This is a genomic window from Streptomyces sp. NPDC048383 (genome assembly GCF_040651775.1).
In the GTDB taxonomy this organism is placed as follows: domain Bacteria; phylum Actinomycetota; class Actinomycetes; order Streptomycetales; family Streptomycetaceae; genus Streptomyces.
The window spans coordinates 1-57,671 of the sequence record NZ_JBEZKS010000020.1 but is presented as its reverse complement, the minus strand read 5'-3'; the positions used below and the strand labels follow the sequence as shown (position 1 = coordinate 57,671).

The 57,671-nt window shown below is 71.7% G+C and carries 45 protein-coding genes, 1 pseudogene and 1 riboswitch; of the genes and pseudogenes, 13 read left to right on the top strand and 33 right to left on the bottom strand.

The features are described from left to right. Position 1 precedes the first annotated feature (1 nt). Together AB0D46_RS16470 and AB0D46_RS16465 are read right to left on the bottom strand one after the other, a co-directional pair. Positions 2–1,249, bottom strand: a complete 1,248-nt coding sequence (locus AB0D46_RS16470; protein WP_362878007.1) for a HAMP domain-containing sensor histidine kinase — start codon at positions 1,247–1,249, stop codon at positions 2–4. Positions 1,250–1,254: 5 nt separating this feature from the next. After that, positions 1,255–1,908 (bottom strand): response regulator transcription factor, encoded by a 654-nt coding sequence (locus AB0D46_RS16465; RefSeq protein ID WP_281206972.1) that lies wholly within the window; start codon positions 1,906–1,908, stop codon positions 1,255–1,257. Positions 1,909–2,172: 264 nt separating this feature from the next. Here AB0D46_RS16465 and AB0D46_RS16460 point away from each other — a divergent pair, with 264 nt between their 5' ends. Continuing rightward, positions 2,173–2,340, top strand: a complete 168-nt coding sequence (locus AB0D46_RS16460; protein WP_362878006.1) for a hypothetical protein — start codon at positions 2,173–2,175, stop codon at positions 2,338–2,340. A gap of 149 nt (positions 2,341–2,489) precedes the next feature. On the opposite strand, the gene AB0D46_RS16455 is transcribed toward AB0D46_RS16460, so the two are convergent. Next, the gene (locus AB0D46_RS16455; protein WP_362878062.1) at positions 2,490–3,290 is read right to left on the bottom strand and encodes an inositol monophosphatase family protein; all 801 of its coding nucleotides are present in this window, start codon (positions 3,288–3,290) and stop codon (positions 2,490–2,492) included. Between the two features lie 21 nt (positions 3,291–3,311). Then, positions 3,312–4,472, bottom strand: coding sequence for a ferrochelatase (locus AB0D46_RS16450; RefSeq protein WP_362878005.1), 1,161 nt, complete (start codon positions 4,470–4,472; stop codon positions 3,312–3,314). Positions 4,473–4,667: 195 nt separating this feature from the next. Between AB0D46_RS16450 and AB0D46_RS16445 the strand changes: the two genes are divergently transcribed. Both AB0D46_RS16445 and AB0D46_RS16440 read left to right on the top strand, forming a co-directional pair. After that, the gene (locus tag AB0D46_RS16445) at positions 4,668–5,933 is read left to right on the top strand and encodes an MFS transporter (protein WP_362878004.1); all 1,266 of its coding nucleotides are present in this window, start codon (positions 4,668–4,670) and stop codon (positions 5,931–5,933) included. Beyond that, positions 5,875–7,212: a D-arabinono-1,4-lactone oxidase gene (locus AB0D46_RS16440; protein ID WP_362878003.1), complete on the top strand. Its 1,338-nt coding sequence runs from the start codon at positions 5,875–5,877 to the stop codon at positions 7,210–7,212. Before AB0D46_RS16445 ends, AB0D46_RS16440 begins: the two co-directional genes overlap by 59 nt. A 16-nt stretch (positions 7,213–7,228) precedes the next feature. On the opposite strand, the gene AB0D46_RS16435 is transcribed toward AB0D46_RS16440, so the two are convergent. After that, on the bottom strand, positions 7,229–8,071 hold the full coding sequence (locus AB0D46_RS16435; RefSeq protein WP_362878002.1) for a hypothetical protein: 843 nt from the start codon (positions 8,069–8,071) through the stop codon (positions 7,229–7,231). A gap of 538 nt (positions 8,072–8,609) precedes the next feature. Between AB0D46_RS16435 and sepH the strand changes: the two genes are divergently transcribed. Next, entirely contained in the window at positions 8,610–9,635 is a 1,026-nt protein-coding gene (sepH, locus tag AB0D46_RS16430; protein WP_362878001.1) for a septation protein SepH, read from the top strand. Between the two features lie 78 nt (positions 9,636–9,713). On the opposite strand, the gene AB0D46_RS16425 is transcribed toward sepH, so the two are convergent. Further along, positions 9,714–10,550, bottom strand: coding sequence for a sulfurtransferase (locus AB0D46_RS16425; protein WP_362878000.1), 837 nt, complete (start codon positions 10,548–10,550; stop codon positions 9,714–9,716). A gap of 175 nt (positions 10,551–10,725) precedes the next feature. On the opposite strand from AB0D46_RS16425, the gene AB0D46_RS16420 reads away from it, so the two are divergent. After that, positions 10,726–11,550 (top strand): VOC family protein, encoded by an 825-nt coding sequence (locus AB0D46_RS16420; protein ID WP_362877999.1) that lies wholly within the window; start codon positions 10,726–10,728, stop codon positions 11,548–11,550. Here AB0D46_RS16420 and AB0D46_RS16415 read toward each other — a convergent pair. The 5 genes and pseudogenes from AB0D46_RS16415 to AB0D46_RS16395 form a co-directional block, all read right to left on the bottom strand. After that, a complete protein-coding gene (locus AB0D46_RS16415; protein WP_362877998.1) occupies positions 11,526–11,975 on the bottom strand; it encodes a hypothetical protein in 450 nt (149 codons plus the stop codon). The two genes, AB0D46_RS16420 and AB0D46_RS16415, sit on opposite strands and share 25 nt — an antisense overlap. Positions 11,976–11,995: 20 nt before the next feature. Beyond that, a complete protein-coding gene (locus AB0D46_RS16410; RefSeq protein ID WP_362877997.1) occupies positions 11,996–12,139 on the bottom strand; it encodes a hypothetical protein in 144 nt (47 codons plus the stop codon). A gap of 82 nt (positions 12,140–12,221) precedes the next feature. Further along, positions 12,222–13,034, bottom strand: coding sequence for a hypothetical protein (locus tag AB0D46_RS16405; protein WP_362877996.1), 813 nt, complete (start codon positions 13,032–13,034; stop codon positions 12,222–12,224). A 135-nt stretch (positions 13,035–13,169) separates the two neighbouring features. Continuing rightward, positions 13,170–13,373 (bottom strand): annotated as a pseudogene (locus tag AB0D46_RS16400) (thymidine kinase); the annotation flags it as partial. Between the two features lie 55 nt (positions 13,374–13,428). Continuing rightward, positions 13,429–14,610 carry a hypothetical protein gene (locus AB0D46_RS16395; RefSeq protein ID WP_362877995.1) on the bottom strand — a complete coding sequence of 394 codons (1,182 nt, stop codon included), beginning with the start codon at positions 14,608–14,610 and terminating at the stop codon, positions 13,429–13,431. A 488-nt stretch (positions 14,611–15,098) separates the two neighbouring features. Here AB0D46_RS16395 and AB0D46_RS16390 point away from each other — a divergent pair, with 488 nt between their 5' ends. After that, positions 15,099–15,596 carry a DUF4265 domain-containing protein gene (locus AB0D46_RS16390; protein WP_362877994.1) on the top strand — a complete coding sequence of 166 codons (498 nt, stop codon included), beginning with the start codon at positions 15,099–15,101 and terminating at the stop codon, positions 15,594–15,596. Between the two features lie 10 nt (positions 15,597–15,606). Here the strand turns inward: AB0D46_RS16390 and AB0D46_RS16385 are convergent, their stop codons facing one another. The 5 genes from AB0D46_RS16385 to AB0D46_RS16365 form a co-directional block, all read right to left on the bottom strand. Beyond that, a complete protein-coding gene (locus AB0D46_RS16385) occupies positions 15,607–16,275 on the bottom strand; it encodes a hypothetical protein (protein WP_362877993.1) in 669 nt (222 codons plus the stop codon). A 261-nt stretch (positions 16,276–16,536) separates the two neighbouring features. Beyond that, positions 16,537–17,187, bottom strand: a complete 651-nt coding sequence (locus tag AB0D46_RS16380; RefSeq protein WP_362877992.1) for a thymidine kinase — start codon at positions 17,185–17,187, stop codon at positions 16,537–16,539. A gap of 55 nt (positions 17,188–17,242) precedes the next feature. Beyond that, a complete protein-coding gene (locus tag AB0D46_RS16375; protein ID WP_362877991.1) occupies positions 17,243–18,448 on the bottom strand; it encodes a nucleotide pyrophosphatase/phosphodiesterase family protein in 1,206 nt (401 codons plus the stop codon). Next, entirely contained in the window at positions 18,448–19,044 is a 597-nt protein-coding gene (locus tag AB0D46_RS16370; protein WP_362877990.1) for a DUF5998 family protein, read from the bottom strand. Before AB0D46_RS16370 ends, AB0D46_RS16375 begins: the two co-directional genes overlap by 1 nt. A gap of 47 nt (positions 19,045–19,091) precedes the next feature. Continuing rightward, positions 19,092–21,902, bottom strand: a complete 2,811-nt coding sequence (locus AB0D46_RS16365) for a GNAT family N-acetyltransferase (protein WP_362877989.1) — start codon at positions 21,900–21,902, stop codon at positions 19,092–19,094. A 197-nt stretch (positions 21,903–22,099) separates the two neighbouring features. Between AB0D46_RS16365 and AB0D46_RS16360 the strand changes: the two genes are divergently transcribed. Continuing rightward, positions 22,100–22,381 (top strand): HPr family phosphocarrier protein, encoded by a 282-nt coding sequence (locus AB0D46_RS16360; protein ID WP_362877988.1) that lies wholly within the window; start codon positions 22,100–22,102, stop codon positions 22,379–22,381. 227 nt (positions 22,382–22,608) lie between these two features. Here the strand turns inward: AB0D46_RS16360 and AB0D46_RS16355 are convergent, their stop codons facing one another. From AB0D46_RS16355 to AB0D46_RS16340, 4 genes are all read right to left on the bottom strand, one after another. Then, the gene (locus tag AB0D46_RS16355; RefSeq protein ID WP_362877987.1) at positions 22,609–23,274 is read right to left on the bottom strand and encodes a GntR family transcriptional regulator; all 666 of its coding nucleotides are present in this window, start codon (positions 23,272–23,274) and stop codon (positions 22,609–22,611) included. A gap of 263 nt (positions 23,275–23,537) precedes the next feature. Then, positions 23,538–24,347 (bottom strand): M23 family metallopeptidase, encoded by an 810-nt coding sequence (locus AB0D46_RS16350; RefSeq protein WP_362877986.1) that lies wholly within the window; start codon positions 24,345–24,347, stop codon positions 23,538–23,540. Positions 24,348–24,359: 12 nt separating this feature from the next. Then, a riboswitch (cyclic di-AMP (ydaO/yuaA leader) is annotated at positions 24,360–24,516 on the bottom strand. A 238-nt stretch (positions 24,517–24,754) separates the two neighbouring features. Then, the gene (locus AB0D46_RS16345; RefSeq protein ID WP_362878061.1) at positions 24,755–26,122 is read right to left on the bottom strand and encodes a pitrilysin family protein; all 1,368 of its coding nucleotides are present in this window, start codon (positions 26,120–26,122) and stop codon (positions 24,755–24,757) included. 20 nt (positions 26,123–26,142) lie between these two features. Then, on the bottom strand, positions 26,143–27,495 hold the full coding sequence (locus AB0D46_RS16340; protein WP_362877985.1) for a pitrilysin family protein: 1,353 nt from the start codon (positions 27,493–27,495) through the stop codon (positions 26,143–26,145). 272 nt (positions 27,496–27,767) lie between these two features. Here AB0D46_RS16340 and AB0D46_RS16335 point away from each other — a divergent pair, with 272 nt between their 5' ends. Together AB0D46_RS16335 and AB0D46_RS16330 are read left to right on the top strand one after the other, a co-directional pair. Then, positions 27,768–30,224 carry a DNA topoisomerase IV subunit A gene (locus tag AB0D46_RS16335; RefSeq protein ID WP_362877984.1) on the top strand — a complete coding sequence of 819 codons (2,457 nt, stop codon included), beginning with the start codon at positions 27,768–27,770 and terminating at the stop codon, positions 30,222–30,224. 107 nt (positions 30,225–30,331) lie between these two features. After that, the gene (locus AB0D46_RS16330) at positions 30,332–32,452 is read left to right on the top strand and encodes a restriction endonuclease (protein ID WP_362877983.1); all 2,121 of its coding nucleotides are present in this window, start codon (positions 30,332–30,334) and stop codon (positions 32,450–32,452) included. Here the strand turns inward: AB0D46_RS16330 and AB0D46_RS16325 are convergent. Then, on the bottom strand, positions 32,449–33,573 hold the full coding sequence (locus AB0D46_RS16325; protein ID WP_362877982.1) for a GTP-binding protein: 1,125 nt from the start codon (positions 33,571–33,573) through the stop codon (positions 32,449–32,451). The two genes, AB0D46_RS16330 and AB0D46_RS16325, sit on opposite strands and share 4 nt — an antisense overlap. 41 nt (positions 33,574–33,614) lie before the next feature. Next, positions 33,615–34,766 carry a citrate synthase/methylcitrate synthase gene (locus AB0D46_RS16320; RefSeq protein WP_362877981.1) on the bottom strand — a complete coding sequence of 384 codons (1,152 nt, stop codon included), beginning with the start codon at positions 34,764–34,766 and terminating at the stop codon, positions 33,615–33,617. Between the two features lie 70 nt (positions 34,767–34,836). Between AB0D46_RS16320 and AB0D46_RS16315 the strand changes: the two genes are divergently transcribed. Beyond that, positions 34,837–36,072, top strand: coding sequence for a citrate synthase (locus tag AB0D46_RS16315; protein WP_362877980.1), 1,236 nt, complete (start codon positions 34,837–34,839; stop codon positions 36,070–36,072). 39 nt (positions 36,073–36,111) lie between these two features. On the opposite strand, the gene AB0D46_RS16310 is transcribed toward AB0D46_RS16315, so the two are convergent. The 6 genes from AB0D46_RS16310 to AB0D46_RS16285 all read right to left on the bottom strand — a co-directional run bounded on the left by AB0D46_RS16310 (position 36,112) and on the right by AB0D46_RS16285 (position 46,919). Beyond that, positions 36,112–37,719: a glycoside hydrolase family 13 protein gene (locus AB0D46_RS16310; protein ID WP_362877979.1), complete on the bottom strand. Its 1,608-nt coding sequence runs from the start codon at positions 37,717–37,719 to the stop codon at positions 36,112–36,114. Between the two features lie 65 nt (positions 37,720–37,784). After that, the gene (locus tag AB0D46_RS16305; RefSeq protein ID WP_362877978.1) at positions 37,785–38,660 is read right to left on the bottom strand and encodes a carbohydrate ABC transporter permease; all 876 of its coding nucleotides are present in this window, start codon (positions 38,658–38,660) and stop codon (positions 37,785–37,787) included. Positions 38,661–38,825: 165 nt separating this feature from the next. Beyond that, on the bottom strand, positions 38,826–39,734 hold the full coding sequence (locus AB0D46_RS16300) for a sugar ABC transporter permease (RefSeq protein WP_362877977.1): 909 nt from the start codon (positions 39,732–39,734) through the stop codon (positions 38,826–38,828). Positions 39,735–39,829: 95 nt separating this feature from the next. Beyond that, on the bottom strand, positions 39,830–41,230 hold the full coding sequence (locus tag AB0D46_RS16295; protein WP_362877976.1) for an extracellular solute-binding protein: 1,401 nt from the start codon (positions 41,228–41,230) through the stop codon (positions 39,830–39,832). 218 nt (positions 41,231–41,448) lie between these two features. After that, positions 41,449–42,459 (bottom strand): LacI family DNA-binding transcriptional regulator, encoded by a 1,011-nt coding sequence (locus AB0D46_RS16290; protein ID WP_362877975.1) that lies wholly within the window; start codon positions 42,457–42,459, stop codon positions 41,449–41,451. 173 nt (positions 42,460–42,632) lie between these two features. After that, a complete protein-coding gene (locus AB0D46_RS16285; protein ID WP_362877974.1) occupies positions 42,633–46,919 on the bottom strand; it encodes a discoidin domain-containing protein in 4,287 nt (1,428 codons plus the stop codon). A gap of 213 nt (positions 46,920–47,132) precedes the next feature. Between AB0D46_RS16285 and AB0D46_RS16280 the strand changes: the two genes are divergently transcribed. Continuing rightward, complete coding sequence (locus tag AB0D46_RS16280; RefSeq protein ID WP_362877973.1) at positions 47,133–48,749, top strand: ATP-binding protein; 1,617 nt, start codon at positions 47,133–47,135, stop codon at positions 48,747–48,749. A gap of 11 nt (positions 48,750–48,760) precedes the next feature. Further along, positions 48,761–49,444, top strand: a complete 684-nt coding sequence (locus AB0D46_RS16275; protein ID WP_362878060.1) for a response regulator — start codon at positions 48,761–48,763, stop codon at positions 49,442–49,444. Positions 49,445–49,474: 30 nt separating this feature from the next. Here AB0D46_RS16275 and AB0D46_RS16270 read toward each other — a convergent pair whose 3' ends face one another. The 3 genes from AB0D46_RS16270 to AB0D46_RS16260 form a co-directional block, all read right to left on the bottom strand. Further along, positions 49,475–51,067: a cation acetate symporter gene (locus tag AB0D46_RS16270; protein ID WP_362877972.1), complete on the bottom strand. Its 1,593-nt coding sequence runs from the start codon at positions 51,065–51,067 to the stop codon at positions 49,475–49,477. Beyond that, entirely contained in the window at positions 51,064–51,549 is a 486-nt protein-coding gene (locus tag AB0D46_RS16265; protein WP_362877971.1) for a DUF485 domain-containing protein, read from the bottom strand. The genes AB0D46_RS16270 and AB0D46_RS16265 overlap by 4 nt, the downstream gene beginning before the upstream one ends. Before the next feature lie 153 nt (positions 51,550–51,702). After that, a complete protein-coding gene (locus AB0D46_RS16260; protein WP_362877970.1) occupies positions 51,703–53,823 on the bottom strand; it encodes a DNA topoisomerase IV subunit B in 2,121 nt (706 codons plus the stop codon). Between the two features lie 447 nt (positions 53,824–54,270). Here AB0D46_RS16260 and AB0D46_RS16255 point away from each other — a divergent pair, with 447 nt between their 5' ends. Beyond that, positions 54,271–54,507 carry a hypothetical protein gene (locus AB0D46_RS16255; RefSeq protein ID WP_362877969.1) on the top strand — a complete coding sequence of 79 codons (237 nt, stop codon included), beginning with the start codon at positions 54,271–54,273 and terminating at the stop codon, positions 54,505–54,507. 200 nt (positions 54,508–54,707) lie between these two features. Here the strand turns inward: AB0D46_RS16255 and AB0D46_RS16250 are convergent, their stop codons facing one another. After that, on the bottom strand, positions 54,708–55,562 hold the full coding sequence (locus AB0D46_RS16250) for a serine protease (protein WP_362877968.1): 855 nt from the start codon (positions 55,560–55,562) through the stop codon (positions 54,708–54,710). Positions 55,563–55,699: 137 nt separating this feature from the next. After that, positions 55,700–57,274 (bottom strand): RNA polymerase sigma factor, encoded by a 1,575-nt coding sequence (locus AB0D46_RS16245; RefSeq protein WP_362877967.1) that lies wholly within the window; start codon positions 57,272–57,274, stop codon positions 55,700–55,702. Positions 57,275–57,671: the final 397 nt, after the last annotated feature.

Below are 57,671 nucleotides of genomic sequence, written 5' to 3'. Positions count from 1 at the left end.
ATCAAAGGGGCAACGTGACACGCATCACCAGGCCACCACCCTCGCGGGGCGTCGCCTGGATGCGACCGCCGTGAGCGCGGGCCACGGAGCGCGCGATCGACAGACCGAGGCCCACACCCTTGTCGCTGCCCGTTCGCTCCGTACGCAGCCGCCTGAAGGGCTCGAACAGGTTGTCCACCTCGTACGCGGGAACAACGGGACCCGTGTTCGATACCAGGAGCACCGCTTGGCCGTGCTGGGCCTCGGTCGTGACCTCCACCCAGCCGCCCTCCGGGACGTTGTACCGGACGGCGTTCTGCACCAGGTTGAGGGCGATCCGCTCCAACAGGACGCCGTTGCCCTGCACCACGACCAACGCGCGCTCGCCGCGCACCTCCACGCCCTTGGCCTGGGCCTCCCCGCGCGCCTGGTCGATGGCGCGCGAAGCGACCTCCGCCAGGTCGACGGGCTTGCGCTCGACGATCTGGTTCTCGCTGCGGGCCAACAGCAGCAGGCCCTCGACGAGCTGCTCGCTGCGCTCGTTGGTGGCCAGCAGCGTCTTGCCGAGCTGTTGGAGTTCCACCGGCGCCCCGGGATCCGAGAGGTGCACCTCCAGCAACGTCCGGTTGATGGCCAGCGGGGTCCGCAACTCGTGCGAGGCGTTGGCCACGAAGCGCTGCTGCGCCGTGAAGGCCCGCTCCAGGCGGTCGAGCATCTCGTCGAAGGTGTCGGCGAGCTCCTTGAGCTCGTCGTCCGGCCCGTCCAGCTCGATCCGCCGGGTCAGGTCGGAGCCGACGACCCGGCGGGCGGTACGGGTGATCTTGCCCAGCGGCGAGAGCACCCGGCCGGCCATCGCGTAGCCGAAGGCGAAGGCGATGATGCTCAAGCCCAGCAGGGCCATCAGCGACCGGCTCAGCAGATCGTCCAGCGCGTGCCGGCGCTGTTCGATGATGCACTTGCCGATGGCGGCGTTGAACTGGTCGAAGGACTGGTCGATGCCGACCACACCGGGACAGGTGCTGCTGGACACCTCGACCTTCTGGCCGCCGACGATCTTGAACGGGAGGGCGTTGCCCTCCCGCAGGGCCTGCGCGGCCAGCAGGTAGATGATCGACAGCAGCAGGATGCCCGCGATGAGGAACATGCCGCCGTACAACAGGGTGAGCCGTATCCGGATGGTCGGGCGCAGCCACGGGAAGGGACCCTCGGCCTGGCCGGGGTCCCAGGTGGGTTTCGGTGGCGCCGCCGGTGGCGCCGGGGTCGCTGCCACCCGCGTCAGATCCGGTATCCCGAACCGGGGACGGTCACGATGACCGGCGGCTCGCCGAGCTTGCGGCGCAGGGTCATGACGGTCACCCGGACCACGTTGGTGAAGGGGTCGGTGTTCTCGTCCCAGGCCTTCTCCAGGAGCTGCTCGGCGGACACCACGGTCCCCTCGCTGCGCATGAGGACCTCCAGCACCGCGAACTCCTTCGGCGCCAGTTGCACTTCCCGGCCGTCGCGGAACACCTCGCGCCGGTTCGGGTCGAGCTTGATCCCGGCCCGCTCCAGGACGGGCGGCAGCGCCACCGTCGTACGCCGCCCCAGGGCGCGCACGCGGGCGGTCAGCTCGGTGAAGGCGAAGGGCTTGGGCAGGTAGTCGTCGGCGCCGAGCTCCAGGCCCTCGACCCGGTCGCTGACGTCGCCGGAGGCGGTCAGCATGAGCACCCGGGTGGGCATGCCCAGCTCGACGATCTTCCGGCAGACGTCATCGCCGTGCACCAGCGGAAGGTCACGGTCGAGCACGACGACGTCGTAGTCGTTCACCCCGACGCGCTCCAGGGCGGCGGCGCCGTCGTACACGACGTCCACGGCCATGGCCTCCCGGCGCAGGCCGGTGGCCACCGCATCGGCGAGCAGCTGCTCGTCCTCGACGACGAGTACGCGCACGTCGTTTCCTTCCTTCGAGCCCAGAAGGGCACACGTGTATGGCCCGCCCATCCTGCCGGTTTCAGCCGTAAACCGGCTGTAAGGCGCCGCTGGGCGCCCCCGCGGGGGCCCGGGAGGGGGCGGCGGACGTGAGGATTCCCTCGTCCTACGAGGTTTCTGGGACCAGGGCGCCGGGGAGGACCTCACCACACCCCAACCATTCCTTGACGGCGGATCGACACGCGCTCGTCCGCCGCCGGCCCACGAAGAGGGGGCGCACCCACCATGGACGCATTCAGCTCGGGTCTCCTGCAGCGCATCAGGAACACCCAGTCGGACCTCAGCAAGGCCCGGGAAACGGGCGACGACTTCCTCGCGGACGTGGAACAGGCCGAACTGGAGGATCTCCAGCGCCTCGCCGCGGAGCACGGCGTCCCCGTCACGGCGGCCTGACCACGCGACCCCAAGCACCCCAGCGGTACGCACCACCGGGACGGCCCGCACCATCGAGAGCCGCACCACCGCAGCACCTCGTGACCCGCAGCTTCCGGCCCCGGCCGCCGCATTCGGCAGCCGGGGCCGACTCGTTCCCGGTCCCGGCGTCAGTCGTGCCAGGCGCCGGCTTCCTCCAGCAGCGGCTGGAGCGAGGCGAAGACGGCCGGCGAGGCCACCAGCGCCAGCTCCGTGGAGGCCCGCTCGCCCGGCCTGCCGCCGCTGAGGGCGCCGGCCTCGCGGGCGATCAGGTCGCCGGCCGCCAGGTCCCAGGGGTTCAGCCCGCGCTCGTAGTGCCCGTCCATGCGGCCGGCGGCCACGTCGCACAGGTCCAGGGCCGCCGATCCGCCCCGGCGGATGTCGCGCACCCGCGGAATGATCCGCGCCGCGACCGCGGCCTGGTGGGCCCGTCGGGTCTGGACGTAGCCGAAGCCGGTCCCGATCAGCGCCTGGTCCAGCGGCGCGGCCGGCCGGCAGGCCAGTCGGGCGGCGCCCAGCCAGGCCCCGCCGCCGAGGACGGCCCGGAACGTTTCCCCGCGCATCGGCGCCTCCACGACGCCGACCACGGTCTCGCCCCGGTACTCGGCCGCGATGGACACGCCCCAGCTGGGCAGCCCGTAGAGGTAGTTCACGGTGCCGTCGAGCGGGTCGATGACCCAGCGCACCCCGCTGGTGCCGGCGCTGTCGGCGCCCTCCTCGCCCAGCAGGCCGTCCGCGGGCCGGCGTTCGGCGAGGATGCCGGTGATCAGCTTCTCGGCCGCGATGTCCATCTCGGTCACCACGTCGATCGGGCTGCTCTTGGTGGCGGCCACCGCCAGGTCGGCGGGTCGGCCGTCCCGCAGGAGTTCACCGGCGCGCCGGGCGGCCTCCAGGCCCACGTCGAGCAGTTCGGCCTTGAGCTCTTCGGAAATCAACGTTTCTCCCCTGGTCGGCTACGCGTAGGGACTGTCGGCGCCCGCGGCCGCCGGCCGCGGTGCCCGCGCCGGGCAGCAGCCCACGGCGCACAGGTCGTGAGAGGGCCCCAGCAGACCGAGCGCGCACCGCTCGACGCGCTCGCCGCGCTCGCCGGCCGCCCGCTCCAGGACGAGGTCTCGGACCGCCGCGGCGAACCGCGGGTCGGCGCCGACCGTGGCCGAACGGGCGATCGGCAGGCCCAGTTCGGCCGCCTTCGCCGTCGCCTCGGTGTCCAGGTCGTACAGGACCTCCATGTGGTCCGACACGAAGCCGATCGGCACCATCACCGCCGCCGGGGCGCCCGCGGCGTGCAGCGCTTCCAGGTGGTCGCAGATGTCCGGCTCCAGCCAGGGGACGTGCGGGGCGCCGCTGCGGGATTGGTAGACCAGCTCCCAGGGCCGTTCGACGCCCGTCCGCTCCCGCACGGCGTCCACGATCACCTTCGCGACGTCCAGGTGCTGCTTGACGTACGCGCCGCCCCCGCCGTGCTCCTCGGTCGGGCCGGAGGCGTCGGCGGCGGCGGTGGGGATGGAGTGCGTGGTGAACACCAGGCGGGCCCCGTCGCGCACCTGATCGGACAGGGCGGCCAGCGCGGTGAGCACCCCGTCGATCATGGGCTCCACGAAGCCGGGGTGGTTGAAGTAGTGCCGCAGCTTGTCCACCCGGGGCAGTTCGGTCACGCCCTCGTCGGCGAGCGCGGCGAGGGCGTCGGCCAGGTTCTCCCGGTACTGCCGGCAGCCCGAGTACGAGGCGTACGCGCTGGTCGCCAGGACCGCGATGCGGCGACGGCCGTCGGCGGCCATCTCCCGCAGCACGTCGGTCAGGTACGGCGCCCAGTTGCGGTTGCCCCAGTACACCGGCAGGTCCAGCCCGTGTTCGGCGAGGTCCTTGCGCAGCGCGTCCAGCAGTTCACGGTTCTGCCCGTTGATGGGGCTGACCCCGCCGAAGCCGAAGTAGTGCTGCCCGACCTCCTTCAGCCGCTCGCGCGGGATGCCGCGCCCGCGCGTGACGTTCTCCAGGAACGGCACGACGTCGTCGGGTCCCTCGGGGCCGCCGAAGGACAGCAGCAGGAGGGCGTCGTAGGGGGCGGCGGGGCCTTCGGCCACGGGCGCTTCGGGGGCACGGAGCTGGTCTGACATGCCTCGAATCCTGCCACCACGGCTCCGCCGACGAGAAGCGGCCGGGGCCGCGTCCCGGACGCGTCGCAGGTAAGGTGAACCTAAGAAACATCAGGTCGAGTCGCCCGGGACGTCGGCCGCCGGGCGGTCCCCGTGCGGGCTCCGCGTCGCCGCCCGTAATCTGTGGGGGCGAACGACGTCCCTTACGGAGATCCCTTGCCCAGTCCCTACCGCGCGATCTTCGCTGCTCCCGGCACCAAGGGGTTCAGCGCCGCGGGCCTCATAGGCCGCCTGCCGCTCTCCATGGTGGGCGTCGGCATCCTCACCATGATCTCCGAGATCACCGGCCGCTACGCGATGGCCAGCGCCCTGACCGGCGCGCTCGCCCTCTCCGCCGCCGTCCTCGGCCCGCAGATCTCCCGCCTGGTCGACCAGTACGGGCAGCGCCGGGTGCTGCGGCCCGCCACGCTGGTCTCCGTCCTGGCCGTCGCCGTCATGCTGCTGGCCGCGGCCAACGGCTGGCCGGACTGGACCCTGTTCGTGTGCGCCGTCGTCGCCGGCTGCGTGCCCAGCGTCGGCTCGATGATCCGGGCCCGGTGGACCGCGATCTACCGCGACTCCCCGCGCGAGCTGCACACCGCGTACTCCTTCGAGTCCGTGATCGACGAGGTCTGCTTCATCTTCGGCCCGATCCTCGCCATCGGGCTGTCCACCATCTGGTTCCCCGAGGCCGGCCCGCTGATCGCCGCCGTCTGCCTGCTCGTCGGCGTCTGGCTGCTCACCGCGCAGCGGGACACCGAGCCCGAGCCGCACCCGCGCGGCGCGGACACCGACCGCACCTCGGCCCTGCGCTCCCCCGGACTCCAGGTGCTGACGGCCACGTTCGTGGCCACCGGAGCGATCTTCGGCTCCATCGACGTCTCCACCCTGGCCTTCGCCGAGGAGCAGGGCAGCAAGTCCTCGGCCAGCTTCGTGCTGGCCATCTGGGCCCTCGGCTCCTGCCTCGCCGGAATCGTGTTCGGCCTGCTCCATCTCAAGGGGCGGACCGAACCCCGCTGGGTACTGGGCGTATGTGCGATGGCCGTGAGTATGATCCCCCTCCTACTGGCCGGGAACCTTCCGTTTCTGGCCGCGGCGCTCTTCGTCTCGGGCCTCGCCATCGCTCCCACGATGATCACCACGATGGCCCTGATCGAGGCGCACGTACCTCGCGCGAAGCTCACCGAGGGCATGACCTGGATCAGCACCGGGCTCGCGGTCGGCGTCGCCGTCGGCTCCTCGGTGACCGGTCTGGTCATCGACGCGGCCGGCGCGCAGCGGGGGTACGTCGTCTCCATCACGGCGGGAGCGGCCGCGGCGGCGGTGGCGTTCGCGGGTTACCGCCGGCTGACGAGGCCGGCGCAAGGGGAGGAGCCCTCTAGCGATGGCGCAGACACCGACAGTGCGGACGGCGGGGAAGAGCGGGCCGGGCGAGTGGCGTAACTGGGCGGGCAACGTCCGGTCCAAGCCCACCCGCGTGGTGACACCGACCTCGGTCGGCGAGCTTCAGGAGGCGGTCCGCCGGGCCGCCGAACAGGGGCTTCGGGTGAAGGCGGTCGGCACCGGCCACTCCTTCACCGCGGCGGCCGCGACCGACGGCGTGCTCCTGCGGCCGCAGTCGCTGGCCGGCATCCAGGAGGTCGACCGGGCGGCCGGCACCGTCACGGTGGCGGCCGGCACGGTCCTGAAGGACCTCAACCTGGCCCTCGCGGCGCAGGGCCTGTCGCTCACGAACATGGGCGACATCATGGAGCAGACCGTCTCCGGCGCCACCAGCACCGGCACGCACGGTACGGGCCGCGACTCCGCCTCCATCGCCGCGCAGATCCGTGCCCTGGACCTGGTCACCGCGGACGGGCGGCTGCTGCACTGCTCCGAGAAGGAGAACCCGGACGTCTTCGCCGCCGCCCGGCTCGGCATCGGCGCGCTCGGCGTCATCACCTCGCTGACCCTCGCCGTGGAGCCGCTGTTCTTCCTGACCGCCCGTGAGGAGCCCATGGGCTTCGACCGGGTGACCGCCGAGTTCGACGAGCACGTCGCGGAGAACGAGCACTTCGAGTTCTACTGGTTCCCGCACACCGGCAACTGCAACACCAAGCGGAACAACCGCAGCCAGGGCCCCGCGGCCCCGCCCGGACCGGTCAGCGCCTGGATCGAGGACGAGCTGCTGTCCAACGGCGTCTTCCAGGCCGTCAACTCCCTGGGTCGCGCGGTGCCCGCGGCCATCCCCGGCATCGCCAAGGTGGCCAGCCGCGCCCTGTCGGCCCGCACCTACACGGACATCCCGTACAAGGTGTTCACCAGCCCGCGCCGGGTGCGGTTCGTGGAGATGGAGTACGCGCTGCCCCGCGAGCGCGCCGTCGAGGCGCTGCGGGAGCTGAAGTCCGTGGTCGACCGATCGGGGCTGCGGATCAGTTTCCCGGTGGAGGTGCGCACGGCTCCGGCGGACGACATCACCCTGTCGACGGCCTCGGGGCGCGAGAGCGCCTACATCGCGGTGCACATGTACCGGGGCACTCCGTACCAGGCCTACTTCACGGCGGCCGAGCGGATCTTCACCGAGTACGGCGGTCGGCCGCACTGGGGCAAGGTGCACACCCGGGACGCGGAGTACCTCGCCGGGGTCTACCCGCGCTTCGGCGAGTTCACCGCGCTGCGCGACCGGCTCGACCCGGACCGACTGTTCGGCAACGACTACCTGCGGCGCGTCCTGGGAGCCTGACCGCGCCGACGGTCGGTCAGGAGCCGCTCGGCTCCGGCGCCCCCGGCGCGGAACCGGCGCCGCCGGTGGCGCCGCCCGAACCGCCGGGCGTCGGCCCCGGGGCCGACGGGGACGACGGCTTGCCGCTCGGCGTGCGCGACGGGCTCGGGGACACCGGCGGCGACGGGTCGCCCGACGGGGAGGTGCCGGGTTCGGGGCTGCGGCTCCCGTCGCCGTGCGAGGGCGAGGGGCTCGGCGAACTCCCGGACCCGGGGCTCCGCCCGTCCCCGCTCTCCTTCCCGCCGCCGCCCCGCTCGCCGTCCTCCTCCCCCGTGCCCGGCCCCGTCCCGGGCGGGGCCGGGCGGTGGTCGGCGGCCTTGCGGGTACCGGCGGACAGGAGGGTGTCGCCGCCCTTGCTCACGGAGGTGCCGGCGAGGGCCTCGTACGTCCCGAGTCCGCCGATGGCGACGACGAAGGCGGCCGCCGAGGCCACCGCCGTGCGCCTCCAGCCCCGTACGCGGGTGCCGTGCACGGTGGCCTCGCCGAACTCCCCCGCCGGCTCGGCGGCGGCCGGCAGCACCGCCGTCCGGGCGTCCGGCCCCGGCAGCGGCGGGACCTGACGGCCCCTGGGGCGGGCGCCCTCGCGCAACTGGTCGCCGGTGCGCCGGAAGACGTGTCCGATGACGGGCCCGCCGGCGGTGGCGACCACGCTGACCACGCCGGCGCCGACGATGGTCCCGTAGACGCCGAGCTGCGAGGCGAGCAACGCCGCGCCGACCGTGGCGAGTGAGGTCCCCGCGATCTGGGCGACGCTCAGATCGAGCTTCTTGACCTCGTCCGCCTGCTCCGGTCCGGTTTCCCCTGTCGTCTTCTGACCCATCGCCATCCCCTGTGTGTCACGCCTCTCGCGCTCGTGGTCCGTCAGCAGTTACTGACACCTGAGCGAAGGGGAAAGTTCCGTTTTTGGGGATTCTGTGAAGCACAACACCCGAGATCGGGCACGCCCGCAGGTCGGCACGGATTCGGATCCGATTTCGGGCAGCCCAACTCCCGCCGCCCGGGACAACTTCGGCGGCGCGGCGGTCCACCCCGGTGGCCCGAATGGAGTACTGTGGCGAGCCCTGGGGCCGTCCTTCCTTTCGGATGTCCGGGCTCGGGAGAGGGAGCCGACTGATGGAGAAACGGCACTCAAGACCGGTGATGCCGCGGTATTGCTCGGATTCCTGCTGCGCACAGTAATCAAGCGGTCACTGTGCGTGCCCAACAGGTAACCGTGCCATAACGTCGATCAAGGGCGCTTGCCCGACACGCCGGTTTAACACGGCAAGGTTGTGGCAGGCTGCACCCGGGCAGGCCACACTCGACTAGCGGAAGCAGCGACGCACGTGACGTCGGCAGGCACCACCCGGGAGGTCCCCATGCCCGAACTGCGTGTCGTGGCCGTCTCAAATGACGGCACACGACTGGTGCTCAAGGCTGCGGACAGCACGGAGTACACGCTTCCGATCGATGAGCGGCTGCGGGCTGCCGTGCGCAATGACCGCGCGCGCCTGAACCAGATCGAGATCGAGGTGGAGAGCCACCTCCGCCCCCGAGACATCCAGGCCCGCATACGAGCCGGTGCCTCCGCGGAGGAGGTTGCCCAGCTCGCCGGCATCCCCGTCGACCGGGTCCGCCGCTTCGAGGGCCCCGTACTGGCCGAGCGCGCCTTCATGGCCGAGCGCGCCCGCAAGACGCCGGTCCGCCGCCCCGGCGAGAACACCGGACCCCAACTCGGCGAGGCCGTACAGGAACGGCTCACCCTGCGCGGGGCCGACAAGGAATCCGTCCAATGGGACTCCTGGCGCCGCGACGACGGCACCTGGGAGGTCCTCCTCGTCTACCGGGTCGCCACCGAAATGCACTCGGCGAGCTGGACGTACGACCCGCCGCGCCGGCTGGTCGTGGCCGTGGACGACGAGGCCCGGTCCCTGATCGGCGAGTCCGACGACCTGCCGGCGACTCCGGAGCCGAGCTTCCCGTTCGTACCGCGGATCGCCCGGCTTCCCCGGGACCGGCCGCTGGACCGGGCCCTGGACCGCCAGTTGGAGCGGCCCGACACCCGGACGCCGCCCCCCCCCGAGCCCGAGGAGGAACGGGACACGCTGACCAGCCTGCTGGAAGCCGTCCCGAGTTTCCGCGGCGACATGGTCGTCCCGGAACGCGTCGAGGCCCCGGTCGAGGAGATCGAGGCGGAGGAGCCGCCGGCCCCGGCGGCGTCGGCGGGCGCCGGTGCGGCGTACGCGGACGTGCTGATGCCGCGCACGGTGGCGGGCCACCGCGACCGGCTCACCGGGACGACCGACCGTCAGGCCGAGGCCGACGGGGTCCGACCGGGCCGCCGCGCCGCGGTCCCCAGTTGGGACGAGATCGTCTTCGGCACCCGACGCAAGAAGCAGGAGTAGCGCGGTCCGTGCCGTGCCGTGCCGCCGCCCGTCGGCGGCGCCGCGGCACGACCTGCCTCCCACCGGCCGGCGCCCGCCCTACTGCGGGTCCGGCCCCGTCGCCACGGGGCGCTCCGGGTCCGAGGACCACTGGGACCAGCTGCCCGCGTACAGGGCCGCCGGGATTCCGGCCACCTCCAGGGCCAGTACCTCGTGGGCCCCGGAGACGCCCGAGCCGCAGTACGCGCCCACCGGGGTGTTCCCGTCGGCGCCCAGGGCCTCGAAGCGGGCGCGCAGCGTTCCGGTCGGCAGGAACCGGCCGTCCGGCGTCACGTTCTCCGTGGTCGGGGCCGAGACCGCGCCCGGGATGTGACCGCCGATCCGGTCGATCGGTTCGACCTCGCCTCGGTAGCGCTCCCCCGCCCGGGCGTCCAGGAGGAGTCCGGCGCGGGCCAGCGCGGCCGCCCCGTCCGCGTCCAGCAGGTCCAGGGCACCCGGGTTTGGCTTGAAATCGCCTTCCGTGGGGTGCGGAACGTCGGAGGTCACCGCCGCACCCGCCGCGGTCCAGGAGGCGAGACCGCCGTCGAGGACGCGCACGGCCGGGTGGCCCGTCCAGCGCAACAGCCACCAGGCGCGGGCGGCGGCCCAGCCCTGACCCCCGTCGTACACGACCACCGGGGTCTCGGAGCCCACGCCGGCGCGGCGCATGACCGCCGCGAACGCCTCCGGGTCCGGCAGCGGGTGGCGTCCGCCCGACCCGGGCGGACCTGCCAGTTCGCGGTCGAGGTCGACGTACACGGCGCCGGGGAGGTGGCCCGCCTCGTAGGCGGGGCGCTGGTCGGGGCCGCCCAGCTGCCAGCGGACGTCCAGGAGCACCGGGGGCCGGGGGCCTGCCAGCTCGTCCATCAGTTCGGAGGCCGAAACAATCGCAGTCATGGGCTCATCCTGCCCCCATCCCGGGGCCCGCGTACCGAGGCCGACACCAGTGGGCCGCAGGGATTCGGTCATCTCTCCGCCAGGTCCGGACGACCCGGCCCGGTCGGGGCGCGACGGGTGTCCCGGGGTGCAAGCATCGGGCGGGTACGGGGACGAGACGGAGGAGACTGCTGACATGACCGAGGCAGCGCGGGCTTCGCGGCGCCCGCCCGGCACACCCTGTTGGGTGAGCCTCATGGCGCACGGTCTCGGGAGCACCGAGGCCTTCTACGCCGACCTCTTCGGCTGGGAGTACGAGCCGGGGCCGCAGCACCTCGGCCCGTACGTCCGGGCGTTCCTCGACGGCGACGAGGTGGCGGGCATCGGCCAGCTGCCGCCGGACAGCAACCTTCCGGTCGCCTGGACCACGTACTTCGCCACCGACGACGCCGATGCGAGCGCCGAGGCGATCCGGTCCTGCGGCGGCACGGTCGCGGTGGGGCCCCTGGACGCCGGGCCGGTGGAGCGGATGGCGATCTGCTCCGACCCGCTGGGCGCGATCTTCGGGATCTGGCAGGCCGGGGGCCGGCCGGGAGCGCGGCCGTTCGGGCTGCCCGGCACGCCGGTGTGGAACGAGTTGCTCACCCGGGAGAGCGTGGCGGTCGGCACGTTCTACGCGTACGTCTTCGGGCACGAGGCCGAGGAGTACAAGGGCCCCGACGCCGAGCGGTACGCCGAGGGCCCCGGCGGCCTGGACTACCTGACGCTGCTGCTGGCCGGCCGGCCGGTCGCCGCCGTGCACGGGGTCGGCCGGGCGCTGCCCAGCGACCGGGGGCCGCACTGGATGACGTACTTCGAGGTGAGCGACCCGGACGCGGCCGCCGATCGGGTGGTGGACCTGGGCGGACGGATCGTCACCCCCGCCCGGGACCGGATCCGGGGTCGGCTGGCCACGGTGGCGGACCCGGAAGGGGCGGTGTTCTCCCTGATCCGGTCCTACGGCGAGGGCGGTCCGGCGTGAGGTGACGCGGGGCCGGTCCGGTGGTGCCGGGCGGTGCGCAGCAGGCGCGCACCGCCCGGCATCACCGAACCAGGGTGTCGCCGCGCTGGTGCGCACGTCGAAGGCGACGAGGTCGCCGGATCTGCATCACCCGCGTCCGTCGCGCCGGGCAGATCATCGAGCACGACACGGAGACCCGGCTGCGCCTCGGCGGCACCGTCGCCATCAGCACCGTCCGGGCCCGCCGCCAGGCCCGGGCCGTAGCCGAGCAGGGAGGCGAGCAGCCGGCAGCCGGCGAGGCCGCCGATGCGGACGACCAGGGTGAGCAGCAGTTGGGGGACGGCGTCCTTGCGCAGCGAACGGAAGAACTTGGGGCCGACGTCGTAGCCGAGGGCGAAGAGGAACATCAGGAAGAAGAGGGACTTGATCGGCCCGGTGATCTCCACGTGGGTCTGCGAGCCGATGATCAGTCCGGCGACGAGGCAGCCGTGACGGCGCCGACGGCGAAGGTCTTGTAGCGGATCCGCCCGATCTGGAACCCGACGGCGACGGTGAGGAAGACGAGGAGCTCGGGGTACGGCTCGAAGACGTGCTCCCGCAGCCGGTCCATGCGCGCTCCCCCTCGGTCGAGCCGGTGCCCGATCCCTGCCCGGGGTTGCGGGCCCCGGCAGCGCCCGCCGGGGCCGTTCCCCCTATCGGCCGAGCGCGGAGCGCAGGGTGAGCCCGTACTGGACGCGCAGCCGGCGCAGTTCCCACACCGACAGCGCGGTCACCGACAGCGGCGGGCCGATCAGGAAGAGGAGCCGGACGGCGAGCGGGGCGTGCACGGGCGGCGCGTCGAAGACCTGGACCGCGCACATCGCCCACACCAGGGCCGGCGATATCAGCGGCGGGAGCACCTCGTGGACGTCGGCGGTGCGGAAGGTGTGGTGGACCCCGTACATGACCGAGGCCAGGCCGAAGGGCAGCGCGAAGAGGTAGACGGCGCCGAACACGATGCTCAGGACGGACCCGGCGGCGCCCATGAAGTCCGCCGTCATCAGAGTGCCGGCGGGTCCGGCCAGCAGGAGGAGCAGGACCGTTCCGAAGAGCGCCCCGAGGGCGGACAGCGGTCCGCGCAGCCGCGCCCGGTAGAAGGCGGGGCCGGGTGGGCGGGCGCCGAGGACGAAGGCGGCCAGCGCGATCGGTACGAGGACCAGCAGCACGCCCGCGCTGAGGAAGAACTCGACGAACTTGTCCTGCACCACCGAGCCCGCCGACCGGCTCAGCGGGTACGAGTAGAGCAGCCATCCGGTGGCCACCAGGCCGATGACGGTACGGGCCACCTTGGCGGCCTCGATCTGTGGATCGATCAGCCGCCCGTGCCGCGCGGGGCGCTGCACCCGGGCGGCGAACACGAACGGCAGCATGAGGAAGCCGACGCACCCCGAACGGGCGTCGTCGTTCCGCGGTCTTCTGGTCCTGCGCGCGTAGGTGCGCACGGCATCGCCCCCCCTGACGATCATGAACACCGCATCCTAAGGGCCCGGGCGGGGCCGGTGGGACGGGGTCGGGACGGCCTGCGAGCCGGGCCTCCGCCCTGGCGGCCTTCCCCGCCCTCAATATCCTGATCGACATCGGCGGGCGGCACCGGCGGGCTGTCAGGCGTGGTTGACCGGGAGGACATCCGGGGAGAGGGCTCCGGCCCGGGCTGAACCGCTCGTCATGCGGCGGCGGTGGTGGCGACGGCAGAGGACCTCGTAGCCGATCTCCCCCGCCGGGCGGTTCACGTCGCCGACGACGACCTGCGCGCCCTCGACCACCATCTCCCCGTCCATCGTCCGCGCGTTGTGCGTGGCGCGGGCGTTGATGGCCTCACAGCCCGAGCCGAAAGCAGCAGCGCTCCTCACGAGTCCAGGATCAGAGCCCGTAAAGCTTCAACCCCACGTGGTCCACGATCCACCTGAGCCCGCCACTGTCGATGGCGAAGTAGATCCGCCCCACGCGGTCCGGGGTGACATGGTCGTCCAGCTTGATGTGCGGCTGCCGGTCCCACGTCTGACCCTCGAAGTCGAATTCGTGTCTCCCGCTCCTGCGCAGTCGTTCGTCTGAAGGCGCGTAGACCAGAGCAGTCTGATCTCCGATCCAGGAGACCAACGACGTGCCGACCTTCCCCCGCCGCCTCTTCCATTCGCCAGCCAGGTCAGCCAAGGAGTCCAGCGCTTCCCTCATGCGCTCCGGCATGGGGTACGTGCACTTGGCCCAGCCATCCACAGCTCTCTCAGTGAAGGCCATCGCCCCGCCAGACTCCCGCTGCCACCGACCCCAGTCATCGGTGAAGTCACGGGCTTGCGCGGCAGACGCCTGCACCGGCATGGTCTCGGGCTCTGTTGCCGCCGGCTCGATCGCCGCTCCAAGCCTGGCCTCGAGATTCGCAACGTCAATTTCGAGGTCGCCAACCCTCTTCTCAAGGGCCTCGTTCTTCTCGAGGAGGTGGAGCTGATCCTCACGCTCGTCCTCCAGGAGGGCACGAACCTTGTCAACTGCGCTGGCTGCATCCTTCGTAAGCTCTACGAGCAGCGCTTCGGTTTCCGTATCAGTCCGAGCCGCGCGCACAGCCCCCCAGATACGGTCCCGACCCCGGGCCGCCACGCTGAGTGGGGCCAACAGCCGTGTCAGGTCACGGAGCACCACCTCGTGGTCACCGGATAGGGCGGCAGAGTCCCACCACGGGGATCGAAGTGAACCCGTTCCCGGCCAATAGAGTCGCGCACCTTCCCGCGGGAGAAGCGGCCCAGCATTGCCCGAGTTGAAGACGTCGAAGGCGAGCCATCCAGAGACAACGACCACGTGCGCCAGGCCCACGAGGCGAACTGCCGCCTTACGTGCCAAAGCCGCAGACGGACCGGTAGGTCGCATGGAGGAAACAACCAGAACGGGGAGGCGCCGGAGGGGGTCGGCCAAATGGGCGTGGATGGAGGGGACCTGCGCCGTCAGGGCCGTCGCGACCGAGGCGGCGACGATGTCGTTGGCGTCCTTGCAGCGGAGTGAGGGGTCCAGTGTGACTGCTGTCAGAGCTCTCGGGGGCTTCAGGGTCTCCACCGTCGCAGGCGCGAGAGGCCCCCCGCTCTGTCGCCCCATCACGACTCGGAATCCTGTAGTTGCGTCGGCTTCGCTGACTGTCATCTGGCATGAGAACCGGCCACCCGCCGATAGGTCGTTTTCAATCTCCATCCGCAGTGCACGCGTGGACGTATTGACGATCGTCGGCACCCAGCGCACGTGCTGTTCGGGCCGGCCGGGCCCGTGACCTGCGCGCACAACCTGGCCCGGCCCGTCCATGAGAGACAGACCATGGCCCGGCCCGGCGTGCTGCGCCACGTGGGCTATAACTTGCTCGAAGGCCGCCCCTTGGCGACCCTGCGCATCAACCGTAGACGGCACACTGGTCACTTCAAATCCCACCACGTAGAGCTGCTGCAATGCTCCTCCAAGTTCAGAGCTGCTACCCCGCCCGAACGGTGCCCGGATGGCCCCAGCTCGTATCCTCTGGCACGCCATCAGGCCATTGCGGAAGTGGAGTAACCATCATGCATCCTGGCCCGAAGACGGAGCCCGTGGCCAAGCACGTGAAGGTGCACTTCCGCCTTGAAGTCAAGGGTGACTGGCCGCCTGCCTCAGTGGAGAGCCTGTGGGCAATAGACCGTCGCGACGGCACCGTGCAGCTGGACAACACGCCCTGGTTCGTACGCGGTGTGGCCACCGGTGACATCCTCTCCGCCCACGCCGACGAGGACGGCCTCCGGTGGGCCGGCAAGGTGCTCCAGCCATCGCAGAACTGCACGATCCGGCTGATCGTGCTGCGCGACAACGGCTCCGGCGCGGCTCGGCAGAGCGTTCTCCACACGTTCGCGGAGCTGGGTGTGGGCGGCGAGGGCATCGACCGGTTCGGCATGGTGGCTCTCGACGTACCGCCGGAGGCTGACCTGGCCAAGGTGCAGAGGCTTCTCAATCACGGTGTGGCGAGGGAGTGGTGGCACGTGGAGGAGGGCTGCGTCACCGATGCCTGGCGGGCAACACAAAGGTAGTGACCCATGGTCAGCGAGTGGACGCTCCCGGCATGGTGCCGCCTGGCGCCATGAGGCGGAAGCCGTGGAGCCGAAGCTCGTCCGCGTCGATGTCGTCGGGGGCCGGCCAGCCTTCCAGGATGAAGCCGAAGAATGCGCGGAGAGCTTCTTCTCCGAGTTCGAGTGGGTGGAAGGGCAGCGGATACGGTGCCTCGTCCTCCCAGTCCGGGTCCATCCCCACCGGGTGGTCACCGGCCCAGTACGGAGCCTCGAAGGGGAACGGCTCGCCGATGTCCTCGATGACGCCGCTCTCAGGCGACAGGCTCAGCGAGCGGACGAGCCGGCCGTCCTCCCAGACCGCGAAGGCGAGCCAGTCCACCACGCTGTGCATCGCGTGCAGGACCATCCTGCGTCCGGCACTCGCCGCGACCAGGTGCTCGGGCAGCTGCGACGGACGGTCGATCATCAGGCGCCGGTCGCAGACGATGTCCACGCCCGGGAAGCTCGCGGCGTAGGTGAGTCCGTCGGCGGGATAGGTGCTCTCACCCAAGATCTCGCCCTCCGCGGCCTCCATGCCCCAGCCCGGGTACAGCCGCCCGACGAGTTCGGTCGTCTCCGCGATTCCGGCTGCGGTCACCAGACGCAGAGCGGCCTGGATGTCCCCGTCCGCGTACGCCAGCAGGCCTGTCTTGGCTCCCACGAGCACCCTCCCACCCTCGAATCCATGCGGGATGGACGCTAGCCCTAGCCACTGACAATGCAGGTGGGGCCGCAGGACCGGACAAGGGTTTCGGTTTCCCGAGAACGGCGGAAGGATTCGGCGACTGGTCGTGCGCCGCAGCGTTCGTGCAGGTCAGAGGCGTATCGTCCCGGCACACACTCGGTGCCTTCTAGGCACTTGGCCACAGGCTGCCGTCCCCGGCGACGCACATCACCCCGGGAACGATCATGCGGCGGGCTGTCAGGCGTGGTTGACCGGGAGGACATCCGGGGAGAGGGCTCCGGCCCGGGCTGAACCGCTCGTCATGCGGCGGCGGTGGTGGCGGCGGCAGAGGACCTCGTAACCGATCTCCCCCGCCGGGCGGTTCACGTCGCCGACGACGACCTGCGCGCCCTCGACCACCATCTCCCCGTCTATCGTCCGCGCGTTGTGCGTGGCGCGGGCGCCGCACCAACACAGGGCCTCGACCTGGAGCTGTTCCAGGCGGTCCGCCAGCTCGATCAGGCGCTGCGAGCCGGGGAAGAGCTTCGTGCGGAAGTCGGTCGTGATGCCGAAGGCGAAGACGTCCAGGCCGAGGTCGTCCACGATCCGGGCCAGTTGGTCGATCTGGTCGGGGGCCAGGAACTGCGCCTCGTCCACGATCACGTAGTCGGCCTTGCCGCCCTGGGAGAGCTGGGCCACCAGGTAGGCGTAGAGGTCCATGCCCTCCGGCGCCTCGACCGCCTCCGTCACCAGCCCCAGGCGCGAGGACAACTTGCCCTCGCCCGCCCGGTCGTCACGGGTGAAGATCACGCCCTGCAGGCCCCGCGCGTCCCGGTTGTGGGCGATCTGGAGCGCCAGGGTGCTCTTTCCGCAGTCCATCGTTCCGGAGAAGAACACCAGCTCGGGCATGGCAGGACGGGGCCTTTCGGGTCGTGGGCGGCGAGGGGGGAGGGGGCGGGGTCGGTCAGGTGCGGACTTCGAGCAGCGGGACCAGCTGCTCGGCCGCGGTCATGGAGCCGTGCATGCCGACCAGCGCCGACTCGTTGGGCTCGTTGCGGGACGCGGTGATCGCGACGTCCGCCTGGGCGGCGGCGATCACGTCGCCGATCCGGCCGAGCACGCGTTCGTCGCACTCCCCCGGAGCGCCGAACCAGCCGAGTTCCAGGGCCTCTTCGCGGCTCGCGACCCAGAAGCGGTCGCCGAGCACCTCCCGCCACACGGTGAGGACGTCGGCCTCCGCGCCGGGTACGGCGTACACGTGCCGGGCCCGGCCCTCGCCGCCGAGGAGGGCGACGCCCGCGCCCAGCTCCCAGTCGTCGTCGAAGTCGATCCGGGAGTCCTCGTCGAAGGGGACGTCGACCATGCCGTGGTCGGCGGTCACGTACAGCGCCGTGCGCGGCGGCAGTTGCTCGGCGAGGCGCTGCACGAGGCGGTCGACGAACATCAGCTGGCCGCGCCAGGCGTCGGAGTCCACGCCGTGCCGGTGTCCGGCCCCGTCGAGTTCGCTGTAGTACGTGTACACGAGCGAGCGTTCGGCGGCCGCGAGCTGGATCGCGGCGAGGTCCATGCGTTCCTCGCCGGTCATCCGGCCGTGGAAGGTGCCCCCGCTGAGCGCGACCTTGGTGAGCGGGGTGGTGCGGAACGTGGGCGAGGACACCTGGGCGGTGTGCACCCCGGCGGCGTCCGCGAGCTGGAACACGGTCGGGTAGGGCTGCCAGGGCTTGGGCGCGGTCCACGGCTGCCAGCGGAGCTGGTTCATCAGCTCGCCGGAGGCCGGGTTGCGCACCGCGTAGCCCGGCAGGCCGTGGCGGGCCGGCGGCAGGCCGGTCCCGACGGAGGCCAGGGAGGTGGCGGTGGTCGCCGGGAAGCCCGAGGTGATCGGGCGGCCGGTGCCGCCGCGCGAGCCGGCGAGCAGGGAGGTGAGGTACGGGGCCTCGTCCGGGTGGGCCTTGATCTGCTCCCAGCCCATGCCGTCGACGAGGAAGACGCAGTTCCGGTCGGCCGGGGTGAGCTCGGCGATCCCAGCGGCGAGGCCGGGCACCCCCTGACCGGCCGCGAGGGTCGGCAGGAGGTCGGCGAGCGAGCCCGTCCCGTAGTGCGGGACCGGGGCGCCGGCGAGGTCGAGCAGTTCCGGTTCGTCCTGCCAGTTCGGCGGCGCGGAGTACGACATCAGCGGGCGGGACCGGAGGTCGCGGCCGTCGCCTCGGACAGCGCCTGGGCGAAGACCAGGGTCTGGCGCACGGTCTCGGGGCCGTCGCCGGCCTCGCTGACCCGCAGGCTGAGGTCGTCGGCGGTGGAGTTGCCGGTGTAGCCGTGGTCGGCGTCGCAGTTCGAGTCGCCGCAGGCGGCGGGCTCCAGGTCGATGCGCGAGACGGCGCCCCAGCCGATGGTCAGCACGACCTCGCGCGGCAGGGTGCCCGGGGTGTACGACTCCGGGTTGGCGACGACGCGGCTGAGTACCACGGAGGAGATGCTGCTGAGCTTGACCGACTCGGTGGAGGTGGTCGCGTACGGGGAGGGGGACCCGGCGTCGGCGGCCTGCTCGTCGGTGTGGCTGACGATGAAGCGGTTGCCGGTGAGGACCAGCACGGTCACGTGCCGGCGGACCTCGTTGGAGTCGAAGGTGGTCTCCTGGTGGACCAGGTACGACGAGATCGGCTCGCCGCCCACGGCGGCCTCCACCGCCTCGGCCACGAGGGCCGGGTAGTAGCCGCTGCGCTCGATCGCCGCGCGCAGCCCCTGGGTCGTCGTACCGGATTTCGCCATGAGGTCCATCCTAAGGCCCCTCCGGGGTCCCCCTACCTGCCCGGCGCTCAGTAGCTGGGCAGGGTGCGCGGGCCGAGGTCGCTGCGGGCGGGCGGGTGGGCGACGCGGACGGTGGCGCTCAGCACGGAGAGGCCATCGGTGGCGACGACGACCGGCTCCAGGGAAACCCCGACGACCTCGGGGTGGTCGTCGACGAGTCGGGACAGCCGGAGCAGGAGTTCCTCCAGGGCGCGGGTGTCGACGGGGTCGCTGCCGCGCCAGCCGAAGAGCAGCGGGGCGGTGCGGATGGAGCGGATCAGCGCGGCCGCGTCCCGGTCGGTGGCCGGAACCAGCCGGTGGGCGGTGTCGCCGAGCAGCTCGGAGGCGACGCCGGCGAGTCCGAAGGTGAGGACGGCGCCCCCGACGGGGTCGATGACCGAGCGGACGACGGTGTCCACGCCGCGCGGCACCATCGTCTGGACCACGGGGAGCAGCTCGGCGGGCTTGCCGAGGGTGTCGGTGAGTTCCTCGTACGAGCGCCGCAGCTCGGCTTCGGTGGTGAGGTCCAGGCGTACGCCGCCCAGGTCGGCCCGGTGGCGCAGGTGCGGGGCGGTGGTCTTGAGGGCGACGGGGTACCCGAGGACGCGGGCCGCTCGGGCGGCGGCGTCGGGGGTGGGGGCGGGCAGGACGGGCAGGACGCGGATGCCGTAGCGGCCGAGGAGCTCGCGCCCGTCGGCTTCGTCCAGGGTGGCGACGGAGGCCGGGGCGACGTCCGCGAGGAGGCGGGCGAGCAGGCCGGCGGCCCCGGCTTCGTCGATGTCCTCGTACTCGGGGACCTGGCCGCCCTCGGCGTTGGCGCGGCGCCACTGGCCGTAGCGGACGGCTTCGGCGAGGGCCTTCACGGCCCGTTCGGCGGCGGGGTAGGTCGGGATCGGGCCGGTGCGGGGGGTCGGGGTTTCGGCGTCGGGGGCCGGGCCCGGGTCGGGGGTGCCCGGCGCGGTCCACGCGGGGCCGCGCGGGGCGGCGGCGGTCGGGGAGGTGGCCCGCGCGGCGGACAGGGCCTCCACCAGGGCGCCGAGTTCCACGTGGACCACCGCGACGGGCTTGCCCGGCGTCTGGGCGGCGGCCTCGCGCAGGGCGGCGGCGAGGTCGTCGGCCAGGGCCTGCTCGCCCACCCCGGGGATGGCCGTGACGATGACGGCGTCGTGGTCGGGCGAGGCCAGGGCCGTGGCCAGGGCGGCGCGGAAGTCGGCGGGGTCGGCGGCGGTGGTCAGGTCGAGCGGGGGGCGCGGGCGCAGCCCCTCCGTCAGGCAGGCGTCGTAGGTGAGGACGCCGAGGGACTCGGAGTTCCCGAGGATCGCGACCCGGGGGCCGGCCGGGACCGGTTGCCCGGCGAGCAGCAGGCCGACGTCGACCAGCTCGGTGACGGTGTCGACCCGGATGACGCCGGCCTGCCGCAGCAGCTCGGAGACGGTGCTGTCGGTGAGCCGCGTACCGGGGACGACGTGGCCGGCCGGGGTGTGGCGGCCGCCACGGGCGACGACGACGGGTTTGACGGCGGAGGTGCGGCGCGCGAGGCGGGTGAACTTGCGCGGGTTGCCGAGGGTTTCCAGGTAGAGCAGGGCCACATCGGTGGCCTCGTCGTCGTACCAGTACTGGAGGATGTCGTTGCCGGAGACGTCGGCCCGGTTCCCGGCGGAGATGAAGGACGACAGGCCGCCGCCGCGCCGGAGCAGTCCGGCCAGCAGCGCGATCCCGATGGCTCCGGACTGGGTGAACAGGCCGATGCGGCCGCGGGCGGTGGGGCCGGGGGCCAGGGATGCGTTCAGCTCGACCTCGGGGGCGGTGTTGATCACCCCGAAGGCGTTGGGGCCGATCAGCCGCATCCCGTACGAGCGCACCTGCCGCACGAGTTCGCGCTGGCGGGCCAGGCCGAGCGGGCCGCTCTCCCCGTAGCCGGCGGAGAGCACGACCAGGCCCTGCACCCCGTGTTCGCCGCAGCGGGCGACGGCGTCCGGGACCCGTTCGGCGGGGACGGCGATCACGGCGAGGTCGACGGGCGCGCCGATGTCCGCGACGGTGCGGTAGGCCCGTACGCCGTCCAGCAGGTCCCCCTCGATGCCGGGGGCGCGGGCTTCGTTGACGGCGTAGAGGTGCCCGTGGAAGCCGCCGTCGCGCAGGTTGCGCAGGGCCGCCGCGCCGACGCCCGAGCCGGAGCGGCTGACCCCGATGACGGCGACCGAGCCGGGGGACAACAGTCGCTGGACGGAGCGGGCCTCGGCGCGCTGTTCGCGGGCGCGCTGCACGGCGAGGGATTCGGCGGTGGGTTCGAGGTCGAGGGTGAGGTGGACGGAGCCGTCCTCGAAGCTGCGCTTCTGCTGGTAGCCGACGTCCGTGAACACTTTGATCATCTTGTTGTTGGCGGGCAGCACCTCGGCGGCGAACCGCCGGATGCCCCGCTCCCGGGCCACGGCCCCGATGTGCTCCAGGAGCGCGGAGGCCACGCCGCGGCCCTGGTGGGCGTCCTGGACGAGGAAGGCGACCTCGGCCTCGTCGGCCGGGACGGAGGCCGGCCGGCCGTCGGGGCCGATCCGGTCGAAGCGGACGGTGCCGATGAACTCGCCCCCGATGGTCGCCGCGAGGCCGACGCGGTCCACGTAGTCGTGGTGCGTGAAGCGGTGCACGTCGCGGTCGGACAGGCGCGGGTACGGCGCGAAGAAGCGGTAGTACTTCGACTCGTCGGAGACCTGTTCGTAGAAGCTGGTCAGCCGTCCCGCGTCCTCGGTGGTGATGGGACGGATGCGGGCGGTGCCGCCGTCGCGCAGCACGACGTCCGCTTCCCAGTGGGCCGGGTACGAGGGGTCCGACGCGGTCGTCATGGGCTCACCCTAAGGGGCGGACGGGCCGTGCGGACCGGCCCGGACGCGAGCGCGCGGCGAACGCGGCAGTCCGGGGCGAAGCGGTGCAAGCTGGGGAAGGTCGAACGGCGGTGGACCGGGGCCGAAGGCCGGTCCGAGCATTCGGGGCGCCGTGAGAGACTGGTCTAGACAACCGTAAGAACCTGAAGGGCATCACCATGGCAGAGCGCCGCGTCAACGTCGGCTGGGCCGAGGGCCTGCACGCTCGTCCCGCCTCGATCTTCGTCCGGGCGACGACCGCTTCCGGCGTCCCGGTGACCATCGCCAAGGCGGGCGGCGACCCCGTCAACGCCGCTTCCATGCTGGCGGTCCTGGGCCTGGGCGCGCAGGGCGGCGAGGAGATCGTCCTCTCTTCCGAGGCCGAGGGTGCGGACGCCGCCCTGGACCGCCTCGCGAAGCTGGTCGCCGAGGGCCTCGACGAGCTTCCGGAGACCGTCTGACCCTTCGGGTCCGGTACCACCTCGAACGAGCGGCGGAGCCGCAGCCCCCGGTGATCCCGGGGGCTGCGGCTCTTCTGTTTTCGGCCGCGCGGGCGGGAATTCGACGCCGGACGCGAAAGCCGGAATCCCGCGGGAGAAGAATCCGGAATGGGAGCACGAGAAATGCGCGGGACCGTGAACCGGCCGGCGCCGCCAGAATATCCGCTCACCTTTGTATACGGCCCGTGTTAATGCCGGACGCTCGACGTGTTTACGGCAGGTTGCGGAGTCCTCACCCGCGGCCGGTGCGCCTCGGCGGCGCGCGCCGCGTGCTGCGCGGTCAGCGTCCGGGCCCGTTCGGCGTCCCCGCGGGCCACCGCGTCGACGATCCCTCCGTGTTCGGCCCAGGACTCCACGGGGCGCGCGGGGGCCTCCACGGTGTACATCCAGGCGATCTTGCGCCGGGTCTGGGTCAGCAGGGCGATCAGGCCCGGGCTGCCGGAGGCCTGGGAGAGGGTTTCGTGGAACCAGCCCCCCAGGTCCCGCAGATCCTCCCCCTGGCCCCTGCGGGCCCGTTCCTGCCCCAGCCGGACCAGCCCGCGCAGCACCTTCAGGTGGGCGTCCGTACGCCGGCGGGCGGCCCGGGAGGCCGCGAGGGGCTCCAGCAGCATCCGTAGCTCCAGGAGGTCGGCCGCCTCCTGTTCGGTGGGCTCCGCCACGCAGGCGCCCGCGTGGCGGCGCGTGGTGACGAAGCCCTCGGACTCCAGGGTGCGCAGGGCCTCGCGCACCGGGACGCGGGAGACCCCGTAGCGGCGGGCCAGGACCTCCTCGGTGAGGCGGCCGCCCGGCCCGAAGAAGCCGGAGACGATATCGTCGCGGATCGCTGTGCACACCGCGTGCGCGGGAATTCGCAAGACCGGACCTCCGCGTGAATTCGGCTGCCGGCGCCGTCGCCGGAATCGTGACCGTGTCGCGACTCTATTGCAACACGCGAATATTTCCGAGGACGGCTGGAAATCCGAAACATTTCACGCAGCGGGGAGCGGTGAGGGGTGAGCGGGGCAGCCGACGAGGGCAAGGGCCGGCTTCGCAGGCGAGCCGGCTCCCGGGAACGCGGAAGGCCCCGGCTCGGGGAGCCGGGGCCTTCCGTGGAAGTGGTGGTGCGGTGCCGCTCGGATCAGAGGTTCACGCCGTGCGAGCGCAGGTACGCCAGCGGGTTGATGTCCGAGCCGTACTGGGCACTGGTGCGGGCCTCGAAGTGCAGGTGCACGCCGCTGGAGTTGCCGGTGGTGCCGGCGAGGCCGATCTGCTGGCCCGGGGCGACCTGCTGGCCGGCGGACACGCTCAGCGAGTCCATGTGGCCGTACTGCGTGTAGGTGCCGTCGTTGTGCTTGATGATCACGTTGTTGCCGTACGCGCCGCCCCAGCCGGCCTCGACGACGGTGCCGGCGCCGACGGCGCGGACCGAGGTGCCGAGGGAGGCGTGGAAGTCGATGCCCGTGTGGCTACCGGAGGACCACATCGCGCCGCCCGCACCGTAGGAGGTGCTGACGTAGGAGCCCGCGATGGGCGAGACGTAGGTGTTGAGGCGCTTGCGCTCCTCCTCGCGGGCGACGCGCTCGGCGGTCTCCCGCTCGGACTTCGCCTTGGCCTCGGCGACCTCGGCGACGCGCTTGGCCTCGGAGGCGCGCTGCTTGGCGTCGGCCTCGGCCTGCGCCTGGGCGGCGACGGCGTCAGCGGCGCGCTGCTGCAGATCGGCCTGGGCCACGATGTCGCCCTGGAGGTCGTTCGCGACGACCACCGGGTTCTGGCCGGTGTCCTCCATGGAGGGTCCCGGGTTGTCCGCCGCGAAGGCCGGGGCGGCGAGGGTGCCGACCACGCCCGTGGTGGCGAGGGCGGCTATACCGGCGTAGCCGGCGGTCTTGCGGCTCAGACGGCTGGAGCCGCGGTGCTTGCCGGAGCCGGTGGGACGACTGCCAAACGCCATGAAGGGGGTGGTCCTTTCCTTCCCTCTCGCCTACCGGGTTAGCTGACGGGTTCGGAGCAGGAAGGTCTCCTACGGGCCTCCTCTTGCGAGGCGGTCCGATTCACCCCAGGGACTGTGGGTCCCCGGCTCCCCAGGCTCGCGCCTGACGGGGACTCGGCGATCACTGTTCGGTGCCGCGGGTGCGGCGGGCACAACTGACGAACAGCAGGGCCGACGCTAGGCGGATCATCAGTGGATCGCCAAACACACGAGCACTTTTGTTGCGTACGCCACACCGCATACGAGCAACCAAACCACTAATCGGACAAAAGGGGCCCTGACGGATAATCCATCAGAGCCCCTTCAGAAACGGCCGGTTACCGGTGGAGGGGCGGTCGCCCGCCGCTCGATTCCCGGTCGACCACGGGTCAGTTGGTGACGACGGTTACGGCGCCGATGCCCAGCGCCCGTACGGGCTCCTCGATCTGCGCCGCGTCGCCCACCAACACCGTCACCAGACGGTCCACGGGGAAGGCGCGCACGACCGCCGAAGTCGCCTCCGCCGTACCGGTTTCGGCCAGCCGCGCGTACAACCGCGCCTGGTAGTCGTCCGGCAGCTCCTGCTCGACCTGGTCCGCCAGCGTGCCCGCGACGGAGGACGCCGTCTCGAACTTCAGCGGGGCCACGCCCACCAGGTTCTGCACCGCCACGTCCCGCTCGGCGTCGGTCAGACCGCCCTCCGCGAGGGTGCGCAGCACCTTCCAGAGGTCCTCCAGCGCGGGGCCGGTGTTCGGGGTGTCCACCGAGCCGCTGATGGCGAGCATCGAGGCGCCCTTGCCGTCGGCCGTGGAACGCAGCACCTGACCGAAGGCGCGCACGCCGTACGTGTACCCCTTCTCCTCGCGCAGCACCTTGTCCAGGCGCGAGGTGAGCGTGCCGCCGAGGCAGTACGTGCCGAGCACCTGCGGGGCCCACACGAGGTCGTGGCGGTCCGCGCCGATGCGGCCGATCAGCAACTGCGTCTGGACGGCGCCGGGCCGGTCGACGATGACCACCCGGCCCGTGTCGTCGGCGGTCACCGGGGGCACCGGGCGGGGCTCGGCGGTGTTGCCCGTCCAACTGCCCAGCGTGTCGGCCAGGACGGCGTCCAGGTCGATGCCGGTCAGGTCGCCGACGACCACCGCGGTGGCGGTGGCGGGGCGTACGTGGGCCTCGTAGAAGGCGCGGACGGCCGCGGAGTCGATGCGGGCCACCGTCTCCTCGGTGCCCTGGCGCGGTCGGGACATGCGCAGGGAGGCCGGGAACAGTTCCTTGGAGAGCTGCTTGGCCGCGCGCCGCTGCGGGTTGGCCAGCTCGTGCGGGATCTCGTCGAGCCGGTTGCGCACCAGCCGGTCGATCTCGCCGTCGGCGAAGGCGGGCGCGCGCAGCGCCTCGGCGAGCAGGCTCATCGCCTTGTGCAGGCGGGAGGCCGGGACCTCCAGGGAGACCCGCAGGCCGGGGTGGTCGGCATGCGCGTCCAGCGTGGCGCCGCAGCGCTCCAGCTCGGCGGCGAACTCCTCGGCGGAGTGCTTGTCGGTGCCCTCCGACAGGGCGCGGGCCATGATCGTGGCCACCCCGTCGAGGCCCTCGGGCTCCGCGTCCAGCGGGGCCGCGAGGTTGACCTCGACCGCGACCACCTGCTGGCCCGGGCGGTGGCAGCGCAGCACGGTCAGGCCGTTGGGCAGCGCGCCGCGTTCGGGGGCCGGGAAGGCCCACGGCTTGGCCTCGCCGGGCTGGGGCTGCGGGTGGAAGGTCATCGTGACGGCTGCGGTGTCGCTCACTGCTCCGCCCCTTCGTTCTCGGCTTCGTTCGCGTCGGTCTCGTCGTCGGACCCGGCCGGCGGTTCGTAGACCAGGACCGCCCGGTTGTCGGGGCGCAGTCGGGCCGCGGCCACGGCCTGCACCTCCTCGGCGGTGATGTCCAGGACGCGCTGTACGGCGGTCAGGGCGAGCTGGGGGTCGCCGAACAGCACCGCGAAGCGGCACAGTTCGTCGGCCCGGCCGGCCACCGTGCTCAGCCGGTCCAGCCACTCCCGCTCCAGCTGCGCCTGGGCGCGCTCCATCTCCTCGGCCGTGGGGCCCTCGGCGGCGAACCGCGCGAGCTCCTCGTCGACGGCGGCCTCGATGGCGGGCACCTCGACGCCGCTGGAGGTCTTGACGTCCAGCCAGCCCAGCGAGGGCGCGCCGGCGAGCCGCAGCATGCCGAAGCCGGCCGCGACGGCGCTCTGGTCGCGGCGCACGAGGCGGTTGTGCAGCCGGGAGGACTCGCCGCCGCCCAGCACGGTCAGCGCCACGTCGGCGGCGTCGCACTCGCGGGTGCCGTCGTGCGGGAGGCGGTAGGCGGCCATCAGCGCGCGGGCCGGGACCTCCTCGACGATCTCCTCGCGCAGTTGCGCGCCCATGACCTCGGGCAGCGTGCCGTCGCGCGGGGGCTGCTTGCCGTCGTGCGACGGGATGCTCCCGAAGTACTTCTCGACCCAGGCCAGGGTGCGCTCGGGGTCGATGTCGCCGACGACCGACAGGACGGCGTTGTTGGGCGCGTAGTACGTACGGAAGAAGGTGCGCGCGTCCTCCAGGGACGCGGCGTCCAGGTCGGCCATCGAACCGATCGGGGTGTGGTGGTACGGGTGGCCCTCGGGGTAGGCGAGGGCGGTCAACTTCTCGAACGCGGTCCCGTAGGGCACGTTGTCGTAGCGCTGGCGACGCTCGTTCTTGACGACGTCGCGCTGGTTCTCCATGGACTCGTCGTCCAGCGAGGCCAGCAGCGAACCCATCCGGTCCGCCTCCAGCCACAGGGCGAGTTCCAGCTGGTGCGCCGGCATGGTCTCGAAGTAGTTGGTGCGCTCGAAGCTGGTGGTCCCGTTCAGGGAACCGCCGGCGCCCTGGACGAGCTCGAAGTGTCCGTTGCCCGGTACGCTCGCCGAACCCTGGAACATCAGGTGCTCGAAAAGGTGAGCCAAACCGGTCCGCCCCTTGACTTCGTGGCGCGAGCCGACGTCGTACCAGAGGCAGACGGCGGCGACCGGGGTGAGGTGGTCCTCGGACAGCACCACGCGCAGGCCGTTGGCCAGCCGGTGCTCGGTCGCTGTCAGGCCGCCGGAGCCGGCCTGAGCTGTGGCCGTGTGACCCATGGGCATGTGGTCCCTTCGATCGCGATGCAGAGATTTCTGTCAGACCTGCCACTGTATGCAAGCGCGTCGGCCACCGGAGAAGTTCCCGGATGCCGCCTGCGGACTCCGTCCGGGGGACCCCCGGGGTCGGAGTCGGCATTGTCGGCGGCCCGGGCCACAATGGTCCGCGTCGCCCCTGCCGGACCGCCCGGCCGGAACCCGTACGTCCCGTACACCCCGTACACCCCGTACACCCCGTACACCCGATTTCTTGGTTAAGGAGCCGCGCAGCGATGGCCCGCCGCAGCACGAAGACCCCGCCGCCGGAGGATTTCGAGGAGAAGATCCTCGACATCGACGTCGTCGACGAAATGCAGGGCTCCTTCCTCGAGTACGCGTACTCGGTGATCTACTCCCGTGCCCTGCCGGACGCCCGGGACGGCATGAAGCCGGTGCACCGGCGCATCGTCTACCAGATGAACGAGATGGGCCTGCGTCCCGACCGCGGCTACGTCAAGTGCGCCCGTGTCGTGGGCGAGGTCATGGGCAAGCTGCACCCGCACGGCGACGCGTCGATCTACGACGCGCTCGTGCGCATGGCGCAGCCCTTCTCGATGCGCCTGCCGCTGGTCGACGGCCACGGCAACTTCGGCTCCCTCGGCAACGACGACCCGCCGGCCGCGATGCGTTACACCGAGTGCCGGATGGCCGACGCCACGTCACTCATGACGGAGTCGATCGACGAGGCCACCGTCGACTTCAACGCCAACTACGACGGCCAGGAACGCGAACCGGTCGTCCTGCCCGCGGCGTACCCGAACCTGCTCGTCAACGGCGCCTCCGGGATCGCCGTCGGCATGGCCACCAACATGGCCCCGCACAACCTGGGCGAGGTCATCGCGGCCGCCCGCCACCTGATCCGTCACCCGGAGGCGGACCTGGAGGCGCTGATGCGCTTCGTGCCGGGTCCCGACCTGCCCACGGGCGGCCGGATCGTCGGGCTCTCCGGCATCAAGGACGCCTACGAGAACGGTCGCGGCACGTTCAAGATCCGCGCGACGGTCGCGGTGGAGGACGTCACCCCGCGCCGCAAGGGTCTCGTCGTCACCGAACTGCCCTTCACGGTGGGCCCCGAGAAGGTCATCGCGAAGATCAAGGACCTGGTCGGTTCGAAGAAGCTCCAGGGCATCGCCGACGTCAAGGACCTCACCGACCGCTCGCACGGCCTGCGCCTGGTCATCGAGATCAAGAACGGCTTCCACCCGGAGGCCGTGCTGCAACAGCTCTACAAGCTGACGCCGATGGAGGAGTCCTTCGGCATCAACAACGTCGCCCTGGTCGACGGCCAGCCGCTGACGCTGGGCCTCAAGGAGCTGTTGGAGGTCTACCTGGACCACCGCTTCGAGGTCGTCCGCCGGCGCAGCGAGTTCCGCCGCACCAAGCGGCGCGATCGGCTGCACCTGGTCGAGGGCCTGCTGGTGGCCCTCATCGACATCGACGAGGTCATCCGGCTGATCCGCGAGAGCGACAACTCCGCGCAGGCCAAGGAGCGGCTGATCGAGCACTTCTCGCTCAGCGAGATCCAGACGCAGTACATCCTCGACACCCCGCTGCGCCGCCTGACCCGCTTCGACCGGATCGAGCTGGAGTCCGAGCGCGACCGCCTCACCGGCGAGATCGACGAGCTGACCGGCATCCTGGATTCGGACGGCGAACTGCGCAAGCTGGTCTCGTCCGAACTGGCCTCGGTGGCGAAGAAGTTCGGTACCGAGCGGCGGACGGTGCTGCTGGAGTCGGCGGGTACGGCCATCGCGGCCGTTCCGCTGGAGGTCGCGGACGACCCGTGCCGCGTGCTGCTGTCCTCCACCGGCCTGCTCGCCCGTACGGCCAACGGCGACCCGCTCCCCGAGGAGGAGGGCGGCGGCCGCGCCAAGCACGACCTGATCGTCTCCCAGGTCGCGGCAACCGCACGGGCCGACGTGGGCGCGGTGACCTCGTACGGTCGACTGCTGCGCCTGTCGGTGATCGACCTGCCGCAGCTGCCGGACACGCACGCCGCGCCGAACCTGGCCGGTGGCGCCCCCGTCTCGGAGTTCCTGTCCGGGCTGGAGGCCGACGAGACGCTGATCTGCCTGACCTCGCTCGACGAGTCCTCCCAGGGGCTGGCCCTGGGCACCGAGCAGGGCGTCGTCAAGCGGGTCGTGCCGGACTACCCGGCGAACAAGGACGAGCTGGAGGTCATCACCCTCAAGGAGGGCGACCGGATCGTCGGCGCGGTCGAGCTGCGCACGGGTGAGGAGGACCTGGTCTTCATCACCGACGACGCCCAGTTGCTGCGCTACCCGGCGGCCCAGGTGCGCCCCCAGGGCCGCCCGGCGGGCGGCATGGCGGGCATCAAGCTCGCCGACAACGCCAAGGTGATCCACTTCTCGGCCGTGGACCCGGCCCGGGACGCCATGGTCTTCACCGTGGCGGGATCGCAGGGGACGCTGGACGACTCGGTGCGCTCCGGCAAGCTCACCCCCTTCGACCAGTACCCGCGCAAGGGTCGGGCCACGGGCGGGGTGCGCTGCCAGCGCTTCCTGAAGGGCGAGGACGTCCTGGTGCTGGCCTGGGCCGGTGGGGCGCCGGTCCGGGCCGCGTCGGCCAACGGCACCCCGGCCGCGCTGCCGGCGGTGGACCCGCGTCGTGACGGCTCGGGGGTGGCGCTGCCGGCGGTCGTCGAAGCCCTCGCGGGGGGCGTGTTGTAGCACGGGCGGGGCGCGGGTTGCGCCGGGTGGGCCGTTGGGCTCACCCCGCACCCCGTGCCCCGACTAGTGTTTTCCCCGTACACGCGGGTGGGGGGAGAACACAGCTGATGAGTCGTCGGTCCAGCGGGTTGATCGGGGTGTGGGCCGAGGCCCAACGGCAGCAGCAGCGGGCGCAGCTGATCCAGCAGCGCGAGGCGGAGCGCCGGCAGCGGGCGTACGAACGGGACGTGGCGCGGGGCCGGCGGGAACAGCAGGCCGCTTACAAGCAGCACCGCGAGGCCGAGGCCCGTCGCCGGACGGAAGAGCTCGAAGCCGAGGTGGCGGCCCTGCAGGGGATGTTGGCCGCGGGGTGCCGGGCGCCCGCCTTCCGGATGGCCGCCCTGGTCCGTTCCGAACAGGTGGAGCCGTTCAACCCGGGCACGCTGGCCCATCCGTTGCCCATGCCGCAGCTCCAGCAGTTCCAGCAGCAGAGCGGCGGTTGGGGGCTCGGCGCGGGTCGCCGCGCCCAGGCGGAGCGCGAGGCCCACGACCGCTACACCCAGGCCTGGCAGGCCGCGCACGCCGCGGACCAGCAGCGCCTGCGGCAGCTGGCGGCGTACCGGGAGCAGTACGACCGGTGGGCGGCCGGACAGCTCGCCGACGTGCGCCGCCACAACGGCGGCCTCGCCGAACTGGCCGGCGCGCTGGGCGCCGGCGATGCCGAGGCCGCCGTCGAGTACTTCTCGGCGGCCCTGTACGCCTCCACCGCCTGGCCCGAGGACCTGCCCCGCCAGGTCTCGGCGGCCTACGATCCGGCGGCCCGTCAGTTGGTGCTGGACTGGGAGCTGCCGGGCTTCGCGGTGGTACCGGAGGCGAAGTCGGTGCGGTACCTGCCGAGTACCGACCAGGACAAGGAGACGGCCCGGCCGGCCACGCAGCGCCGGGCGGTGTACCGGGACGTACTGGCCCAGTGCGTGCTGCTGGTGCTGCGCGAGCTGTACGCGGCGGACGAGTTCGGCGCGCTGGACTCGGTGGTGGTCAACGGGTTCGTGGACGACCACGATCCGGTGACGGGACGCGAGGCGCAGATCGTACTGGCCACCGTGCTGGCCTCGCGCACGGCGTTCTCCGGGCTGCGCCTGGAGCAGGTGAGCGCGGTGGACTGCCTGGTGGACGGGTTGCGGGGGCAGTTGTCGGCGCGGCCGGACCAGCTGACGGCGGTACGGGCGGGCCGGGGGCCCGGCGAGGTGGGAAGCGGGGTCGTCCGGCACGGCGGCCACGGCGAGGGCGCCGAGGAGGAGCCCGACCTGTTCTCGATGGACCCGATCGCCTTCGAGAACCTGGTCGCGGAACTGTTCCGGGCGATGGGCATGGAGGCGGTGACGACGCAGCGGTCGGGCGACGGCGGCGTCGACGTCGAGGCGCTGGACCCGGCGCCGATCCGGGGCGGGCGGATCGTCGTACAGGTCAAGCGGTACCGCAACACCGTCCCGCCGACGGCCGTGCGGGACTTGTACGGGACCGTGCAGGACGCGGGGGCGAACAAGGGGGTGCTGGTCACCACCTCGTCCTTCGGACCGGGGTCGTACACCTTCGCCAACGGAAAACCGCTGGAGTTGGTTCCGGGGGTCGAGCTGGTGGACCTGCTGCACCGGTACGGGCTGCGCGGCCGGCTGGGCGACGGCGCTTCCACCGGCCCGACCGCGGCGGCCTCCCGGAGCGTGCCCGCCCAGCGGGCCGCCGCCGAGCCGGAGGCCCTCGCGCCGGACCGCAACGTATTGGGCATGTCGTGGTCGGGGTCGGTCGCGCTGGACGTGTGCGCGCTGGTCTGCGAGGGCGGCCGGGTGCTGAGCGAGGACCACTTCGTGTTCTTCAACAACCCGCGGACCCCGGACGGCGCGGTCCGCTCGCGCCCGCACCGGGGCCCCGACAAGGCAGCCGTGGAGGTCGGCTTCGACGACCTCCCGCAGCGCGCGGACCGCCTGGTCCTGGTCGCCGCGATCGATCCCGAGGTCAATCCGGACGCCGACCTGGCCGGGTTCACCGACGCCCGGATCCGGCTGCTCGGCGCGGCCGGCGAGGAGATCGACCGGCTGGAGGTGTCCGACGGGCGGGCCGGCGAAACCGCGCTGGTGCTGGGCTCCTTCCGGCGGCGGCCGAACGGCGACTGGAAGTTCGTCATCGGCGGGAAGGGCTACCGGGGCGGCCTGGAGGACCTGCTGCGCGAGTACGGCGTGGACGTGGCTTAGGCCGTCTCGGGCGGGTGGGGCCGGTCGGTGTCCGGCTCGTCCGCCGGCTGCTCCCCCGGTTCCGCGGGTCCCTTGCGCGGGACGTACCGCAGCACGCCCCACATGCTCTCCGGCCGGGCGTCCTGCGGGGCCTGCTCGCGGCAGGCCTCCAGCCCGCGCAGCAGGGCCGGTCCGTCGGTGCCGGAGCCGATCAGGACGAGTTGCGTCCGGCGGGGCTCGCCCTTCGGCCAGGGGCCGGGCTCGAAGCTCAGGAAGCGGCCGACCGCGTGGACCTCGTAGCGCTCCTCGTGGCCGGGGACGCCGAACCGGACGAAGCCCTTGATCCGGTAGAGGCCGGCGGGGCGGCGGTCGAGGAAGTCCATGAGGCGGCGCGGGGAGAGGGGCTCGTCGGAGGTGAACTCGACGCTCTCGTAGGCGGCGTGCGCGTGGGCCGAGTGGTCGTGGGTGTCCTCGTCCGCCTCGGCCAGCAGGTCCTCGAAGGAGAGCTGGCCGCGGGTCTCCGTCCAGGGCCGGCGGTCGAAGAGCAGTTCCGGGTCGATCCGACCGTGTTCGGTGGCGATCACCGCGGTCCCGGGGGCACGGAGCGCGTCGAGTTCCGTTTCGATCCGGGTCCGTTCGGCGGCGTCGACCCGGTCGGACTTGTTGAGGACGACCAGGTCGGCGACGGCGAGGTGGCGGTCGGTCTCCGGATGCTTCTCGCGGGTCGCGTCGAACTCCGCCGCGTCAACGACGTGCACCATGCCGCCATAGCGGACGGCCGGGTTCTCGTTGGCCATCAGCATCCGGACCATCTCCTGCGGCTCCGCGAGCCCGCTGGCCTCGATGACGATCACGTCGATCCGGTGCGCGGGCGCGGTGAGCCGGTCCAGGTAGGCGTCGAGTTCGCTGCCGTCGACCGCGCAGCACAGGCAGCCGCCGCCGAGGGAGACCATCGAGTCGCCGACCTGACCGGCCACGGACATCGCGTCGACCTCGATCGATCCGAAGTCGTTGACGACGACCCCGATCCGGGTTCCTCCCCGGTTGCCGAGGAGGTGGTTGAGCACGGTGGTCTTGCCGGATCCGAGGAATCCGGCGAGGACGACGACGGGGACGGTCCGCTCGGGCTGCCTGCTGTTCACCCGGCCGATGGTAACCAGCAGCCGATGGTCAGCGGGACCGGTCAGCCGAGCAGCGGCACGGGCCGGGGCGGGGTGGGGCCGATGTAGCGGGCGGCCGGGCGGATGATCTTCGAGTCGGCGGCCTGTTCGAGGACGTTCGCGCTCCACCCGACCACGCGCGCGGCGCAGAAGGTCGGGGTGAACATCTCCCGGGGCAGTCCGCACAGTTCCATGACGACCCCCGCGTAGAACTCCACGTTGGTGTGCAGTTCGCGGCCGGGCTTGAGCTCGGCGAGGATCTCCTCCACCTGTCGTTCGACCTCGACGGCGAAGTCCACCAGCGGCCCGCCGAACTGCTGGGCGATCTCGCGCAGCATCCGTGAGCGCGGGTCCTCGGTGCGGTAGACGGGGTGTCCGAAGCCCATGATCCGGTCCCCGGCGAGGACCCGTTCCCGGATCCAGGGCCGGATGCGGTCGACGGTGCCGATGGCGTCGAGGGTGTCCAGGGCGCGGCTGGGGGCGCCGCCGTGCAGCGGTCCGGACAGCGCTCCGATCGCACCGGTCAGGCAGGCGGCGACGTCGGCCCCGGTGGAGGCGATCACGCGGGCGGTGAAGGTGGAGGCGTTGAAGCCGTGGTCGACGGTGGAGATCAGGTAGCGCTCGACGGCGCGGGTGCGCACGGGGTCCGGTTCCCGCCCGGTCAGCATCCAGAGGTAGTTGGCCGCGTACGGGAGGTCGTCGCGCGGATCCACCGGTTCCAGGCCCCGGCCGAGTCGGTGCAGGGCGGTGAGCAGGGTGGGTACGGCGGCGCAGGCGGCGAGGGCGTCGGCGGCGCGGCGGTCGGCGTCGAGGTCGAAGACGGGCCGGAAGCCGGCCGAGGCGCCGAGCAGCGAGAGCGCGGTGCGCAGTCCGGCGAGGGGTCCCGAGGCGGCGGTGGCGCGGGCGAGGCCGGGCAGGGCGTCGCGGACGGCGACGGGCAGCCGGCGCAGCGGGGCGACGCGCGCGGTGAAGGCGGCGCGTTCGGCGGCGTCGGCGGGCAGCGTGCCGTGGAACATCAGGTGCCACACGTCCTCGAAGGTGCGGCCGGCGGCGAGCTCGACGGCCGAGTACTCGCGGTAGTGGTAGAAGCCCTCCTGGCCGCGGACGTCGCCGAGTCGGGTTTCGGTGACGACGACTCCGGCGAGGCCGCGGGGTACTGCGACGGTGGTGTTCATGGATCGACCATCCACCCTTGAATCAATCCTTGTCAATGTTGATCGCATCAATCTGTATAGGCTGTGTGTCATGAACGATGAGCCCGCTGCCAACACCGCGCGCCGCCTCACCACCCAGGAGGCCGCCCGCGCGCTCGGCGTGAAGCCGGCGACCGTGTACGCGTACGTCAGCCGCGGCCAGCTCACCAGCCGCCGCGACCCGGTCGGGCGCGGCAGCACCTTCGACGCGGGCGAGGTGGAGGCCCTGGCCCTGCGCAGCCGGCGCGAGGCGGCGGCTCCGGCCGGGGAGCTCTCCGTACGCACCTCGCTCACCCTGATCAACGACGACCGGTACTGGTTCCGGGGCGTGGACGCCGTCGAGTTGGCCTCCCGGTATCCGTACGAGGAGGTCGCCGAGTGGCTCTGGACGGGCGGACCGCGGCCCGGCGCCCGCTTCACCGCTCCCCCGGAGGCGCTCGCCGCGGCCCGCCGGGCGGTGGCCGCGCTTCCCGAGCACAGCGGCCCCGTCGACCGGCTGCGGGTGGCGGTGGCCGCCGCCGCGGTGACGGACCCGTTGCGCTTCGACCTGTCCGAGGAGGCCGTACTGGGCTCCGCGCGCTCCCTGGTCCCGACGCTGGCCGGCGCCCTGCCCGAGCTGGGCGCGCCCGCCGGGGACGGCGCACCGGTCGCCCGGGAGCTGTGGTCCCGGCTGACCGCGGCGGACCCGGAGCCGCGGGCGCTGGAGGTGCTGGACCTGGCCCTCGGGCTGCTGACCGACCACGACCTGGCCGCCTCGACGCTGGCCGTACGGGTGGCGGCGTCGGCCCGGGCCCATCCGTACGCGGCCGTCTCGGCCGGACTCGGCGCACTGGAGGGACCGCTGCACGGCGCCGCCGGCCGGCTCGCCCACCGGATGCTGGTGGAGGTGCTGGAACGGGGCGGCGCGGCGCCGGTGGTGGCGGAGTACCTGCGGGCGGGACGCCCGGTGCCCGGGCTCGGCCACCGGCTGTACCGCGGCGAGGACCCGCGGGCCGGAGCCCTGTTCGGGCGGTTGGCGGACCTGCCGCAGGCGGCGCCGGCGCTCGCCGCGGCGCGGGACGTGACGGCGGTGATGGCCCGGCACGGGCTGCACGCGAACGTGGACCTCGCGCTGGCGGTGCTGACGGTGTCCTGCGGGATGCGCGCCGAAGCCGGGGAGACGGTGTTCGCGGTGGCCCGGACGGCGGGTTGGATCGCGCACGCCTTGGAGGAGTACCAGGAACGGCCGCTGCGGATGCGGCTGAGCGGGCAGTACCAGGGACCCCGCCCGCCGCAGCCGCTGCCGTGACGGGCGGGACCACCGGCCGGGGGCGGTCCGGCTGCGGCGTCAGGTCCGCAGCCAGACCCCCGTGTCCTGCGGGAGCAGCCCCTCGGCGTCGAGGGCGGCGCTGCTCAGCAGGAGTCTCGTACGGGCCGGGAGGGGCACCGGGTCGCGGGAGAGGTTGACCACGCAGAGCAGGCCGTCGGGGCGGGCGAAGGCCAGCACTCCGGGCGGGGCGGGCAGCCAGCGCAGGCCGCCGCCACCGAACCCGGCCGCGTCCCGGCGCAGCCGCAGGGCGGTGCGGTAGAGGGTGAGCATCGACTCCGGATCGCCGTCCTGCCGGTCGGCGGCGTACGTCGCCCAGTGCGCGGGCTGCGGCAGCCAGGGCTCCTGCCAGGGCTCGGCGCTCCAGGGCAGCGGCACCCGGCAGCCGTCGCGGCCGGGGTCGGTGCCGCCGGAGCGGAAGTGCATGGGGTCCTGGATGCGGTCGAGCGGGACGTCGGCCTCGGGCAGGCCCAGTTCCTCGCCCTGGTACAGGTACACGGAGCCGGGCAGGGCGAGGGTCAGCAGGGCGGCGGCGCGTGCCCGTCGGGTGCCGAGCGCCGGGTCGGACGGGATGCCGAACGCCTTCGTGGCGAAGTCGAAGCCCGTGTCGGCGCGGCCGTAGCGGGTGACGGTCCGGGTGACGTCGTGGTTGCACAGCACCCAGGTGGCCGGGGCCCCGACGGGGGCGTGTTCGGCGAGGGTCTCCTCGATGGAGGTGCGCAGCCGCTCGGCGTCCCACGGGCAGCTGAGGAAGGAGAAGTTGAAGGCGGTGTGCAGTTCGTCGGGGCGCAGGTAGCGGGCGAAGCGCTCGGAGTCGGGCAGCCAGACCTCGCCGACGAAGACGGCTCCGTACGCGTCGGCGATCTCCCGCCAGGAGCGGTAGATGGCGTGGAGGTCGTCGCGGTCGATGAAGGGGTGGGGCTCCCCGGTCCAGGGCCCGGCGGGCCTGCCGGCCAGGTCGGGCAGGGCCGGGTCCTTCGCCAGCAGGGCAGCGGAGTCGATCCGTACGCCGGCGACGCCCCGCTCGAACCAGAAGCGGAGCACCTCCTCGTGCTCCCGCCGTACCTCGGGGTGGTCCCAGTTGAGGTCGGGCTGTTGTGGGGTGAACAGGTGCAGGTACCACTCGCCGTCCGGTACGCGGGTCCAGGTGGCGGCGCCGTTGAACTGCGAGGGCCAGTCGCCCGGCGGCAGTTCGCCGTGCTCGCCGCGGCCGGGGCGGAAGTGGAAGAGCTCCCGCTCGGGGCTGCCGGGGCCGGCGTCGAGGGCGGCGCGGAACCAGGCGTGCCGGTCGGACACGTGGTTCGGGACGATGTCGATGATCGTACGGATGCCCAGCGCGCGGGCTTCGGCGATGAGCTTCTCCGCTTCGGCGAGGGTGCCGAAGGCGGGGTCGATGGTGCGGTAGTCGGCGACGTCGTAGCCGCCGTCGGCGAGCGGGGACAGGTACCAGGGCGTGAACCACAGGGCGTCCACCCCCAGTTCGCAGAGGTACGGCAGGCGGGCCCGGACGCCCGCGAGGTCGCCGGTGCCGTCCCCGTCGCCGTCGGCGAAGCTGCGTACGTACACCTGGTAGATGGCCGCGGAGCGCCACCAGTCGGCGTCGCTGTCGGGCAGGGGGAGGTCGGCCACGTCAGGGTCCTTTCACGGCGGGTGCGGGCAACCGGGCGGCTCGGCGGTGGTCCCGGAACGGTCGGTCAGCCCTTGAGGGAGCCGGCCGTCAGGCCGCTCATGATGTTGCGCTGGAAGATCAGGAAGATGACGAGGGTCGGCGCGGAGGCCATCGCGAGGGCGGCGATGAGGTGGTTCTCGGGAACGCCGCTGGCCAGCGAGTAGATGCCGACGTTGAGCGTTTGCAGGGCGGGGTCGGGGAGGGTGAGCATCGGCCAGAGGAAGTCCTTCCAGACGCCGACGATCGCGAAGATCGAGACGACGCCGAGGACCGGCCGGGACATCGGCAGGACCACCGAGCGCAGGATGCGCAGGGCGCTCGCGCCGTCGATGGCGGCGGCGTCGAGGATCTCCTTCGGGATGGAGTCGAAGAACCGCTTCAGCAGGAAGATGGAGAAGGCGTTGGTGACGGCCGGCAGCCAGATCACCCAGGGCGTGTTGATCAGGTTCCGCTCGATGATCGGCATGTCCAGGACGGTCAGGTACTGGGGGACGACCAGGACGGTCGCCGGGATCATCAGCGTCGCGAGCATCATGCCGAGCACGGCCTTGCCGAAGACCGGGCGCAGCCTGGACAGCGAGTAGGCGGCGGCCACGTCCAGGACGAGCTGGAAGGCGAGCGCGCCGAAGGCGTAGTAGAGGGTGTTGAACAGCAGCTTCGCGAGGTCCATGACCTTCCAGGCGGCCGTGTAGTTCGCGGTGTGCAGGGAGTCCGGGACCAGGGTCGGCGGGACCAGTGCGAACTCCTCGGTGCTCTTGAGGCCGTTGGCGACCATCCAGTAGAGGGGTCCGAGGAAGACGAGGGTGAAGCCGGCGACGACCAGCGCGAGGACGGTCCAGTAGAGGATCCTGCCCCGGGCGCGGCCGAGGCGGACGGGCGATATCAGGGTGCGCTCTGCCACGGGAAGGACTCCTTGTCGGCGCTCGTGGTCGGCGGTCGGTGCTCGGCGGGCGATACTCGACGGTCGGCGGTCGGCGGTCGGCGGTCGGCGGTCGGCGGTCGGCGGTCGGCGGTCGGCGGTCGGCGGTCGGCGGTCGGCGGTCGGCGGTCCACCGAAGGCTCCCGGTCAGCTCTCGTTGTCGCGGCTGAGGCGGACGTACAGGGCGGAGAAGCCCGCGAGGAGCACCAGCAGGCACAGGCCCATGGCCGCGGCGCCGCCGTACTGGTTGAAGTTGAAGGCGTACTGGTAGATGAGGACGACGACGGTGGTGGTCGAGCCTTCGGGGCCGGCGCCGCCGGTCAGCAGGAACGGTTCGACGAATACCTGCATCGTTGCGATGACCTGCATCAGCAGCATCAGCGAGAGGATCAGCTTGGTCTGCGGGATCATGACGTGCCAGATCTTGCGCGACAGGCCCGCCCCGTCGAGCTCCGCGGCCTCGTACAGCTCGCCGGGGATGCCCTGGAGGGCGGCCAGGTAGATCAGGGTCGCGCCGCCCATGTTCATCCAGGTCGAGGCGATGACCACGGACAGCATCGCGGTGTCGGTGGACTGCAGCCAGTCCTGCGGAGGCAGGTGCAGGAACTCCAAAGCCCGGTTGAACAGGCCGTACCCGGGGTCGTAGAAGTACTTGAACAGCAGGACCGAGGCCACCGGCGGCATCATCACCGGCAGGTAGACGAGCAGCCTCAGGTAACCACGCGCGTGGCGCAGCTCGTTGAGCACGAGCGCGATCACGAAGGGGACCGCGAAGCCGAGCACCAGGGCGAGTCCCGTGAAGAGCAGGGTGTTGCGCCAGGCCTGCCAGAAGCTCGGGTCCCCGAAGACGTACGCGAAATTGTCCCAGCCCACCCAGCGGGTGGTTCCGCCTTCCGTCTTCTGGAAGGCCAGCAGGAACTCCCGCACCATCGGGTACCAGGAGAAGAAGGCGAAGCACAGGACGGCGCCGATCAGGAAGCCGTGGGCCGTGAGGTTGCGCTTGAGGGCCCGGACGAACTCCGGGCGGGAGGCTCGGGGGAGGGTGGGGACCGGCATCGCCGCTCGCTCCTTGCTGGTCGTCGCTTCGGGTCCGAGGGGCGGGTGGGACCGGGGCCGGCGGCCGCGCCGCCATCCGGGCCCACCCGCGGCCCTTACTGGTTCCCCAGTACCTGGTTGACGGCCTTCTCGGCATCGCCGAGGAGTTGCGCGGGGTCGGCGTCCTTGTTGGTGAGCACTCCGGACATCACCTTGTCGAGCACCTTGTAGACCTCCTGGGCCTTCGGCGGCTCGGCCTTTCCGGGGACCGGGTTGTCCAGGAAGCTCTTGAAGTTCGCGACCGGCATGGTGGCGCTCGCCGCCTTCAGCCGGTCGTCCTCGGTCCTGCTCGCGCCGGTGAAGAAGGCGGGCTGCGGGAGACCGACGGGCAGGCCGTCCGCCTTGCTGCGGTCGTAGCGGAACTGCCCCTTGCCGACGGCGAGGGTCTTGAAGTTCAGCCAGGCCACGGCCGCCTTGACCTTGTCGGGCGAGCTGCCCTTCTTGATCACGTAGCCGTTGCCGCCGGCCAGGGTGGACGCGCCACCGGGGATCGGGCCCATGCCGAAGTTCTCGTACTTCGCACCCAACTGCTGGACCATGTACGTGATGTCGTCGGGCGCGGCGAGGAACATGCCGAGCTTGTCCGAGGCCATCTGCTTCTGCAGGTCGCCCCACTTGAGCAGTTGGGTGCGGCCCATGCTGTCGTCGTCCCAGCGCATGGCGCGCAGGTTGTCGACGATCTGCCGGCCGGTGGCGTTGTTGAAGGCGGCCTTGCCGTCGGCGCCGACGATGTCGCCGCCCAGTCCGTACATGGTGGCCGTGTAGTGCCAGCCGCCGGTGTTCTCCACGCTGTACTCGCCGAAGCCCGCGGTGCCGTTGCCGAGCGCGGCGATCTTCTTCGCCGCGGCCCGGACCTCGTTCCAGCTCCGGGGCGGGGAGTCGGGGTCGAGGCCCGCGTCCCGGAACAGCTTGCGGTTGATCAGCAGACCCATCGTGTAGTTGCTGGTGGGCAGCCCGTACAGCTTGCCGTCCTTGCGGAGGACGTCGAGCACGTTCTTGTCGATGTCGCCCAGGGCGGGCACCGAGGCGGGGGTCACGTACGCCGAGATGTCCTCGGCCCCGTCGTTGTCCAGCACCTGCTGGAGGTCGGTGAAGTAGGTGTAGAAGACGTCCGGTTGGGACTTGGCCTTGAGCATCGCCGTGAAGCGCGGGGGCTCCAGGCACTGTCCGGGGGTGGAACGGCCGTCGATCGTGACGTTCGGGTAGGTCTTGTTGAACTCCGCCACGTCCTCCTTCCACTCCTTCAACTCCGCCGCCTTGGCCGCCGGCGGCATGCAGTCGATGGAGAGGGTGACCTTGGTCTTCGGGTCGAGCGGGGCGGAGGCGTCGGTGGAACCGCCGCTCGGCTGCTCCTTCGGGTCGTCGCCGCTGCTGCTCGTACCGCAGGCCGCGAGGGCGGTCACGGCGAGCGCGGAGACGAGGGCGGCGGCGACGTTGCGGCGGACGTTGGTTCTCATCGGTGGTCCCCTTCGAGCTTCGGACAGGAGGCGTGGGGGCGAGCGCGGCACACTCAACCACCACCGACAGATGAACGCAATATCTCGCGCAGCCTCCGCAAGACATTGGCAGAGGACTGTTGTGCTGGGGACACAAAAAGGGCTCCGGAACGTCGACTGACGTTCCGGAGCCCCGAAGCCCGAGGAAGCCGGGCGCCCGAAGGGCGGGTCGATGCGTGCTACGCGCGCGGCGCCTTGGCCGTGGAGCCGCGAACCACCAGCTCCGGCTCGAACAGCAACTCCCCCGGCTGCACGGCGGCGCCCTGGATCTGCGCGGTGAGCAGTTCGACCGCGGCCCGCCCCATGGCCTCGATGGGCTGGCGGACGGTGGTCAGCGGGGGCTCGGTGCAGTTCATGAACGCGGAGTCGTCGTACCCCACCACGGAAACCTCGCCTGGGACGCTCAGGCCGCGGCGCCGGGCCGCCCGTACGGCTCCCAGGGCCAGCGGGTCGCTCGCGCAGATGATGCCGGTGACCCCGCGGTCGAGCAGGCGGGAAGTGGCCGCGTGACCACCCTCCAGGGAGAACAAGGTCCGCTCCACGTGCGCCGTGGGCAGCTCGGAGCCGGCCGCCGCGGCGACGGCCTGGGCCGCGACCAGCTTGCGCAGGGAGGGGATGTGGTCGGGCGGGCCCAGCACCAGGCCGATCCGCTCGTGCCCCAGGGAGGCCAGGTGACGCCAGGCCTGCTCGACCGCGACGGCGTCGTCGCAGGCCACGCACGGGAAGCCGAGGTCCTCTATGGAGGCGTTGATCAGCACCACCGGAACCTTGCGCTCCGACAGCAACCGATAGTGCTCGTGCGGGGCGTCGGCCTGGGCGAAGAGCCCGCCGGCGAACACCACCCCGGAGACCTGCTGCTGGAGCAGGAGCTCCACATAATCGGCCTCGGAAACCCCGCCGGTGGTCTGCGTGCACAACACGGGGGTGAGGCCCTGTTGGGCGAGGGCGCCGCCGATGACCTCGGCGAAGGCCGGGAAGATCGGGTTCTGGAGCTCCGGCAGCACGAGGCCGACCAGGCGCGCGCGTTCGCCGCGCAGCTGGGTGGGGCGCTCGTATCCGAGCACGTCGAGGGCGGTGAGCACGGATTGGCGGGTCGCCTCCGAGACGCCCGGCTTGCCGTTGAGCACCCGGCTGACCGTTGCCTCGCTGACTCCCACCTTCTTCGCCACTTGAGCAAGTCGTCGCGTCATGAACGCAAGAGTAGCGCAAGCGATGCAAATTCCTTGCAGTTCGGTTACAGCCAGTTTGGCTGGGGTTCGGGCGGACCCGACAGGGCCGACTCTCGGCCACGGGCCCTGGAAAGGGCCGGACGCCGCCCGGGAGTTCCCCGAGCGGCGCCGACCCTTCGTGCCCGTGCGCGCGGCTACGGCAGCCGGTCGATCCGGAACGTCGAGGTCGTGTTCCGGATGTCCACGGCGTTGTCGCCGGTCCGCAGGTTGTGGAGGGTCACGGAGCCGACCGCCGGCCCCTGGCCCGCCTCGGGCATCTCGTTCGCCCAGAGGCCGAAGCCGGACTTGGCGTCGAAGGCGTCACCGCTCTTCCTGGCCCCGGTGATGGTGATGTCCCTCAGGACGGTGTCCTTGATGGGGTTGACCGGCTGACCGCCGACGTACTGCGTCTGGAACATGATGCCGCTGTACGTCGGATCGATGATGTCCACGTTGTTGATCCGGATGCCCTGGAACACCTTGGAGGCGGAGAACAGCCAGATCCCGGGAAAGGTCTGGCCGCCCCAGAAGTGGCCGCCGGACCGGATGACGGAGATGTTCTCGAAGGTCGTCGGTTCCGTCCCGAACCCGTTCATCGGGTATCCGAAGTCCAGCGAGCTGATGGTGATGCCCGAATAGACGAGGGTGTCGGCGATGTGGATGTTGCGGAAGGTGTTGTTGAAGCCTCCGTAGACGGCCACCCCGGCGGCGCGCCAGGTCAGGATCGTGGTCAGGTTCTCGTAGACGTTGTTCTTCATGTCCGCGCCGCCCGCGTCGATCGCGGAGAACAACGCGAAGCTGTCGTCGCCCGTGGCCCGCGCCTCGTTGTTGGTCACGAGGTTGTCGGTGCTGCCGTTGGTCATGTTGATGCCGTCGGCGAACATGTCGCGGATCCGCGAGTTCTTGATGGTGATCCGGTCGGTGTTGGCGCCCCAGTACAGGCACACCATGTGTTCGTTCCAGATGTTGTCGATGGTGATGTCGGAGACGCCCGCGAAGTCGAAGACCTTGCCCGGCCCGTCGATGCGCGAGGTGTAGTTGCCGAAGTAGGCGAAGCCCGAGAAGGAGGAGCCCTTCGCGGTGGCGTCGGCCCGCCAACCGATGTCGGTGTTGTCCTGCGTGGACGGGGCGTGGAAGCGGGTGAACCACGGTCCGGCGCCGACCACCTGCACGGCCTTGCCGTACACCTGGAACTTGCTCGCCGTCTGGTAGTCGCCGGGCGGCAGGTAGACGCCGACCAGCTTGCCCGTGGGGTCCATCCGTACCTTGTCCAGGGCGTTCTGCACGTCCTGGTGGCCGAAGCCGGCGGGCACCGCGTACGTCTGCGGGTTCGGGTTCGGGTCGGCGGTGGCCTGCTCCAGGCTGACGAAGTCGATGGCGTAGGTGGAGGTGTTGGCGGCGTCCTTCTGCAGCCGGATCCGACTGCCCTTGGGAACCGTCTCGCCGAGCAGGATGTTCGCCTCGTCGTAGATGTGGCGCGGCGCCCCGGCACTCGGCGCGTTGCCCGGCGAGGCCTCGGCCCCGTACAACCAGGCGTACTTGGAGGTCAGCGGCAGCGCCTTCTTGAAGACCCCGTCGACGTAGACGTTGATGGTGGAGTCGATGCCTCCGCCACCCGGAGCGTCCGGGATGGAGAAGCGGGTGACCAGGGTGTTCGTGGTGGCCCGAGTGGTGAACTCGACGTACTCGCCCGTCGCGTCGAGGCTGACCGCCTTGCGGCCCGAGGCCTCGCCCGCGATGTCACCGATGGTCCGGTTGGGGCCGACCACCGTCGCCCCGCTCCCGGCGACCGCGTCCTCCGCCTCGTACATGTCGAAGGGCATGTTCGCGCCCCGACCGACGAAGAACGACCTGGTGGAGGTGTTGTTGGCGCGCTTGACCGGCAGTTCGGCCGCGTCGTCCGCGAGGACGACCTTGACCGTGTACTTGCCGTTCGCGGCCGGCCAGCTGCCGAGCGCGATCGGGGCCGTGGCCGCGCCGGCGGCGAGGGGCCCGTCGAAGGATCCCGTCAGGGTGCGGACGGTGGCGCCGGCCGCGTCCTGGAGGGTGAGCGTGACCGCGTGCGGGCCGCCGGCCGTGGCGATCGTGCCCTGGTTGCGGACCGTGACGGCGAAGGCGACCGGCTTGCCCTCGGACGGAGCGGACGGCGCCCAACTCACGTCGGAGGCGACCAGGTCGGAGCTGTCCACCCCACGGACCACCAGCGGGGAGCCGGTGAACGAGTTGTTGCTGTCGTTCTGCTCCACCACGGTGTTCGCCTCGTCGACGACCGCGCCGAGGGGGTACGTCCCCGCATCGCGCGCCCCGATCCCGGCGCTGACGGTGGCGCTCGCCCCGGCGGCAAGCGCCGGTACGGCGGCCGTACCCACCTTCGTGCCGCCGAGCGTGAAGGTCAGGGCGGTGGCGGGGGCCGGAGCCGGACCGCTGTTCTTGACGGTGGCGGAGAGCGTGAGCGGGTCCGACTCCACGGGAACGGCCGGCGCGGCGCTCAGCCCCGTGACCTCCAGGTCCGGGTTGGGCGCCGGCACCCCGATGATCTGGAACTCGGCGATCTGCCCGTTGGAGGAACCCGTGTTGGAGGTGAAGCGCAGCTGGACGTCGGCGACGCGGGCGCTCAGCGGGATGGTGACGGTGTTGCCGGACGCCGGGTCGAAGGCGTAGTCCTTCGCGGCGACCAGCCCGGTGACGGCGGAGCCGCTCTGCTCCCGGCCGAGGACCTGGATGTTCTGGGTGCGGGCGCCCCAACCGCTGTCCGGGTTCAGTTTGAGGACGAGGCGCTGCAGATCCGCGTTGGCGCCCAGCTTGACCGTCAGCGTGCTCGGGTACGCCCCGGCGGCGCCCTCCCAGTACGTGGCGGTGTTGTTGTCGGTGGCGTTCTCCGCGACGAAGGTGTGGATCACGGAGGAGCCGGCGACCGGTTTGCCGACGGCCAGGTTGGAGCCGCCGCCCCCGGTGCCGTTGCGGGTGACGGAGTTGCTGTCGCCGGACCGGTTGCCTGCCGCGTCCTTGGCGCGGACGACGTAGGTCACGGTCGCGGTGGCCGGCTGGGTGTCGGTCCAGGAGGTGGTGTTGCCCGCGACCGTCGTGCGCAGCACGTTGTTCGCGTAGACCTCGTAGCCGGTGACCCCCACGTTGTCGGTGGAGGCCTGCCAGGACAGTCCGATCCGGTCGGCCGCCTGTTCGGTCAGGGTGAGGGCGCCCGGAGCGGTCGGCGCCTGGGTGTCGCCGGTGTCGGCGGCCCGGGTCACGGTGTTGCTGTGGGGTGACTGGTTGCCGGCCGCGTCCCTCGCGCGGACGTGGTAGGTGATCGTGGTCCCGGTGGGTTGCGTGTCGGTGTAGGTGGTGACGTCACCGGCGACGCTCGTGCGCAGCTGGTTGTTGGCGTAGACGTCGTAGCCGGTGACGCCGGTGTCGTCGGTCGCCGCCTTCCAGGTGAGCTTGATCCGGCCGGTGGCCGGCTCGGTGTACGCGAGCTCCGTGGGGGCCGTCGGCGCGGCGGTGTCGCCGGTCCTTGGCCCGTAGACCTCCAGTTCGGAGAGCTGGCCGCCGGGTTGCTCGGTGTTGGCGGAGATCCAGACGCGGAGGTACCGGGTGGTGGCCGCGTCGAAGGCGATGGTCACGGAGTTGCCGCCGGCGGCGTTGAACAGGTAGCCCTTCGAGGCGGTCAGGTCCGTGTGGTCGGCGCCGTTGGCGCTGCCCTGGATCTTGAGGGTCTGGGTGCGGGCGCCCCAGGTTCCGGGCAGCCGCAGCACCACCCGGTCGACGCGTACGGAGGAGCCGAGGTCCACCTGGAGCCACTGGGGCAGCGCGCCATTCGCGCTCTCCCAGTAGCTGGCGGTGTTTCCGTCGTTGGCGTTGGCCGGCAGGTAGGCCTGGGTGCTGCTGCTCGCGGTCAGGGTCCTGCCGCGCGCCAGGTCGAGCGACGACTCGTCCGGGGTGCGCACCTCCAGCTCGGAGAGCTGGGCGGCCTGCCAGCCGGTGTTCGCGGTGACGGCGATCCGTACGTACCGGGTCTGCGTGGCGGGGAAGGTGACGGTCACGGTGTTCCCGTTGCCGGGGCCGAAGACGTACGCGGCCGACGCGACCAGGGTGTTGAAGGCGACGCCGTCGCCGCTGCCCTGGATGGCCAGGGTCTGGGTACGGCTCTCCCAGGACGTCGGCAGCTTCAGTACCACCTGGTCGACGCGGGCGGTGGCGCCGAGATCGGTCTGCACCCACTGCGGAAACGTTCCGCCCGCGCTCTCCCAGTAGGTGGCGGGGTCGCCGTCGGTGGCGTTGGCGGCGCCGTGGACGCCGTTGCTGCTGCTCGCCGTGGCGGGCCTGCCCGCCGCGATGCCCGGACCGCCCGCGGCCGCGGCGGTCAGGGCGGGCCAGCCCATGATCAACAGAGCCGTACTGAGGACGGCGGCCAGCGCCCGCCACCTCCAGGTGTGCCTTCTCATAGGTCCTCGTCCCTCGACATGAACTCTCGGAAGCGGGTGAGACAGGATTTTGCGTACTGCCGTGCGAGAATTGCAGAGCCCTGCTCAATCGTCCACACCTCTGACCGCACTTTCACGCCCGCATCACTTGCGCAAGCTGGGTGTAAATAACGCAAGCCATTTGCGTGGACGAGAGAATTCCGCTGAGGCCGAAGCCGACCTACGGTGCTAGGCATGCGGTTCCTCCCCACCAGCGCTCGGCGCCTCGGGCTGCCCAGACGGGCCGCCTCCCAGATCCTGCTCACCCAGCTGGCCCTCGCGGCCGGGGTCCTCGCGCTGGCCACCGGTCTGTTCCTGGCACCGCTGAGCGCCCAGCTGGACGACCAGGCCATGCGCCGCGCCCTGGCCATCGCGCAGAGCGCGGCGGCGGACCCGTCACTGGCCACCGACCTCCTCGGCACGGGCCCGGCGGCCGACACCCCGGTCCAGGCCGCCGCCGAACGGATCCGCCGGGCGACCGGAGCCGAGTACGTGGTCGTCCTCGACCTGCACGGCATCCGACGCTCCCACCCGAGCCCGGACCGGATCGGGCTCCCCGTGTCCACCGACCCGGGCGACGCCCTCGCCGGCCGTGAGGTGATGGAGATCGACGAGGGCACGCTGGGGCGCTCCGCCCGGGGCAAGGTCCCGCTCGTCGCCGCCGACGGGGAGATCGTCGGAGCGGTGTCGGTCGGCATCGCCTACGACAACGTCCGCGACCGCCTGGTCGCCACCATCCCCGGGCTGCTCGCCTACGCCGGCGGCGCCCTGGCCGCCGGCGCGCTCGCCGCCTACCTGCTGTCCCGCAGGATCCACCGGCAGACCAGGGACCTCGCCTTCTCCGACATCGCGGGCCTCCTCGCGGAGCGCGAGGCGATGCTGCACTCCATCCGGGAGGGCGTCATCGCCCTCGACGGGAAGGGACGGATCCGGCTGGTCAACGACGAGGCCGCCCGGCTGCTGGGCCTCACCCCGGACACCGTGCACACCCTCGCCGGCCTCCCCCTCGACGAGGTCCTCGGCGCGGGCCGCACCACCGACGTCCTCTCCGGCCGCGTCACCGGCCGCGACCTGCTCGCCGTCCAAGGCCCCCGCGTCCTGGTGGCCAACCGCATGCCCACCTCGGACGGTGGCGCCGTCGCCACCCTGCGCGACCGCACCGAACTGGAGCACCTGGGCCGCGAGCTCGACTCCACCAAGGGTCTGATCGACGCACTGCGCGCCCAGGACCACGAACACGCCAACCGGCTGCACACCCTGCTCGGGCTGCTGGAACTGGGCCTGCACGAGGAAGCCGTCGAGTTCGTGAACGAGGTCGTGGGCGTGCACCGCACCACGGCCGAGCAGGTGACCGAGCGGGTCCACGACCCCCTGCTGGCAGCCCTGCTGGTGGGCAAGGCGACGGTCGCCGCAGAGCGGGGCGTCCCGCTGCGGCTCGCCCCGACCGCCCTGCTCCCCGACCGGCTCGTGGATCCCGGCGGCCTCGTCACCATCCTCGGCAACCTGGTCGACAACGCCCTGGACGCGGCGGCGGGCTCGGCCGCGCCCCTGGTCGAGGTCGACATCCGCGCGGACGGCCGCAGCGCCGTCCTACGGGTGCGCGACAGCGGCCCGGGTGTTCCCCCCGGGCACCGCGAGGAGGTCTTCACCGAGGGCTGGTCGACGAAGCAACCCCGGGCCCACCGCGAGCGCGGACTGGGCCTCGCCCTCGTACGCCGCCTCGCGGAGCGGCAGGGCGGCAGCGCGCGGGCCGGTGAGACCGCGGACGGAGGGGCGGAGTTCTCCGTCGTACTCCCGGAGGCCCTGCGGTGAACGAGACCCCGATGCAGGTACTGGTCGTCGATGACGACGTACGTGTTGCCCTGATCAACGCGGCCTACGTGGCGAAGGTTCCCGGGTTCCGGGTCGCCGCGCAGGTTCATTCGGCCGCCGAGGCACTGGAGTTCCTCACCGCCCACCCGGTGGACCTGGTCCTCCTCGACCACTACCTACCGGACGAGAACGGCCTCGACCTGGTCCGTCGGCTGCGCCAGCTCGGCCACCACACCGACGTCATCATGGTCACCGCGGCCCGCGACCTCACCACCGTCCGGGCGGCCATGCGCCTCGGCGCCCTCCAGTACCTGGTCAAGCCGTTCACCTTCGCCGGCCTGCGCGGCAAGCTGGAGGCCTACGCCACCCTCCACCGCTCCCTGGCCGGCGGCGGAGAAGCCGAACAGGCCGAGGTGGACCGGATCTTCGGCGCGCTCGCCGCGGCCGGAACCCCCAACGAACTGCCCAAGGGCCACTCCCCCACCACGGCGGAGCTGGTCCGCCGGGTCCTGCGGACCGCCGAAGGCCCCCTGTCCACCCAACAGGTCGCCGACCGGGCCGGCATCAGCCGCCAGACCGCCCAGCGCTACCTGAAGCTCCTCGACCGCGCCGGCCGGGTCACCCTCGCCCTGCGCTACGGCGAGACGGGCCGCCCGGAACACCGCTACTCCTGGCAGCCGCCCGGCGGAGGCTGAACATGGTCGCGAACCCCACCGACCGGCCGGCTACACCGCCCCGGCCCCCGTCAGGGAGCGGACCTCGGTCTGCGCGTGCTTGCGCTCGTCCGGCTCCTCACCGGAGGTCACCGTGCCCAGCCAGCCCGCCAGGAAGCCCAGCGGGATCGAGACGATCCCCGGGTTCTGCAGCGGGAAGTACTGGAAGTCCACCCCGGGGAAGAGGGACTCGGGACTCCCCGAGACCACCGGTGACAGCGCCACCAGCAACACCGAGGGAATCAGGCCCCCGTACACCGACCAGACGGCCCCCCGCGTGGTGAACCCGCGCCAGAAGAGCGAGTACAGCAGCACCGGCAGGTTCGCCGAGGCCGCCACCGCGAAGGCGAGCCCCACCAGGAAGGCCACGTTCAGGTCTTGGGCGAGCAGGCCCAGGCCGATCGCCACCGCGCCGATCCCGACCGCCGCCAGCCGCGCCACCGTCACCTCGCTGCGCTGCCGGGCGTGCCGGCGCTTGAGGGAGGCGTACAGGTCGTGCGCGACGGAGGCCGACGAGGCCAGGGTGATCCCGGCGACCACGGCGAGGATGGTGGCGAAGGCGATGGCGGCGACGAAGGCGAACAGGACCGCGCCTCCCGTGGACCCGGCGCCCCCGCCGAGGAAGGCGGCCAGCAGCGGCACGGCCGTGTTCCCCGAGGCGTTCGACGCGCGCACCGCGTCGGGCCCCACGAGGGCGGCCGCGCCGAAGCCGAGCACGATGGTCATCAGGTAGAAGCCGCCGATCAGGCCGATCGCCCACACCACCGACCGGCGGGCGGCGCGCGCGGTGGGGACGGTGTAGAAGCGCGACAGGATGTGCGGCAGGCCCGCCGTCCCGAGCACCAGGGCGAGGCCCAGGCTCATGAAGTCGAAGCGGGAGGTCCAGTCGGCGCCGTACTTGAGGCCGGGGCTGAGGAAGCGGCTCCCGTGACCGCTGCGGTCGGCGGCGGTCGTGAGCAGCTGGTTGAAGTCGCCGTGGAAGCGCAGGAGGACGAGGACGGTCAGCGTCACGGCCCCGCCCATCAGCAGCACGGCCTTCACGATCTGGATCCAGGTGGTGGCCCGCATGCCTCCGAAGGTCACGTAGACCACCATCAGCGCGCCGACCCCGATCACGGTCAGGGTCCTGGCCCCGGGCCCGGAATCCCCGAGCAGCAGCCCGACCAGGCTGCCCGCGCCGACCATCTGGGCGATCAGGTAGAGCACCGAGACGACCACCGAGGAGGTCCCGGCGGCGATCCGTACCGGTCGCTCGGCCATCCGGGCCGCGACGACGTCGGCGAGGGTGAAGCGTCCGCAGTTGCGGACCAGTTCGGCGACCAGGAAGAGGACCACGAGCCAGGCGACCAGGAAGCCGACCGAGTACAGCAGGCCGTCGTAGCCGAAGAGGGCGATCAGCCCGGAGATCCCCAGGAAGGACGCGGCGGACATGTAGTCGCCGGCGATGGCGAAACCGTTCTCCAGGGGGGAGAACAACCGCCCGCCCGCGTAGAACTCCTCGGCGGAGCCGTGCCGGTTGCGGCTGACCCAGGTGGTGATGCCCAGGGTGACGGCGATGAAGAGGCTGAAGAGGATCAGCGCCAGGGTCTGGTGTTCGGTCGTCACCTGCCCTCCCCCCGGGCCCGGTTCCGCTCCTGGTCGCGCTCCTGCTCGAAGACCGTCCACCGCAGATCGAGCGCGGCCCGGTCCCGACGCAGTCGCGCGTGCCGGGCGTAGGCCCAGGTCAGCAGGAAAGTGGTGAGGAACTGGCCGAGCCCCGCCAGCAGGGCCACGTTGACCGCGCCCACGACCGGCCGGGCCATCAGGCCGGGCGCCGCCGTGGCCGCGATCACGTAGGCGACGTACCAGAGGAAGAAGCCGATGGTCGCCGGGATGACGAACCTCCGGTAGCGGCTGCGGACCTCCTGGAAGGCGGCGCTGCGCTGCACTTCCAAGTAGATGTCGGACGCGCCGGGTGCGGGGCGATCCCCGGGGGCCTGGTGCGGCGGGACCGTTTCCTCAACCTCGCCCCAGCCCACGGCCAGCGCGTCGTACCAGGGGTCGTCCAGCCGGATCGTTCCGGCATCGCGACCATCGTGCTTGTCCACCGAACTCTCCTTGTCCGCCGCCGCATTGGCCGCGTGCCCACAAGGATGTGCGGAATGAATCGTTTCCGGACTGGTGTCCCGGTGCTCTTCACTCCTTCAGGTGATGGAGTGAAGAGCACCGGTGTGCCGTGGCGCCGGAGGGTGTCCGCCCGGTCAGGCGTCGATGCGCGAACGGTCCAGGGTCGCCGCCGAGCTGGTGATGAACTCCTTGCGCGGAGCCACCTCGTTGCCCATAAGCAGGTCGAATACCTGCTCGGCGCCGTCCAGGTCACCGATGTTGATCCGGCGCAGCGTACGGAAGCGGGGATCCATGGTGGTCTCCGCGAGCTGGTCGGCGTCCATCTCACCGAGGCCCTTGTAGCGCTGGATGGCGTCCTTGTACCGGATGTTCTTGCGCTGGTACTCCAGCAGGGTCTGGCGCAGCTCGTTGTCCGAGTACGTGTAGACGTACTTGTCCTGGCCGCGCTTCGGCTGGACGAGCTCGATCCGGTGCAGCGGCGGTACGGCCGCGAAGACCCGGCCCGCCTCGACCATCGGCCGCATGTACCGCTGGAAGAGCGTGAGCAGCAGGCAGCGGATGTGCGCGCCGTCCACATCGGCGTCGACGAGCAGGACGATCTTGCCGTAGCGGGCGGCGTCGAGGTCGAAGGTACGACCCGAGCCGGCTCCTATGACCTGGATGATCGCGCCGCACTCGGCGTTCTTGAGCATGTCCGAGACCGACGACTTCTGGACGTTGAGGATCTTGCCGCGAATCGGCAGCAGCGCCTGGAACTCCGAGTTCCGTGCGAGCTTGGCCGTACCGAGGGCCGAGTCGCCCTCGACGATGAACAGCTCGCTGCGGTCCACGTCGTCACTGCGGCAGTCGGCCAGCTTGGCCGGCAGCGAGGAGGACTCCAGCGCGGTCTTGCGGCGCTGCGCCTCCTTGTGCTGACGGGCCGCGATCCGGGTCCGGGCGGCCGCGACGATCTTCTCCATCACGGAGCGGGCCTGCTGCTTGTCGTCGCGCTTGGTCGAGGTCAGGAAGGCCTTGAGCTCCTTGGCGACGACGGCGGCGACGATCCGGGTGGCCGCCGAGGTGCCGAGCACCTCCTTGGTCTGGCCCTCGAACTGCGGCTCGGCGAGGCGGACGGTGACGACGGCCGTCATGCCCTCCATCGCGTCGTCCTTGACCACGTCGTCCTCGGCCACGCGCAGCAGCTTCGCCGAGCGCAGGACCTCGTTCACGGTCTTGGCGACCGAGCGCTCGAAGCCCGAGACGTGGGTGCCGCCCTTGGGGGTCGCGATGATGTTGACGAAGGACTTGACGTTGGTCTCGTAGCCCGTGCCCCAACGCAGGGCGATGTCGACGCCCAGCTCGCGGGTGACCTCGGTCGGCGTCATGTGCCCGCGGTCGTCGAGGACCGGGACGGTCTCCTTGAAGGTGCCCGTGCCGGTGAGGCGCAGCACGTCGCAGACGGCCTTGTCCTGGGCCAGGTACTCGCAGAACTCGCTGATCCCCCCGTCGAAGCGGAAGATCTCCTCGGTCTTGCCGGCGCCTTCGAGGGCGCGCTCGTCACGTACGACGAGGGTCAGGCCGGGTACGAGGAAGGCGGTCTGGCGGGCGCGCTGGTAGAGCGTCTCCAGGTTGAGCCGGGCGTCCTTGAGGAAGATCTGCCGGTCGGCCCAGTAGCGAACCCGGGTCCCGGTCTTGCCCTTGGCGATCCGCTTGACCTTGCGCAGGGCGTGGTCGGGGTCGAAGGGGCCGTCGGGGCCCTGCTCGGTGAACAGGCCCGGGACGCCGCGACGGAAGCTGATCGCGTGCGTCGAGCTGCTCCGGTCGACCTCGACGTCGAGGCGGGCCGACAGGGCGTTGACGACGGAGGCGCCGACGCCGTGCAGGCCGCCGGAGGCCGCGTACGACCCGCCGCCGAACTTGCCGCCGGCGTGCAGCTTGGTCATGACGACCTCGACCCCGGAGAGGCCGGTCTTGGGCTCCACGTCGACGGGGATGCCGCGGCCGTTGTCCCGGACCTCGACCGAGCCGTCCTCGTGGAGGATCACCTCGATGTGGTCGCAGTACCCGCCCAGGGCCTCGTCGACGGAATTGTCGATGATCTCCCAGAGGCAGTGCATCAGGCCTCGGCTGTCGGTGGAGCCGATATACATGCCGGGGCGCTTGCGAACGGCCTCAAGGCCTTCGAGGACGAGCAGGTGCCGCGCGGTGTAGTTGGAACCGTCCCGGTCTGCTCCGGACAGCAGCGCGCTGGAAGGCACGGACGTGTCGGCGGTCACGCAGTTCGCTCCTCGCTGAATTTCTTTTCTGGCCCGGTCGGGCGCAAGGGTGGCACAAGTGCCGGTCCGAGGGTACCGAGGCCTGGTAGAGCCGATGCAACGCCACCCTCTCGCGTTCCTCAGCCTAGTGCAGATCCGCACGGGTGTTCGATCCCCCGCGAGGGTGAAGCAAACATCACGTTCCCTTCCAGGCATGAACCATTTAGTGTTCGGGCACGTCCTCATGCACAACCGGCGCTCACGCCGGGGAGGACACGAACTGCTACAAGCGAACGACTGACAACGCGAAACCGTAAAGCAACGCAATACGGCTCCTTCGCCGCCAACCGGCAACAGCCGGCCAGCTTCGGAAGGAAGTTTCGAGGAAAAGCCGCGAGCGGGAACGTTTTCGGCCTGGTTGGATGTTGACCCTGGTACGACAGCTCGTCGAGCTAGAGAAGAGGCGACGTGACTACTGTTCTGACACCCGCGACCCCGCTGACGGCCGCTGACCGATGCGACCGCTGCGGCGCCCAGGCATATCTGCGCGTCGTCCTGCTGAGCGGTGGTGAACTGCTCTTCTGCGCCCACCACGGGCGTAAGTTCGAGCCGGAACTCAAGAAGATCGCCGCGGAAATACAGGATGAGACCGAGCGGCTTACGTCCGCTCCGGTGGCCGCTGCCGCCGACACCGAGGACCGCTGACACTTAGCCTGCGCCTCGCATCCGACGAGCATGGACCGGCCCAGGCCGGTCGACGGGCGGCATCTCTGAGACCCAGGGATGCCGCCCGTCCTCATGCCCGGGGGGTTCTTCACCGCCCCGGCCCACCCGCCTCGACCCACACGCCCCCAGCGGGGGCGTGAGAGGCGCCTGGAGGCTCTCCCGGCGCCCACGAGGTGTGCTCACACCGCGTCGGGCCGCGCGCTCCCCTGCGGGCCGTTCACGAACTCCATCAACGGGGCGACCCTGGTGTAGACGCCGGGGCTGTCGGCGCGCCCGCAGCCGCGCCCCCAGGACACCAACCCGATGAGGCGCCCGCGGGCAACCAGCGGCCCGCCGCTGTCCCCCTGGCAGGCGTCCTTGCCGCCGTCGGGATGGCCCGCGCACACCATGGAGTCGGGTCGGTACTGCCCGTCCCGGTCCCCCGGGTAGGCCCGTCGGCAGGTGTCGTCGTCCAGCACCGTGACCGGCGCCGCCCGCAGCCCGTAGGCGTAGTCGCCGAATCCGCTCGTGTCGCCCCAGCCGTAGACGGTCGCCTCGGTGCCGGGGTCGTAGGCGTGGTCGCCCGCGCCGGCCATGGGGAGCACGTGGTCGGCGGGCACCGCCTCGGCCAGCTCCAGGACGGCCAGGTCGCCGGCGTTGCTCGCCGGGTCGTAAGCCGGGTTGACCCGGGCCGCGCGCACCGCGATCTCCCGGCCGTCGGCAGCCCGCAGCTCCGTCCGCCCGGTGATCACCCGGAAATCGGCGACGGATGCCACCGGCCCGCCCAGCACCTGGCTGCCCAGGCAGTGGGCGGCCGTCACCACCGTGGTCGGGGCGACGACGACACCCCCGCAGAACTGCCCGTCACGGGTACCCCCGAACCGGTCACGACTGGCGAGGGCCACCACCCAGGGGTTGTCGCCCGAGGTCACGGGCTTACCGCCTATCACCACGCTGTCCGCGGCCGCGCGGGGGGCCTGAGTGAGCGGCGCGGCGGCCGCTCCCGTCACCAGCGTCAGCGCGCCCGCCAGGGCACGGGCAAAGGGACGACGCATGAGGCCTCCTGACTCCGAGTGTGTATGACTCCACCCAGAGTGGTGTGCCCGGTGGCCGTGCGCACCCGCGCGGCCTCCCGCGTACGCCCCGTCGGGACCGGTCCGTCGCGGCCGGTCCCCAGGTCGGCCGCGACTGATCAGTCCAGGTAGTCGCGCAGCACCTGCGAGCGGGAAGGGTGCCGCAGCTTCGACATGGTCTTGGACTCGATCTGTCGGATGCGCTCGCGGGTGACCCCGTAGACCTTGCCGATCTCGTCGAGGGTCTTGGGCTGGCCGTCGGTGAGGCCGAAGCGCATGGAGACCACGCCCGCCTCGCGCTCGCTCAGCGTGTCCAGGACCGAGTGCAACTGCTCCTGCAGGAGCGTGAAGCTCACGGCGTCGGCCGGCACGACCGCCTCGGAGTCCTCGATCAGGTCGCCGAACTCGCTGTCACCGTCCTCACCGAGCGGGGTGTGCAGGGAGATCGGCTCGCGGCCGTACTTCTGGACCTCGATGACCTTCTCGGGGGTCATGTCGAGTTCCTTGGCCAGCTCCTCCGGGGTGGGCTCGCGGCCCAGGTCCTGGAGCATCTGGCGCTGCACGCGGGCGAGCTTGTTGATCACTTCGACCATGTGCACCGGAATGCGGATGGTGCGGGCCTGGTCGGCCATGGCGCGGGTGATCGCCTGCCTGATCCACCACGTGGCGTACGTGGAGAACTTGTAGCCCTTGGTGTAGTCGAACTTCTCGACGGCGCGGATCAGACCCAGGTTGCCCTCCTGGATCAGGTCCAGGAAGAGCATGCCGCGGCCGGTGTAGCGCTTGGCCAGGGAGACCACGAGGCGGAGGTTGGCCTCCAGCAGGTGGTTCTTGGCCCGACGGCCGTCCTCGGCGATGATCTCCAGCTCGCGCTTGAGCTTGGGCGCGAGCTTGTCGGAGTTCGCCAACTTGTCCTCGGCGAAGAGGCCTGCCTCGATGCGCTTGGCGAGCTCGACCTCCTGCTCGGCGTTGAGGAGCGGGACCTTGCCGATCTGCTTGAGGTAGTCCTTGACGGGGTCCGCGGTGGCGCCGGCGACGACGACCTGCTGGGCGGGGGCGTCGTCCTCGTCGTCGGAGATGACGAAGCCCTTGTTCTCCCCGCTCTCCTCCTCCTCGTCCGCCTCACCCTTCGCGGCGTCGGGGCCGTCCTCCGGGGTCTCCCCGTCGGCCTCGTCGGAGTCCTTCTTGGCCGCGGTCTTCTTCGCCGCCGTCTTCTTGGCAGCGGTCTTCTTCGCGGGTGCGGCCTTCTTGACGGTGGTCTTCTTGGCCGCGGCCTTCTTCGCCACGGGTTCGTTTTCGGGCTCCGCGGTGACCGCGTCGGCGGCGGCGTCCATCGCCCCGGGCTCGGCCGGACCGGTCTCGTCGGTCACGGTGCGGGCTGCCGTCGCCGTCGACGCGACGGTCTTGGTCGCCGTCCGCTTGGCGGGGCTCTTGGCCGCGACGCTCTTGCGGGTGGTGCGCTTGGGCGACTCCGCGGCACTGACCATCAGCGTCACACCCTCTTCCTCAAGGATCTGGTTGAGGCTGCGCAGGACATTCTTCCACTGGGTCGCAGGAATCTGGTCAGCCTCGAAGGCCCGACGCACGTCATCGCCGGCGATCTGCCCCTCGGCCTTGCCTCGCTCGATGAGCGCCATCACAGACTCGGAATCGGCGATCTCCGACGGGAGCGTACGGGATGTGCTGGCCGACACGAACAACCTCTCGGAACGATGGAAACGGCTTCCGACCCCGGCCTGGTGCTGGACCGGAGCCGACGACACCGACTGGGGATGGGCCGGGGGCGCGGGCAGGGGCCGGGGAGCTGCACAGCATCCCAAGGGCTGCTGTCTTCCCTCCGTCGGCCATCACCTCTTACGTCATCGCGTGACGTCGCGGAGCGTTACGCCCCTATCTTGGTGGCCAGGGTCACACGGAGCCCCGACCGACACCGTTCGTACGCTCACACAAACGCGTCCGGGGGCTACGAACGGCCCCCGGACGCCGGTGTGGGGCGCGACCAGCACGACCGCCCCGGCCCCGGCTGCCACCCCCACGCCCCCCCCCCCGGCCCCCCACCGACGGGCCCGCGGGGGGGCCACCCCGACACCG

Excerpts from the sequence above, each read along its gene's own strand:
- AB0D46_RS16330 (WP_362877983.1), top strand. The coding sequence starts at position 30,332 with ATGAGTCGTCGGTCCAGCGGGTTGATCGGGGTGTGGGCCGAGGCCCAA.
- AB0D46_RS16320 (WP_362877981.1), bottom strand. The coding sequence starts at position 34,766 with ATGAACACCACCGTCGCAGTACCCCGCGGCCTCGCCGGAGTCGTCGTC.
- AB0D46_RS16390 (WP_362877994.1), top strand. The coding sequence starts at position 15,099 with ATGCATCCTGGCCCGAAGACGGAGCCCGTGGCCAAGCACGTGAAGGTG.
- AB0D46_RS16410 (WP_362877997.1), bottom strand. The coding sequence starts at position 12,139 with ATGGACCGGCTGCGGGAGCACGTCTTCGAGCCGTACCCCGAGCTCCTC.
- AB0D46_RS16370 (WP_362877990.1), bottom strand. The coding sequence starts at position 19,044 with ATGGCGAAATCCGGTACGACGACCCAGGGGCTGCGCGCGGCGATCGAG.
- AB0D46_RS16365 (WP_362877989.1), bottom strand. The coding sequence starts at position 21,902 with ATGACGACCGCGTCGGACCCCTCGTACCCGGCCCACTGGGAAGCGGAC.
- AB0D46_RS16450 (WP_362878005.1), bottom strand. The coding sequence starts at position 4,472 with ATGTCAGACCAGCTCCGTGCCCCCGAAGCGCCCGTGGCCGAAGGCCCC.
- AB0D46_RS16360 (WP_362877988.1), top strand. The coding sequence starts at position 22,100 with ATGGCAGAGCGCCGCGTCAACGTCGGCTGGGCCGAGGGCCTGCACGCT.
- AB0D46_RS16295 (WP_362877976.1), bottom strand. The coding sequence starts at position 41,230 with ATGAGAACCAACGTCCGCCGCAACGTCGCCGCCGCCCTCGTCTCCGCG.
- AB0D46_RS16425 (WP_362878000.1), bottom strand. The coding sequence starts at position 10,550 with ATGACTGCGATTGTTTCGGCCTCCGAACTGATGGACGAGCTGGCAGGC.
- AB0D46_RS16350 (WP_362877986.1), bottom strand. The coding sequence starts at position 24,347 with ATGGCGTTTGGCAGTCGTCCCACCGGCTCCGGCAAGCACCGCGGCTCC.
- AB0D46_RS16275 (WP_362878060.1), top strand. The coding sequence starts at position 48,761 with ATGCAGGTACTGGTCGTCGATGACGACGTACGTGTTGCCCTGATCAAC.
- AB0D46_RS16335 (WP_362877984.1), top strand. The coding sequence starts at position 27,768 with ATGGCCCGCCGCAGCACGAAGACCCCGCCGCCGGAGGATTTCGAGGAG.
- AB0D46_RS16290 (WP_362877975.1), bottom strand. The coding sequence starts at position 42,459 with ATGACGCGACGACTTGCTCAAGTGGCGAAGAAGGTGGGAGTCAGCGAG.
- AB0D46_RS16435 (WP_362878002.1), bottom strand. The coding sequence starts at position 8,071 with ATGGGTCAGAAGACGACAGGGGAAACCGGACCGGAGCAGGCGGACGAG.
- AB0D46_RS16280 (WP_362877973.1), top strand. The coding sequence starts at position 47,133 with ATGCGGTTCCTCCCCACCAGCGCTCGGCGCCTCGGGCTGCCCAGACGG.
- AB0D46_RS16405 (WP_362877996.1), bottom strand. The coding sequence starts at position 13,034 with ATGATCGTCAGGGGGGGCGATGCCGTGCGCACCTACGCGCGCAGGACC.
- AB0D46_RS16300 (WP_362877977.1), bottom strand. The coding sequence starts at position 39,734 with ATGCCGGTCCCCACCCTCCCCCGAGCCTCCCGCCCGGAGTTCGTCCGG.
- AB0D46_RS16345 (WP_362878061.1), bottom strand. The coding sequence starts at position 26,122 with ATGACCTTCCACCCGCAGCCCCAGCCCGGCGAGGCCAAGCCGTGGGCC.
- AB0D46_RS16460 (WP_362878006.1), top strand. The coding sequence starts at position 2,173 with ATGGACGCATTCAGCTCGGGTCTCCTGCAGCGCATCAGGAACACCCAG.
- AB0D46_RS16285 (WP_362877974.1), bottom strand. The coding sequence starts at position 46,919 with ATGAGAAGGCACACCTGGAGGTGGCGGGCGCTGGCCGCCGTCCTCAGT.
- AB0D46_RS16250 (WP_362877968.1), bottom strand. The coding sequence starts at position 55,562 with ATGCGTCGTCCCTTTGCCCGTGCCCTGGCGGGCGCGCTGACGCTGGTG.
- AB0D46_RS16420 (WP_362877999.1), top strand. The coding sequence starts at position 10,726 with ATGACCGAGGCAGCGCGGGCTTCGCGGCGCCCGCCCGGCACACCCTGT.
- AB0D46_RS16315 (WP_362877980.1), top strand. The coding sequence starts at position 34,837 with ATGAACGATGAGCCCGCTGCCAACACCGCGCGCCGCCTCACCACCCAG.
- AB0D46_RS16380 (WP_362877992.1), bottom strand. The coding sequence starts at position 17,187 with ATGCCCGAGCTGGTGTTCTTCTCCGGAACGATGGACTGCGGAAAGAGC.
- AB0D46_RS16375 (WP_362877991.1), bottom strand. The coding sequence starts at position 18,448 with ATGTCGTACTCCGCGCCGCCGAACTGGCAGGACGAACCGGAACTGCTC.
- AB0D46_RS16340 (WP_362877985.1), bottom strand. The coding sequence starts at position 27,495 with ATGGGTCACACGGCCACAGCTCAGGCCGGCTCCGGCGGCCTGACAGCG.
- sepH (WP_362878001.1), top strand. The coding sequence starts at position 8,610 with ATGCCCGAACTGCGTGTCGTGGCCGTCTCAAATGACGGCACACGACTG.
- AB0D46_RS16440 (WP_362878003.1), top strand. The coding sequence starts at position 5,875 with ATGGCGCAGACACCGACAGTGCGGACGGCGGGGAAGAGCGGGCCGGGC.